Raw genomic sequence first — 57,671 nt, 5'->3', positions numbered from 1 at the left:
GCCGACCCGGATGAAGTACAGCAACATCAAGCTCACCCGACCCATCGGTCCGGACAGCCAGAAGTTGACGGCCTGGATCACCAAGGCGCTGCACAGTGTTCAGCCGATCACTGCCGTCATCTCGGCGCTGACCGCCGACGGCAAACCGGTGGCGAAATGGTCGCTCAACGGCGTGGTGCCGGTGCGTTGGACGGGTCCGTCGCTGAACTTGGATTCGCCCAAGGTGTTCACCGAGACATTGGAAATCGCCCACCACGGATTCCTTGAGGGCGGGGCTTAGCCGTGGGTACGGCCATCGCGCTGACCAGCTCGGGTAGCCCCGCCGAGCAGACGTCCACGAGCATTCTCAACGCCGGAGCGGCGCACGACCACGCCTGCCTGGAAATGTATGAGCCACAATCGGCCCAGGGTGGCAGCAAGACCGGATCGTCGTTGGGCAAGATCAGTTTTCAGTTCAACCCCAAAGAAGTCACGATCAGCAAGTCCGCGAAGTGGGAGCGCAAGAACGCCAGCAGTGCCAAGAAGGCAGGACCACCGCAGTACAAGGGCGCCGATCCCTGCAAGATGACGGTGGAGATGTTCTTCGACGCGGCCCTCAAATCAGACCTGAGCGTCGTGGACGCCGTCGAGAAGTTGTTCAGTTGCCTTGTGCCGCTCGCGAAGACGCTGCCGAAGAGCCCGATGCCGCCGATGGTGGTGTTCAAATGGGGTGGCGTCAGCAGCTTTCCGGCGGTGATCACTCAAGTGAATGCGAAGTACACCCGATTCGCCTCCAACGGCATCCCGATTCGCGCGGTGTGCACCGTGAACCTCGAAGAAATGCCGTCGGAGGCCGCCAAGCAGAATCCGACGTCCGGCGTCCTGGCGGTGGATCGGGCGCACACCATGATTGCCGGGGACACGCTGGCGCTGGTCGCCTACCGCGAGTACGGCGATCCCGCATTGTGGCGACCGCTGGCCAGCTACAACAACATCGACGATCCGATGCGCATCGACAACGGCTCCCAGATTCTGTTGCCCAACGCCGAAGTACTGGCTGGGTAGGGCGGGTAACTCGAATGCCAAGCAGCGCAAACTTTCTGGTCAAGTTGAACGGCAGTGACCTGTCCGGTGAGGCGGCAGCACTGCTGGTATCGGCCTACGTCGACTGCAGTCTGCGGTTACCGGACGCCTTCATGCTCCGGTTCCGCGACCCTGGCCGCATCGTGGTGGAGAAGTCCGGGGTGACCATCGGCGCGAAACTCGAGATATCGGTGACAACCGATGCGTCCCCGACGCCGGAGAAACTCATTCAGGCGGAAGTGACGTCGCTGGAGGCGGAAGTCGACAGCACCGGATCATTCACCATCATCAGGGGATATGACCCCGCGCACAGGCTGTTCCGCGGTCGGCATACCGCGTCCTACACCCAGGCCACGGCGTCGGACGCCGCCAAGAAGGTTGCGCAGCGGGTGGGCTTGTCGCCGGGTGACGTGAAGTCCAGCTCGACGGTGTACGACCACATCGGACAGTGCGGGCAGACCGACTGGGAATTTCTCGACGGCATGGCCAAGCGGATCGGATACGAGGTTGCTGTCCGCGAAAACAAGCTCGACTTCGGACCCCGCAAGACCGCAGACACGGCACCGTCGCCCTCCGGCGGTCCCAGCGCCAATCCGCTTGTGCTGCAGCTTGGTTCGGACATTCTCCGGTTTCGCTCGGTGATCACCGCGGCCGAGCAGGTCGGCAATGTGGAGGTCCGGGGCTGGGACATCGCCCAGAAGCGGAAGATCGTCAGTAACGCGCCGGCGGGCACCAAGACCGTCCAACTGGCCACGGCGAACCCGGCCGCGATGGCCAAGCCGTTCGGCAACCCGAAGTACGTGGCCTCCGCGGTGGCGTACCGCACGCAATCGGAGGCCGACTCCGCGGCCAAGGCGCTGGTCGAAGAGATCGGCAGCTCGTTCGCCGAGATCGATGCGGTGGCGCGGGGCAATCCGAAGCTCCGCCCCGACGTCGCGATCAGCATCGAGCATGCGGGGAAGCCCTTCGACGGCAAGTACACGCTCACGACGGTGCGGCATCGTTACGAGCCGACGACGGGCTACACCACGGCTTTCGCCGTCACCGGTCGCCAGGAGCGCAGCCTTTATGGCTTGACTGGGGCGGGGGGCAAGGAGCGCACGGGTGGCGGGGTGGTCATCGCGCAGGTCAGCGATGTCAACGATCCCGAACATCAAGGGCGGGTGAAGCTGACCTTTCCGTGGATGTCCGACGACTATGTCAGTGATTGGGCCCGCACCGTTCAGTCCGGGGCCGGCAAGGACCGTGGCGCGATGGTGGTGCCCGAGGTCGGGGACGAGGTACTGGTGGCGTTCGAGCAACAGGATCCTTCGCGGCCCTACGTTATCGGCGGCCTGTTCAACGGCATCGACAAACCCAAGAGCGGCGGCATCCCGGTCGTCGATACCGGGTCGGGTGCCATCAACCGTCGGTCGTTCATTTCCCGCAACGGACACCGGGTCGACATTCTCGACGACACCGGAAAGACGGAGGGCATCGACGTCCAGACGGGAGACGGCAAGCTGCGGATCGCGTTGGACTCGGTGGCCACGAAGATCACGGTGCACAGTGACGGCACCGTGCAGATCGACGGGAAGAACGGTGTGGTCATCGAGTCGTCGTCGGGCAACCTGGAACTCAAGGGCAGGCAGATCAAGATGACTGCGCAGCAAGGCGTCTCGGTGACCGGAGGCACCGGACTGCTCGAGCTCAAGACCACCGGGCCCGTGACGGTGGACGGCACCACAGTCAAGGTTGCCGCTACGGCGTCGGCCCAATTCCAGGCCACCGGCCCCAACGTCATCACCGGTGCACCGGTGAAGATCAACTGAAGGGCGCCGGACGATGCCACCAGCAGCCAGGGTCGGGGATATGACCAACCATCCCGGGGTCATCGGGCCGCCCGGGATACCGACCGTGCTGATCTGCGGCATGCCCGCGGCCACGGTGAGCACCCCGCACATCTGCTCTTTCCCGCCGCCGGCCGTGCATCCTCCGACGGTGATCGTGCCGCCGGGATGCCCGACTGTGTTGATCGGAGGGTTGCCCGCGGCCAGGGTCGGTGACCTCGCCGGTTGTGGCGCCATCATCCTGCCCCCAGGGGCGCCAACGGTTCTGATCGGGGGTTGACGATATGCCCGCAGATTTCATCGGGGCTGGGTGGAATTTTCCGCTGAGTGTGGACGCGACCAGTCGAATGGCGCTCGCGACCCAGGCGCGAGACATCGAACAGGCCATCGAGATCATCCTGCGCACCTCGCCGGGCGAACGCCCCATGCGCCCCGAATTTGGTTGCCGCATACAGGATCACCTGTTCTCACCTACCAATGGAGCGACCGCGGCGGCGATCGCGACCGACGTCCGTGCCGCTCTTGACCTGTGGGAACCCCGTATCGACGTCGAGGACGTCCGCGTCGGCTTCGATCAGGCCGAACTTGGCACGTTCTACATCGACGTGGTCTATGTGATCCGCGGAGACAACGACGAACGCAATCTGGTCTTCCCGTTCTATGTGATCCCAGACGAGCCCAAGCAGCTTGCTGTCGAACAGGTTTCGATGCTGAGTGGGGGAGGGAGCTGACATGTTCTTGGAGGCGCCGAATCTGGATGACCGCACGTTCCAGGGGCTGGTCGACGATGCTCGCCGGTTGGTGCGGCAGCGCTGCCCCGAATGGTCTGATCACAACATCTCTGATCCCGGGATCACGTTGATCGAGACGTTCGCCATGATGGTCGACCAGTTGATCTATCGGCTGAACCGGGTGCCGGACCGGCACTACATCAAATTTCTCGATCTGTTGGGCCTGCAATTGCGGCCGCCGGGGGCCGCGCAAGCCGAGGTCACCTTCTGGCTGTCGGCGCCGCAGCCGCAGACGGTGGTCGTTCGTGCCGAAACCGAGGTGAGCACCGACCGCACGGATATCGAAGAGCCCATAGTGTTTTCGACGACGGAACAGTTGGACATCGTGCCGTGTTCACTCGAGGCGGGGCGGGTGGTGACCGTCGCGCAAGGCGGCGCTCCCGAAGAACGCCGCAGCGATGGCACCGGCAAGCCGTTCTCCAGTTTCTCGGCGCTGCCGACGCCAGGTGACGCGATGTTGGTCGGGTTGAGCGCCGCGGTGCCGTCATGTGCTGTGCTGTTGCGCGTCGACTGTCGGGTGTCGGGTGTCGGTGTCGACCCGAATAACCCGCCGTACGAGTGGGAAGCGTGGACCGGAGGGGCGACCTGGGAACGCTGTGAGGTCGAGCGCGACGAAACCCGCGCGTTCAATCACCCGGGCGATGTGGTCCTGCACGTGCCCCGTGGCCACAGTCACGGCACACCCGCCGGATTAAGCGGTCAGCCCAAGGGGTGGCTGCGGTGCCGCCTTTTGGAGTCGTCACCTGACCGCCCGTCGTATCGGGAATCTCCGGTCATCACGTCCATCACAGCCTGCACGATCGGCGGCACCGCCAAGATCATCCACGCGCGTGTCGTTCGTGACGAGGTGCTGGGTAGCTCGGACAACACTCCGGGGCAACGGTTTTCCCTACAGCAGCGGCCCGCGCTGCCCTGGCCGGGCAACATGCTGACCGTGGTCGACGGGGACACCGCCACCGAATGGCACCATGTCGACAGCTTCGCATCAGCCGACGAATCCACGCCATGCTTCAACATCAACTCAGTCTCTGGCGAGGTGCAGTTCGGCCCGGCCGTGCGCGAAAGTGATGGCACGGTAAAGCAATACGGCGACGTCCCGCCGAAAGGGGCGATCCTGCGCATGTCCGCGTACCGGACCGGCGGTGGCCGCAAGGGCAACGTCACCGTCGGCCAGATCCGCGTACTCAAGACCAGTGTGCCCTACGTATCGCGGGTGCAGAATCGTCGGGCCGCGGTTGGCGGCGCGGACGCAGAGACGCTCGACGAGGTCAAGGCACGTGGTCCGTTGTTGCTGCGGACCCGGGGAAAAGCCGTGACAGCAGAGGACTTTCAGCAGCTCGCTCTGCAGGTTGCCCCCGAGATCGGCCGCGCCGAGTGCTTGACCGCGAGCCACGAAAGTAACGCTGGGTTGGTGCGCGTGCTGATCGTTCCCAATGTCGCCAGCGACGAATACGAGCAGGTACGTCGCGAGGACCTCATCCCGTCGTCCGATACCGTCCGACGGATCGCCGAATACCTCGATGAGCGCCGGGTCGTCGCGACCCGGGTGGCCGTCGAGCCACCGGCCTACCGCGGCCTCAAGATCGCCGTCAGACTGAGCGCCCTGCCGGGAGCCGACCGGGACAAGCTGCGTGACAACGTTATCCGTGCGCTGAGTCTGCTGTTCCATCCCCTCAAGGGTGGCCTCGAAGGCCGGGGGTGGCCGCTTGGTCGGGCGGTGCAACCGCACGAGGTGTCCGCGGCTTTGGCTTGGGTCGCCGGAGTCGATCTCAGCGAGGAAGTCGACCTCAAACTCTTCGAAGCCGATGTATCCGGCGCGACGGCAGCCCAACCCGTGCCTCGGTTGATGCTGCCCCGAAATGGCCTGGTGTATTGCCTCAAACCGTCATTGCGCCTCGCATGAGTAACTCGCCCGCCGGTCTGGCCACTCCGCATCCGCTCGGCGACACTCTGCCGGCGCTGTACCTCGGCGACGATTTCGCCCAACAGTTGTGTGCTGCGTTCGATGATGTGCTGGCACCGATCTTCGCCATTCTGGATTGTTTTCCGGCCTATTTGGACGCAGGCACGGCACCCGAGGACATGCTCGACTGGCTGGCCGGTTGGATCGGGTTGACGTTGGACAATCAAGGCGGCGCAACGCGCAAGCGCGCCTCCATCGCCATCGGTGCCGCGGTACTACCGCTGCGAGGTACGGCGCGCAGCATCCGTGAGGCGGTCAGAACAGCGTTCAACGTCGAGACCGAGATCATCGAGTCGGGTGCGACGTCCTGGTCGACCAACCCCGACTCCGCACCAGCAGGCGAGGAGGTTCCGGATCTGCTGGTCGTGATCGTCACCGATGAGCCCGACAGCATTGATCGCCGTCGCCTCGATGAGGTGATTCGCGCTGCCAAGCCCGCCCATGTCCCGCACCGGATCGAGATCGTCCCGCCTCAAAGCGACGCTCCTGAGAGCTCGGGGTGATCTGCTGCTCAAGCCCCCAACTCGGCCTGTATCTGCGCACGCTCGCGCCGAACATGTTCGGCGCCAACGTGATCACCGGCGGCGTCATGGAGATCGGCGATGATGAGCCAGGACATCTCATCCTCGGGGTTGAGGTCCACGGACCGGCGCGCGACTTTCATCGCGAGGTCACTCTCACCCAATCCGTGGTAGTCCGATGCCAAAGCCGAGGCGGCGGCCGCCGCACTGCGCCGATACCTGCGTCGCTCGGCGTCGACGTGGTCGGTGGACGGGAAATCGGCCAACAGATCATCCGTGTAGAGGCTGAGCACCTGCTCGCGCGCGGCGATCCGACCCTCGATGTCGCCTTGCGCAGCACTGACGGACGCTTTCGACAGCAAGTTGTCGAACTCGGTGACGTCCACTTCTGCGCTGGCGGGCAGGGACATTCGGTATCTGTCGCCGGTGCGCTCGATGCTGATCCCGTGGCCATCGATGGCGGTCCGCACACTCGATATCGCCACTTGGAGACGATGGGTGGCAACTGAATGCGCGACGCCGGGCCACAGCACGTCTTCCAGGAATTCGCACCGGTGGTCGTGATTCGGCGCCAGCGACAGCAGTTGCAAGACGTTACGGGCTTGCGGGCGTAGCGCGGCCAGGTCGAGCGGCTGACCGTCGACATGCAGCCGGAAACTGCCGAAACACGTGATGCTGATTGCTGCATCAACCGGTTCATCGGCTGCGGTCCGCGCCGATGCCGCGGTGCCCGTCGTCGTCCGGCGCGGTACCAATGCTGACGCCAGCTTTCGAGCAGCCGGCGTGTCCAGCGCACTGCTGTTCTGGATGAGCTGTTGCAGGTCGTTCTCGTCGTGGGTGTCGCGCCGGCGCAGCAGTTCACACCAGAGCTGAAGAAGTGGTGCGCCCAGTTCACGGAACCGCGTTGCCGCCGCGTCGAACTCGCCGCGTGCCTCGGGATGTCCGCAGTGCTGTCCGCTGATCGCGACGGCCACCCTGAGCAGTGCCGCACCCCACACGTCACCGATGTCTTCGCAATGGGCGACGGTGCCGCGACAGCTTCTGGACCACCAGGCTGCATTCTCCGGTGAGATGGACGCAGCCCGGTGAAACCCGTTGGCCAACCGGGCGATCCAGGGGAGACCCTGCTGCTCGGCCTTGGTGGCGATCTCGCTGAATCCGGACGCCGAAAGTTCGGGTTCGTCGTCGAGAAGTCCGAGTACGGTGAGCGCCAGCTCAGCGCTGATGGCTGCCAGTGAGTCTCCGGGAGTTTTCTCGCGAAGCATCAGTAGAACCGATCGGGCACAGTCGAATTCGCCGGAGAGGATGGCGACCAAGGCGTAGCACAAGCGGGCTCCCGGCTCGCGGCCCGGCGCAGGTTCGACGATCGTCGCGAAAGCCGGCAGGTGTCTGATCGCGTCTCGCAGCGACGCGCTCCAGTGGGCCTGCGCGGGTATTCGGTCAATCCTGCCGGGACCGCCGTCGCCGGGCAGCCACATGGTCACGACCTTGTGCTCGCTGCGGCAGAGTTGATGAAAATTCGGTTCCTCGTACAGGCTTTGCGCGTGCTGGTAGGCATCGGCGGCAGCTTCGAGGGCGCCTTCCCTGACGAGTCGCCGTGCGTTCGCCAAAGCCAGCCACGGATCGTGATGCCAGGTGCTTGCGGGCAGCAGATGATCGTCGTCCATGTGCGAGGCATCGATACCGCTGCCGACCAACTCGCTCAGCGCTGCCCAGTCGCCGGCTTTCGCGTAGGCGCGGGCCGCCGCTCGCAAGTCCCCGGCGGCCTCGAGCACCTGACCGCTGCGGTGATACAGCGCACGGGCCTCATCGATGCCGAAATCCTCCACCAGGGCGAGTTCGAGATGGGTTTGGAGGATCTCGTGGTAGCGGTAGAACGAACCGCCGTCATCGGTGGAGGTGAACAGCTGGGAATCCTCGAGCTGCTCGAGAATCCGGTGACTGCCGGTGGTATTCAACAGCTCGTCGCATGTCGCGCCCGAAAGTCGGCCCAGAGTGCAAGTTTTCACCAGAAATTCGCGACGATCTTCGGCGAGCTCGGCCAGCACGTTGCGGGTCAGATAGGAGCGCACGAGTTTCGAGCGGCCGGCGAGGTCGTGTACCGCCTGGTGCCGCTCGGCGACCGTGCGGCCTACGGTCGATAAGTGGAACAGCTGTAAACCGGCGGCCCATCCACCTGTGCGCCGAGTCAGCGCCGCCGCAGCTTCGGGGCGTAGCGGTTGGTTGTAGATGGAAGCGAACAGTTCTTCGACTTCCCACGAGCGGAATCGGAGATCGTCACTGCCGATTTCTTGGATCGAGCCCGAAACCCTGATGCGCGGGATGTTCACGCCAGGCATTCGGCGTGAACCCAGAATGAGCTGCAATCTCGGTGGACGCAATGACACCAGACGTTCGAGCGCGCGTTCCGCGGGGGTGTCGGCAATCTCGTGCAGATCGTCGAGAATCAGGGCACCCGCCGGCCCGTCCCACCGGTCCAGCCCGGTCAGGATTTCCGTCATGGACGTGGCGTCGGCCAATTCTGTGATCGGTGCAACGGCCTGCCGCAGGTGGGCGACGAGGCGTTCTTCGGAGGCGTCGTCTGCGGTTACCCGGTACCAACCGACTGGCACCGCAACCTGTGCGGCGACCCGGGCCAGCAGTGTGGTCTTGCCTGAACCCGCTGGAGCGACAACCACATTCAGGCCTCCAGGAGTTTCGGATAAGAGTGGCTGCTCAAGTCGCTCTCGCGCCAAACCACGCGCATCCGGAGCGCGCAGTTTCTCCTGAAGGACTGTGTCTACGGCCATTTCGCGTGGCGGCCCCGCAGTGTTCGGACGGTCACGGCAGGCCCGCTTCGTCGTCACTGATTGTCGGTTCAGCGCTCCGAGCGCGGTGATCCAGGTGATGCTCGCGCGAATTCCTCAACGCCATGCGTAGCCCCCGACGGCTGGTTGTTCGTATGCATTAACCTCGTCATGGCAGATAAAGCATTGACTGCTAACAGAATATTTGCGGCATCGCAGTAACCGGGGCAGCGGCGGTCGATGCGGTGCTGACACGTACCAGGCATCCTTCCGTGAGCAGGTGCCAGCAGTTGCGGGACCGTCGCAGTGTCCCAGCGCGTAATTATCAACCGCGGGCAGAGTCGAAAGCATGGGGAGAAATTGCCCATCTTTGGTTCGGCGTGGGACGTACGGGACTGCAGTTGCCGGCAGGGAACAGTGCGCGAACCGACCTTGAGGGCTCGGACAACGCCCTCGGGGTATCTCGACTGTTCTGATGCCAAATTCCTGGTATCAGTCGTCTGCGGAATCGCTCTGGTAAGTCCTATTCTTTTAGCTATTGAATTGGCAGTAATTGATTGCGCGTTCGGGCGAGTATCGAACGTTTCGGCGTCCTGCGCAGATGCCGTCACCGATAATCGCGCTGACGCTGGTGTGTTCCCGGGAGCAACAGGAGGCGGACGGATGCCAGACCCAAGGCGTGCGAGCAACCTGTCGATGTTGGTCGTCGCCGTCGTCTCCGCTGCCGGCATGACGACCTCGTGTACGCAGTCGATGCCACCGCCACAGATGCCTTCGCTCACGCCGGTGTCGTCAGCGACCGCCGCCTCCACTTCAAGCAGCACTCCGACGACGACAGCTTCGACGGAGTCGAGCACGACCACTACGACGACGACCACCACGACCGAGACGACCACCACGACGACGACCACCACGACCGAGACGACCACACCGCCGACGTCCAGCAGCACGTCCACCACGACGACCAGCACCACCGCCGTGGCATCGGCGCCCAAAGTGATCGTCGGGGACAGCGTGCTGACTGCGAAAGGTCCGGTGCAGTGCACTGACGACACCACTGGCATTCGCACCATCAAAGTCGGCCCGGACAGCGAATACACCGCCGAAGTGACGTCAGACGAGAACTTCAGCGTGGTGAAAATGGATTTCGGCGTCGTCGACGGAGTGCGGATGCAGGTCCGCACCAGCGGTGGATCGGCGCAAGGGCGCAAATCCGGTAATTCGTACAGCATCGAGGGGACCGCGCAGGGCACGGACCCGTCCACCAGACAAGTGGTGAAGAAGGATTTCAAGTTCGAGGCAACGTGCCCATGAACCCGATCATGTGCGGTGAATGTCGTGGCCGGCGTTAGCGGTGCTGCAACGCAGGGGATGGGCGTCGTCGGGGGAGACGACGTGCAGGCAGATCTGCTGGCGCAGCTCGGTGGCCTGCTGGCCGACGTTGCGGTACAACTTGGCGGCGCCGCGAAAGACCGCATCCACGCCCTCGGGCGACGCTCTCTGCAGCCGCTGAGGATCGCGGTCGTCGGCCGCACCAACGCCGGCAAATCGACTTTGGTGAACGCCTTGATCGGTGCGCAGGTCGCGCCCACGCGGTCGACGGAATGCACGCGGGTGATCACGTGGTACCGGTACGGCGCCAAACAGGCCAGGGTGATCCGCCGAGACGGCACGTCAGTGCCCGTCTACACCGGGCCGCAAGGCGAGTTACCCGACGAACTCGATGTGCCGCCCGAGGAGATCGACCGTTTGGAGGTATCGCTGTCGCACGCGCCCCTGCGACAGGTGATCATGATCGATACCCCTGGCCTGTCGGGGGACGACGGGCTCGCCGACCAAACCGAACGCCTGCTCGCGTCGGGCGAGGTCGACGTGATGCTGTTCGTTTTCGGCGAGGTCGTGCACGCCGACGAAGCCAAGATCGTCAGCGACTTTCGCGCCAAATACCGCTTCGCTTTTGACTTCCCGAACGCCATGGGCATCTTGAGCCGTGCCGATCAGTACGGCGACGGTGATGATCCCTGGCCCATCGCCGTTTCAACAGCCACCCGGCACGCCGGTGATTTGGCCGCCGACCTGGCCGGCGTCCTGCCAGTCATGGGAAAGATCGCCGAGACGACGGAAACGGGCGCGTTCGATGAAACGCAATCCGACTCGATTCGTGCGCTGGTCGCACTTGACGAGGAAGAGCTGGCCACGGCCCTGCTGTGGGTGGGCGCGTTCGAAGCCATCGACTCGCTGCCGCCCGGGGCCGCGCGGGTTCTGCTCGACCGTCTCGATCTCTTCGGTGTCCGGGTCCTGACGGAATCCACCGGCCCGGCAACGTCGGCGGCCACCATGTACGACAAGTTGCGGTCCGTCTCCGGTATCGCCGCGCTGTGGCGCCGGATCGAGGTGCTGTACGTGCGGCCTGCCGCGGTCCTCAAGGCGACGTTGGTGTTGGCCGAGTTGGAACGCCTGGTCGCCACTGCCGATTTGGCCAAGCCGCAGAAACAGCAAGTGCGGCAACGGATTCGAACTCTGCGAGACCACCCGGCCATGCACGCCCTGACCGAGCTTCGGTGCCTGGCCGCGCTGTACTCGGGGCGGTGCGTTCTGCCCGACATCCATACCACCCAGACAGCGCTGAACCTCTGGGAGGAAACCGAGCCGGCTGCCCGACTCGGCGCGCCGGCGGTGACTCCACGTGAGGAGCTGGCACGGATGGCGTTGGAAGCCAGCAGATGGTGGCGGGCGTACGCCAACACCGCCTCGAGTGCTCTTGCGCGCCAGGTAGCCGACACCGCGCACTGGTCGACCTACTTGTTGGGCACTGAACTTCGGGGCGATCATGACCGCGCCGGCTGACTTGGATCTGGCGGCGCTGCGCCAATCGCTGCAGTCGCTGCTTCCCGACGTCGGTGCCGGCGCGGCACTCCAGCGGTTGACCACCGGTGCCGGGGCAGCTGCGGAAAGCCGGGCCAACATCGTGGTGGTCGGTGAACCGAGCACCGGCAAGACGTCGATGATCAACGCGCTGCTCGGGCGTTCCGACCTGCTGCCGGTACGTCCGACGGCGTCCTACATCGCGGTAGGCGGCGACCGAACCTCCTCGGTGCGAGCGCATTACGGCGACGGTCGGACGACCAGCGGGGACGAGACACATCTGGCGGCGCTGCTCGCAGAAGACGCCGACGAGCGGCCCGAGCGCGTCGAACTGACAGTGACCGAACCGCGACTGGCCGGGCTGACACTGTTCGATACGCCGGGCGTCGGCGGAACCGACTCGGCACTGGCTCAACTGACGCTGACGGCGGTACAGCAGGCGACGGCGTTGGTGTTCGTCTGCTCTGCGGCCGCGAAAATCTCTATCGCAGAACGCAAATTCCTCGCCGAAGCAGCGAGCCGCATCGATCAGATCGTGTTCGTGCTGTCCAAAACTGACAAGTACGCCGACTGGGAGCAGGTGCTTGCCGAAAACGTCGACACGATCCGTGGCGACTTCCACCGGTTCCCGCCGGGACGCTTCGACGACGTGACGTTCGTCCCCATCAGCGCGCGGCTGGCGCACATGGCAGCGGCACGCGGCAACCTCACACTTGCTCGGATCAGCGGCATCGACGAGCTCTGGACACAGCTGCTGCGAATCTCGGCGATGCACCGTGAACTAGATGAACTCAACACCCTGCGGGCGATTGCCAGCGCCATCGACGACGCGGAAGTCATCCTGGCCGACCGCCAGCAGACCCTCCAATCAGTGCCGGAGGATGACGAACAACTGGCCGCCGTCACTCGTCAGATCACCTTGCTCACCGAGGCCAATTCAGCGTGGCGGATGGAGTTGGCGCGGGCGATCGATACCGCGCGCGACGAGTCGCGTACCCGGTTGCGTCGGCGTCTGAACCAACTGCGCGACCGCTACGACGCCAGGATGCAGGAGAAGATCAAGCCGGCCATGATCCCGGAGATCGAAACGACCATCGTCGCCGATCTGTGTGCCTTGCAGGACGAGATCGACGGCGCCGTGCGGGAACACATCGAGGAGATCACGCGCCATCTCCTTGCCGGTATCACCGGCGGTGACGATGCCGCCGCCACCGTCGTCGATCAGTTGCCCGCTCGTGGCGAGACCGCCGCGGAGTTTCTGCGGGAACGCACCGGGCCCCCTCAGGACCCGTCGGCGACGATGATGGGGCTGACGACGGCGATGATGGGCACGAACACGGCGCGCATGTTGATCACCCCAAGTCTGGCGGCCGCGCTTTCGGTATCAGCCGGTGGCATTCTCGCCGTGGGCGTCGGTGCTGTCGCGGCATTGCCGGTCGGCGTCGTGTGGTGGCGACTGCAAAAGAAGTTCCGTGAAAGGGCAAGTGACGTCATCAGCTTGCGCGGGTGGATAAACGAATGTCTCAACAGCGCAAACGGCGAAATATCCCTTGATTTGGACCGCATTTTCCGACAGGCTTCTTATACCCTTCAGGAAACGATCGCGACTGCCATGGCGGATGCTCTTCAGACGGCAACTGACGCCCGGAAGGATTTGGGCCGGGCGCGTGATCGTGCGGCCGCAGATCTGCTCCGCCTCAACAAGGTGAGAACTCAACTCGATCCCCTGCGGGAGGCGTCACGAGTCCGGCGTAAGGCGCTGCTGGCAGGCCCCATTTCAGGAGCCGGCTGACACCCTGATCGCTTGTTCCGCAACGGTATTGCTTTCTTCACCTTCGCGAACTCCGAAAATGCCGAAGAGGTGCGTCAATGACCGAATTCATGGATTCGCACGACATTCACTCCGCGGACCTGCACGATGCGCCGTCGACCCCCGACGTTCACTACGCTGACTTGCACCACACTGATGACTGGAATGCCGGTGGGCAGGGACCGCTGTCTGATCTGCCATTGCCGCAGGTCGGCACCGACCCCCAATCGGGACTCGCACACGGCGATCCCTCGACTCTCAGCGACGACTGGTTCTTACAGCGCAGCAGCGGATACTGCGTTCCCGCCGCACTCACCGAAGTGCTCTCCCAAATCACCGGGCACCGGTTCGGTGACGAATCCGTCGTCGCTCAACGATTCTCCGACATGGGTAAACCCGTTACGGCACAAGGAGAAACGCTCACGGATGCGGTGAAGGTGCTGGAGTCGTTCGGCGTGCAGTCGCACGTCGCATCCAACGCGAACATGGACGATCTCGAGCGTTTTCTCGACGACGGTCGGGCGATCGTCGTCGGTGTCAACGCGGATGAAATCTGGCATGGCCACAACACGGCAGCCAACCCGACCGGCCGCGCCAACCACGCCCTGCTGATCACCGGCATCGACGAGGCCCGCGGTCGGGTCATTCTGTCTGACCCCGGAAATCCCAACGGCAACAAGGAAGTCGTTCCCCTTGAAGACTTCAAACAGGCGTGGGCCGCGGGCGAGAACCAATTGTTGGTGACCGATCAGCCGATCACTCGGCACGGCGTGACGACTCCTGGCCCGGTGGTGGTACCTGTTTCGCTGAACGCTCACGCGCCCATCGCACAGACGTATCTCGCCGCTGAGTTCGACGACGGCAACGCGGGAAGCACCCATGTGGTCCAACGCGGCGAAACCATGTGGAGCATTGCCGAACGCGTCTACGGAGACCCAACTGCGTACACCAGAATCGCTGCGGCCAATGGGATTACCAATCCGAACTTGATCGTCGACGGTCAGCGGCTCATCATTCCGGGCGCACCGGGTCCGGCCGACCATGCGTCGGGATCACCGTCCGCTGGTGATGCCGTCCGCGGGCACCCTCAATTCGCCGGCGCCGCCGGCAGCGCCGCATGGGGCTCGGCTCCTGCCGCGGGGCCGGGGGTGAATGCGCAAGTGGAGGTGGAACCCGTCGGGCACGAGACCGGACCTGCTGCGTCTCCCGCCACACCGACGCCGACTGCCGCTGCGGGGTCGCATGGTCCCGTGGTCGTCGAGCCCGTCGGGGGAGCGACGGCGACCACACCCGCGGACCACGGCGTGGTGCCTCGTTCAGGGTCGTCCGTGTCCGATGCCGTCAGCAGGCACAGCCAACCGGCCGCCGCCACGCGTAGTCCGGCGCCCGCCGTCGCGCCCGCTGCCGCGGTGACTACCAACCCGCCGTCGGCGGCGCCACATCAGTGGAATGCGGACTGGGCGGCCATGGCGCAGAAGGAATCCAGTGGCAACTGGTCCATCAACACCGGCAACGGATTCTACGGCGGTCTGCAGTTCACCCAGTCGACGTGGGAGGCCAGTGGTGGTCTGAAGTTCGCGCCGCGGGCGGATCTGGCGACGCCACAGCAGCAGATGATGGTGGCCGAGGAGACGCTCAAGCAGCAAGGGCCAGGAGCCTGGCCGAACACTTTCGTGCCGCCGAGTGCCGGCGCCAACGCTGTGATCGATCAGCTCGCGAACGCCGCGAAAGACGTGACCAACGCGGTCGTGGACGGCGTGGCGAATGTGGTCAAGGCGGCGGCGGTAACTCCCGATCCTTTTGGTGGGCAGCCTAATTCGCCTGCGGTGGCGGCGGCGAACGACATGGCTCATTCGATGGCGGGCAAACCCTACATCTGGGGAGGCCACGGTGACGGTGGTGCCGATTGTTCAGGACTTGTCTCGATGGTTGTCAACGCATTCACCGGGGCGCCTCCGACCCAGGACCGGATGGCAACTCCCAACGAAGGAAGCTGGCTGCAGGCGCGGGGCGCGATCCTGGTGAACAGCCCGTCCGAGGTGCCGCCGGGCACCCTGGCCGTGGGGTGGAACGACCACCACACCTCGGGCACCCTGCCGGACGGCACGAGCTTCGAAGCGCAGACCGAAGGTGTCCCGATCAAGGTCGGACCGGGCGCAACACCGTGGAATCACAAGCAATTCACGCAGTGGGCCTACTTCCCGTCGAGTGCGATCGGTGGTGCCGGCGAACCCCCACCCCCGCCGCCTCCGCCACCTTGGATGGAGCCGCCGCCTCCACCACCCGGTCCGGACGTGCCTCCTGGTCCCGGTGGCGAGCCCCCGCCGGGAGGGTGAACGTGCCGGCTCAGTCACCGCCCTCCCACGGACCCGGACAGGACACCGAACATGACGTATCGCGATGAGCCAACGCACGACGAAACCGATCCACTGATCGCACGCGCGGGTGACGGCGCGGCGTGGTCGGAGGCCACCTATGCGGCGTCCGCCACGCAGCTTCCGCCACACCATGAGCGCGAACCCCACCACGAGTCGTCCTCCGAGGCGATCCCGTGGGAGGCGCCGGCGAAACGGTCCCGACGACCTCCCAACGCCACGTTGCTGATCGGACTCGCGGTGGCCGGCGTCATCGTGCTGATCGGTGCCATCGTGTGGGCGACATTCATGCGGCAGGACTCCTCAACCGGTCTGAGCGGCGGTGGTGATCCGTTTGCCTCGTCATCGAAGTCAGCTCAACCGACGTCGACGTCGTCAGCCTCGGCCTCGACGTCGGCCTCGACGGGGAAGTCAGGTACTCCGGCCGCGGCGCCTGATCCCGACGGTACCGGTCAGCGGTGTGCTGAGGGATTTCATGTGAAGGGCCGCAAGGGATTCGGCACCCACTCTGTCCGGGGATCAAGGGAGACCTCATGCGCTTTCGCGAGCAAGGTGCTCGAGGCCTACTGGGAGCAGGTCGGGATGCCGACGAAGGACCCCAAGCGCATCACCGCCGCGGGAACGGTGGCGTGCCGATCGACGGGCGCTGAATGCTCTGGCAACAACTTCGTGTTGAACTGTGCCGCCCAGAACGACCAGGAGTGGATAACCTGCGCCGGCGGCAAGAACGCGCGCGTCTACATCTACTGATTCGTCCCGGAACGGGTGATCAGAGGTCCCGGTATACCGTCCACGCCGCGGGCGTGCCCAGACACATCATCGGTTCACCGTCGGTTGACTGGGCGAGTTGGCCGGTGTCGGGGCATGGGGTGCCCAGCGTCCGCACGCCGACCACCGGAGCGCTCAATCCGTACGATGGTGCGGCGCTTGCCAGACATGCCAGTGTTTGGCCGTCGGGCGCGAGCGCGAACACGAATGTGATTGTGTTGGTGCAGGACTGGCCCCGGGTGGCGTGGCCGAGGCCGGGTAGGTCGGCAGGTGTCGACACCCCGGCGTGGCGTGCCGCCAGCTGTGCCCTCGCGTAGTCGTCCGCCGCTTGCGTGACGCCATTGGACTTCAGTAACGGCTCGAAATTGGGACAACTGTTGTTGACGGCGCTCGCCATGACGTACTGGGCTTCGTTGTAACTGAACGGCCGCGCGGCATTGGTATGGCTGTCGTCGACGATCGCTGTCAACCCGGTGGTCAGGCCGTCTTTGTCCGCGGCGGCCGCCAGCCGATTGCATACCGCTTGCGCTGACCGGCCGACGTAGTCGTCGACGTCGCCGAGTGGGTCGGCGTGCGCTGATGCTGTGGTCGCAACCACCGATGCCGCCGCGGTTGCCAAGCAGAGTGAGTTCAATGTTCGTTTCAGGTGCATTCCGAACCCTCCCTCGTCGCATCAGACGGATTCCCAATCATCCTCCCACAACTGGGTTGTCGCGATTGCCGTTGTGACAGACGAGAATCAGGGGACCTGTTGCGTCAACATCATCAGTGCCACCTTGACGGCTTCGTCACTGATTTCCCGCAGTGGAATTCTCCGATGGACGGCAAAGGTCAGTAGCTCGTTCAACGCGCCGAGCAGCATGACGACCCGAAGCAACGACACCGGGGCGCCGCCTGTTTCGCGCAATTGCTCGGTCTCGGTGAGGTTCTGGATGAGTACGCGGTAGGCCTCGGCGTACTGAAAATGCAAGGTCCAGCTCTTGGGGCCGAGCGCGGCGAAATCTCGGGTCAGCGCACTGGTCAGCGCTGGCCGCTGGTCGCATACGCCGATCCAGGCCTCGACGGCGGCACGGACCTGGTCTTCGCTCGAGGCCGCCGGGTCGATGGCCTGCTGAATTGCGTCGATGATGATCCGCACGCTCTCCGAGTAGAGCGCCTTCAGGCAGTCTTCGATGTCGGTGAAGTGCTGATAGAAGGTCCGCCGTGAGGTGGCGGCCACCCGCACCACGTCGGCGACGGTGACGCGGGCGAAGCCGGTCTCGACGATGCAGTCGGCCATCGCATCGAGTAGGCGTCGCCGGTGCCCCTTGGCATCGGTTTCGGCAGTCGGCGCCGGACGTTCTTGCACTCTTGACATCTTTCCCCACGGCCGTGGTACGTTCGTGTACCGCACCACCTGGTACGAATATGTACCACATTTGCCGTCGCCTCAAGGGGAGAAGGACCGTCATGGTGGATCACGAGATCGTCGTTGTCGGCGCCGGATTCTCCGGTATCGGACTGGGGATTCAGCTCAAGAAGGCCGGCTTCGAGGATTTCCGGATCCTGGATGCCGCCGACGGTATCGGGGGAGTCTGGCACCACAATCGGTACCCCGGTGTCGCCGTTGACATTCCGTCGACCACGTACTCGTACTCGTTCGAGAGCAATCCCTCCTGGTCGCGGCTCTTCGCACCCGGCGCCGAACTGCGGCAGTACGCCGAGAGTTGCGTGGACAAGTACGGGCTGCGACCGCATATTCAGTTGCGCACCAAGGTCGACCGAGCGGTGTTCGACGAGCGCGAGAACGTGTGGCACGTCCACACCGACCGCGGCCTGATCATCGCCCGGTTTCTGATCGGTGCGGTCGGCCCACTCGACCAGCCGAAGAATCCGGACATCAAGGGCATCGACGATTTCCGCGGAGAGTTGGTGCACACCGCGCGGTGGGATGACGCGGTCGAAATCGACGGCAAGCGGGTTGCGGTCATCGGAACCGGCGCCACCGCACTACAACTCGTGCCGCAGCTGGCCGAGCGGGCCGCGCACCTGGACGTCTACCAGCGCACCCCCATCTGGGTGGTGCCGAAGTTCGATGGCGCCATCCCGGAATGGGTGCAGGGGATGTTCGAGGCCGTGCCGTTCACGCAGGACGCGGTCAGCATGGTCACGACGGTGCTCTCCGACTTCATCTTCACTGCCGGCGTGGTCTACCACACGCGGCTGCCGTTCCTGGTCCGCGGCATCGAGCAGGTCTGCCGCCGGCACCTCGCAAATCAGGTCAAGGATCGCGAGCTCCGCGAAAAGCTCACTCCAGCATATGCATTCGGTTGCAAGCGGCCGTCGTTCTCCAACACCTACCTCAGTACGTTCAACCGGGACGACGTCGATCTGGTCACCGATCCCATCGCCAGGATCACCGAACGCGGGATCATCACCGAGACGCAGGATCCGCAGACCGGCGCACGGCGCGAAATCGAGCATGCTGTCGATACCCTGGTGCTGGCAACAGGTTTCAATATTCTGCAGCTCGGTGCCATGCCGGCGTTCCCGGTCGTCGGGCTCGGCGGCGTGGAGCTGGGTGCGTTCTGGGACGAGAATCGCTATCAGAACTACGAGGGCGTCTCGACGCCGATCGCACCGAACTTCTGGTTGATGAACGGGCCGTGGTCGGTGACGGGTGCCTCGTGGTTCTCGATCATCGAAGCGGGGTGCCGCCACATCGTGCGCTGTCTTCGGGAGGCCCGTCGCCGCGGAGCCACTCGTGTGGCGGTCAAGCAGGAACCCCACGACGAGTACATGCGCAGCATGCGAAAGAAGGCCGCCCACACGGTTTTCGTGCAACCCAGCTGCGCCCAGGCGAACAGCTACTACTTCGACCGCCATGGCGACGCACCGTTTGTGCGGCCGGTATCCGGGGTGTCTCTTTGGTTGGCCAGCAAGACATTTGATCTCGACAGCTATGACTACACGACCGACGCGCGCAAGCGCGGGCGCACCAGAGTTGCTGTGGAACAAGGGGTCTAGCGCGCCGTGGCATTTACGCGGTCGTGATAAAACCGCCGGAAACCCGCTCCGCGTGAGCATGGCTAATTCCTGAAGAATTGCTGTACGCGGCGCTTCGTGCGGCGTACGCTTTTTTGAGCTGCGCCGGGTGCGGCCTGCCTCGGCGCAGTGCGAACTTCGGGAGCAACCATGTTGGCCCAGGGATTTGATGTCGTCATCGTCGGTGCTCGATGCGCCGGCTCGCCGCTGGCCGCGATGCTGGCCCGGCAGGGAGCAAATGTAGCTGTAGTGGAACGAGCGACGTTTCCACGAGACACCCTGTCGACACACATCTTCGAGGCAGATGGGTTGGCGTTCCTCGACCGGCTCGGCGTGACGGACCAGCTGCGCGCCACCGGTGCGCCGTTCATGACGCGGTCCAATTCCCGCGCCGAGGATTTTCAGTTCAACGCCGCATGGCCGCAACGCGCCGGTGATGTGGGCGGTAGTGCCTCCGTCCGACGCACGTTGCTCGACCCGATTCTGGTCGGTGCTGCCGAAGAGGCGGGGGCAGAGGTGCGGATGGCCACCGACGTCACCGGACTGGTGCACGACGGCAATCGGGTCACCGGTGTGCGCGTCAGGACTCACGGCCATGAGGCTGAACTTCGTGCGCGCCTGGTCGTCGGCGCGGATGGGCGGAACTCGACCGTCGCGAATCTTGTTGCCGCGCGCAAGTACAACATCGTGCCGAATCAGCGGTTCGCGTACTGGGCGTTCTTCGAAGGGGCGAACATGCCTGCCGAGCCGACGAATGTCTTCCACCGGTGGGCTGACAAGTTCGTGATCGGTGCCGCAGCCGACAACGGGCTGTACCAGGTGATCGTGATCCCCGAGTTGAGCGAGCTACCGCGATTCCGTACCAATCTCGAGAGCAGTTTCATGGAGCACGCGCTCAGCTGCGAGCCGGTGGCGGAGGCGTTGGAGGGCGCTCGGCGGGTCGGCAAGTTGTTGGGGATGGTGCATTACACCGGCTTCTTCCGTGAACCGTGCGGTCCGGGCTGGGTGCTCGTCGGCGACGCCGGCCACTTCAAGGACCCGTCGCCGGGGCGGGGGATCGGCGACGCGTTCTCACAGGTCGACGCGGCGGTACCGGAGATCGTCGAAGGCCTCGGCGGTTCCCCGGAAGCGCAGGACGCGGCGTTGGCGCGGTGGGGCAGGTGGCGCGACCACGAATTCTCCGACCACTATTGGTTCGCCAACGATCTGGGCAAGGCGGGCCGAGTCCCGGCGGTGTTCCCGCAGATGGTTGCGGACCTGCACGACAAGGGGCAGATCGGGCGATTCCTCGACCTCTTCACGCACCGGGAGAAGCCCTCGAAGGTGCTGAGCCCGGCTCGACTCTTCGGCTCGGCTGGACGGCTCTTACGTCATCAGCACCAGGGCAGGCGCGCGGTGCTGAGCGAGGTGCGGACCCTGGTCGGCGAAAATGCGCACCGCCAGCTGCTCAACCACCGCCATGCCTACGTGACGCGCGCTGAGGCGCTGAAACCTGCTGGGGCGACGGAGGTTGACGCCAGTAGCGCGTGCTGAGCGGATTTCAGGTCAGGGTGTAGGAGGTCATCGACAGCGACCCGTACGTATAGCCGTCGACGAGCACATTCGCGGGAGTGTCGGCCGCCGAACACAATCCGGCGAGGTAGAGCATCGGAATGAAATGGTCCGGTGTCGGCGCGGCGGCGGCGAAGTCGGGATGGTCCCGCAGCCGCACGATTTGGTCGGGGGCACGGGTCAGCAGATCGGCTGCGGCATCGTCGAACCTTGTGGCCCAATCGAATCCGCTGTCGGCGAGCCGCGTGTTCATGGCCCGTAGGTTGTGCACGATGTTGCCGCTGCCGACGATCAGGACACCCCGGCTGCGCAGCTCGGCCAATTGCGCGCCGAGTGCGACGTGTGCCTCCAGGGGTTTCTCAGCGTCGATCGACAACTGCACCACCGGGATCGAGGCGTCGGGAAAGGCATGTACCAACACCGACCACGTGCCGTGGTCGATACCCCAGCTGTCCCGGTCGGCCCCGACCCAGGTCGGTTTGACGGTCTCGGCGATCTCGTCGGCCAGCTCGGGCAGTCCCGGCGCCGGGTACTGCACATCGAACAACTCCTGTGGGAAGCCGTAGAAGTCGTGGATGGTGCGAGGCCGCGCCATGGCCGTGACCGCGGTGGCGTTGATGTACCAGTGCGCGCTGATCACCAGGATTGCCCGGGGGCGGGGCACGGACTGGCCGAACTCCGTCCAGGCGGCCGTATACCGGTTGCGTTCCACGGCGTTCATCGGACTGCCGTGTCCGATGAACGCAGCCGGCATGAGGGCGGGCAGGTCAGCTGATCGGGTCATCGTGCGGTCAACGCTACCGGGATTCCGCTCCGGACGCCGCTGCGGCAGCGGCGCGTCCCGCCCGCCGCCCGAAGAACGAACCGGCACCCAGCTGTGTGCCACTGGAGTATCCCTTGGCGTCCTGCGCAATGGTGGAGGCGCAGGCGCCGGCGGCGTAGAGCCCGGAGATGGCACTGCCGTCGTCACGAAGCACTTCACCGTCGGCCGAGATCGCCAGGCCCCCAAGGGTGAAGCCGCTGTAGAACGCCTTGCCCAGACTCAGATCGAATGCCGCCCATGGACCGACGTCCTGAGGCTCCAGATACGTTGCGGCCTTGTGGAAGTCGGGGTCTTCGCCAACGGCCGCGTTCGCGTTGTACCTATCGAGGGAGGACTGCAGCCGGCCGGCCGGGATGCCGAGTGCCGTTTCCATCTCGGCGACATCTTCCCAACCGTCGATCAGCTGGACCAGCGGCATTGCCGGCATCTCGACGTGCCCGGAGTCGACGACGAGGTACGCGACACTATCGGGTTGTTCGAGAGTGAATGCGGAAGTCCTTGCGTGATAGGAGTCTTCGGCGACGAACCGGTCCCCGTTGCGGTTCACGATGAGGCCGGTGAGCAGCTTGGCGGGCGGATACACCGGCGCGGTCATGAACGCCTGATCCAGGTATTTTGTTGCGGCGCCGACGGATTGCCCCATCCGGATACCGATGCCGTCGTCGTAGCTGCTGCCCAAGGCGAAAACACGCTCGTCGGCCAGTTGTGGGAGATGCTGCGCCAGCATCTCCCGGTTCATCACGAATCCACCAGTGGTCAGGACGACGGATTTCGCCCGCACGACGCCGGTCTCGCCGAAGTGCTTCCAGGTTGCCCCGACGACCCGGTCGTCCTCCACGACCAGCGCGGAGACGCCTGTCTCGTAACGGATTTCCACGCCCAGTTCTGCCAGCCGCTCGACCAGAAGTTTGACCACCATCCCCGCGCCACCGGTATCGCCCGGCACCGGCACCTTGTGGCCCCGGGGGGCCGGCACCGCACGGTCGCGGAACGGCCACACCTGCTCGTTTCCGGTGTACATCAGCCCCTGCGTCTCCGGCTGGATGACGGCCTTGTGCGGGTAATAGCTGCGCTCGAATTCGAACCCCAGCGCTTCCAGCCATCCGAGATGCTCCGCGCTGCCCTCGCAGTAGGTGCTGATCAGCTCCGGCACAGGCTCTTTCGAGACCGCGGTCAGATATGCGGCCATCTCGGCGGCCGAGTCGGTCTGGCCGGTGGCTTCCTGGACCGCGGTGCCGCCGCCCAGGTAGAAGTGGCCGCCGGCCATGGCGGTGGTGCCGCCGGCAACCGCGGCACGTTCGAGCACCAATACGCGCGCACCCGACGCGGCTGCTTCGACAGCCGCGCATCCGCCTGCCATGCCGAGTCCGACAACCAGCACGTCGACCTCGTCGGAGAACGGCGAAACACTCTGTGCCGATACTGTTTCCGGAATCATCAGGCGCCCGCCGCTGCCTTCTTGATGTGCTCGAACATCGCACGAATCTCGGGGCTGAACGCGCCGAGTTCGATGTACGGCACCCCGGCAGACGCGCCGTCGACATAGGCGAAACGCATCAGACCGCCCGACATCTCGCCCTGCTGGACGATGGCCAGGCCCTGTTCCTGCGCCGACGCCACGGCCGCGTCGAAATCACCTGGCTCGAAACACACATGGTGCAGTCCCGGACCGCTGCGCTCGAGGAACTCGGTGTAGATGCTGGTGCCCCGCACCGGCTGGATCAGCTCCAACTGCATGGCGCCGGAGTACGACATCGAAATGTGGGCGGTGAAATCCGCGGGCTCGCCGTGCAGGCGACAGGTCTCCGGCCCGAACTCGATATTGGGCATCCGGACCCATGTACCCACCCCGAACTGCTTGCTCAGCAACTGCTCGGTTGCCTCGATATCGTCCGTGACCCAGGCGATTTGGCAGATCGGTCCGTACGCGACGGTCATGGTGTTCCTTCCGAGGGGCGAGCGGCGCCGAGGGGCGCACGACCCAAAATAAGCGAGAATGCTTAAATCGTCAAGCGTCGGTGATTGCATTTTCAAGTGTTCGGGATAAACTGGCGCCCATGAGTCGGCCTGATGCGCGCACGCAGCTGCTGCTCGCCGGTGAACGATTGATCGCCGAATCGGGTCCGGAAGTGCCGTTGCGCGATGTCGCGGTGGCTGCCGGTCAGCGGAACAATTCGGCCGTTCACTATCACTTCGGATCGCGAGATGGCTTGATCAGAGCCATCATCGGCTACCGGCAAGCACCGTTGGAACAGGCGCGACTGGCGCTGCTCGCGGAGCACGAAAGTAACGGGAAGCCCGATGACAACATCGCCGTCCTGGTGACCATCTTGGTCGAGCCCCTGTTCGATACCCCGTACTCCGACGGGTCGAGCCATTACGCGCGGTTCCTCGAACGCGTCCGCAGTCACCCCGTCATGGCCGAGCTCACGCTGACCGCCGAGCAGTGGCCGGCGACCCGAATCCTGACCTCCCGCATGCTGCGCGCACTGGAGCACCTCCCCGACGCGCTTCGCCACCAACGCATGGCCGCGATGGCATCGGTGATGTTCACGCTGCTCGCCGACCACGAACGTCAGGTTGATGAGCAGCGCGACGCACCCCGTGGCGCACTGAGTGAAGCCGAGGCGCGGGACAACATCGTCGCGATGGTCGTCGGCCTGCTCACTGCGCCGATGCCCTCGGTGGTTGCAAACAAATGAAAGTAACGATGGAGGAGCGTATGTCGGTCGCCGAGCAGGAGTCGACTGAAATCCGTCAGATCGAGGCGGGGGAGGACCCGACCAGGTTTGCCCGCGGTTGGCACTGCCTCGGCCTGATCCGCGATTTCAATGACGGTGCACCTCACCAGATCGACGCCTTCGGAACGTCATTGGTGGTCTTCGCCGACAGTCAGGGCCGGCTCAACGTGCTCGACGCCTACTGCCGCCACATGGGTGGCAACCTGGCGCACGGCAGCGTCAAAGGTGACTCGATCGCGTGCCCGTTCCACGACTGGCGCTGGGGCGGCGACGGCAAGTGCACGTTGGTGCCCTACGCCAAGCGGACCCCGCGGTTGGCGCGGACCCGCTCGTGGCTCACGCTGGAACGCAACGGGCAACTGTTCGTCTGGAATGACCCGCAGGGCAACACTCCGCCGCCGGAGGTCGACATCCCCGAGATCGAGGGGTACGGCACGGACGCCTGGACCGACTGGACCTGGAACATCCAGTTGATCGAAGGTTCGAACTGCCGCGAGATCATCGACAACAACGTCGACATGGCGCATTTCTTCTACGTGCACTACGCATTTCCCCGGAACTTCAAGAACATCTTCGAAGGCCACGTCGCCACCCAGGTGATGGATTCGACGCCCCGCGACGACATGGTCGTCAGCACCTTCCACGACCCGACCTCCATTCTCTATTCGGAGGCTTCGTATTTCGGGCCGTCGTACATGATCGACCGGCTGCGCAGTGTGTCCAACGGCATGACTGTCGAGACCATCCTGATCAACTCGCACTATCCGGTCAGTCCGAACTCGTTCGTGCTGCAGTACGGGGCCATCGTGAAGAAGCTCCCGTACATGACCGACGAGCAGAACGCGGAACTGGCAAGGACTTTCATCGAGGGAGTCCAGACGGGCTTCGAGCAGGACGTCGAAATCTGGAAGCACAAGGCCCGCATCGACAACCCGCTGCTCACCGAAGAAGACGGCCCGGTGTATCAGCAGCGCCGTTGGTACGAGCAGTTCTATGTCGATGTCGAAGACGTGACGCCGGATATGACGGACCGCTTCGAGTTCGAGATCGACACCACGCATTCCATCGAGAACTGGGAAGCCGAAGTGGCAGAGAATCTGGCGGCGACGTCGTCGGCGTAACCGCCGCAACGGAACTGACGGCTGTTCAGCCGTCAGCTCGGCTGCGGCCGAGGAACGCGGCCACCAGATCGAGCGCGGTGTCGATCTCGGGCGGTCCGCCTCCGAGGAGTGGGGCGTAGAGGTGGGCATCGCACATCCGGATGAGTGCCAGCCCGAAAGTGCTTGGCGGCAGCGGTAATTCCAGCCGACCTGCGGCCACCTCGGCCTCCAGTACCTCGCCGATCAGGCGACCGGCGGTCTGCTCCACGAGTCCGGGCAGCAGCATGAGCCGGACGATCAGCAACGGCTCGCGCTGGGATACCGCCTGCAGCGGCTTGGCGTCGGCCACCGCGTTCAGGAAATGCTCCATGATTGCCAGGAGCCTGTCGACGCCGACGATATCGCCGTTGCCGGCACTGATCTTGGCGACCGAACGGCGGAAGGTGCGTTCGGTGGCCTCGGCAAGCACGGTGCTGAGCAGGTCTTCGCGATTGCCGACCAGTCGATAGAGGGTAGAACGGCCGATCCCGAGTTCGGTGGCCAGCGCCGACATGTCGACCGGGTCGCCCGCCAGATACAGCCGGGTTGCGGCATCGACTGCGGCCTGGCGGCTCAGTGCCGTCCCGAGTCGCGGGGGATGCGTCGTCGATTCTGCTCCGGACATCCACCCATTATGGGACATTGCACCGCTGTGTGCCAGTGTGGCACACTTCGACTATGTGTCCCACGGGTGGGGCCATGTACCGCAACTCGACGAGGAAGTTGACATGAGCACGCGATTCGAAGGAAAAACCGCGATCGTCACGGGTGCCAGTCGTGGCATCGGATTCGCCATCGCCCAGCGACTGGTCACCGAAGGCGCCAAGGTCGTTATCACTGCCCGCAAGCAGGACGCGCTCGACGCCGCCGTCGAGGCTCTCGGCGGGCCGGACGTCGCGCTCGCCGTGGCCGGCCGTGGTGATGACGCCGAGCACCAGGATGCTGTGGTGGCCAAGGCGATTGCGACGTTCGGCAGCGCCGATCTGTTCGTGAACAACACCGGCATCAACCCGGTGTACGGGCCGCTCATGGATATCGACATGGACGCCGCGCGCAAGATTCTGGAAGTCAACGTGCTGTCGGCGCTGTCGTGGGTGCAGAAGGTGAACCGGGCCTGGCAGGCCGAACACGGCGGAGCGATCGTCAACGTCGCGTCCATCGCCGGCCTGCGGCCTGCTCCGGGCATCGCGTTCTATGGCGTCTCAAAGGCCGCGGTCATCCACCTCACCGAGGAACTGGCGGTCGAGCTGGGGCCGAACATCCGGGTCAACGCCGTCGCGCCCGCCGTCGTCAAGACGCGCTTCGCGACCGCGCTGTACGAGGGCCGCGAGGACGAGGTCAGTGCGAACTACCCGCTCAAACGTCTTGGCGTGCCCGAAGATATCGGTTCGGTGGTGGCATTCCTGTTGTCGGATGATGCCGGCTGGATGACCGGGCAGACATTGACCATCGATGGTGGCGTGCTCCTGGGCGGCGGGGTCTGATGGCTGCCGACACGCATCTCGAATTGCCCGGGCTGGATTTGGAGAAGCTCGGAGGGTGGCTGCCTTCCGTGGTGCCCGGTGCCGGCGCGACGCTGTCGGCGACGCTGATCGCCGGTGGCAAGTCGAATCTGACTTACCGCGTCACAGACGGTGATTCGTCGTGGATCGTTCGCCGTCCGCCAGTGGGTGAGCTTCTTGCCACGGCGCACGACATGGGCCGTGAATACCGGATGATGTCGGCGCTGGCGCCCACCGCGGTACCGGTGCCTGCCATGTACGGCTTCTGCGACGACGTGTCGGTGCTCGGTGCCCCGTTCTATGTGATGGCCGAGGTCGACGGATCCCCGTACCGGCAGGCGGCCGAACTGCGGGCGCTGGGTGCCGAGCGCACCAGGGGCATCTCCGAGCGGCTGGTCGATACCCTGATCGCAGTGCATTCGGTCGATCCGGCTTCTGTGGGTCTGGCGGATTTCGGTCGGCCGCAAGCGTTTCTGGGCCGTCAGGTCGGGCGCTGGCACAAGCAGTTCGCCGCTGCCCGCACCCGGGATCTGCCCGCCATGGAAGAGCTCTATCAGGCGCTGTCGGGCCGGGTTCCGGCCGACTCGACGCCGGGCATCGTGCATGGCGACTATCGCCTCGACAACGTGCTGATGGACGCGGCCGACCAGCCGGCGGCGGTGCTGGACTGGGAGCTGTCCACCATCGGTGACTCGCTCACCGATCTGGCGTTGATGGTGGCTTACGGACGGTTGGCGGCGTCGGGCACCGGAGAGGTCTCCGACGTCAGCGAAGCGCCCGGCTTCCTCTCAGAGCGGGAGATCATCGACCGCTACAGCACCGGAATCGGCCGCGGCCTGGGCGATTTCGGGTTCTATCTGGCGCTGGCCTTCTTCAAGATGGCGGGCATTTTCGAAGGTATCCACTACCGATACGTCAACGGGCAGACCGTGGGCGACGGGTTCGCGTTCGCCGGGGACGCGGTGCACTCCCTGCTGGACGCAGGACTGAACGCATTGAAGGAGAACTGACATGGAATTCGCGTACGACGCCAAGACCAACGAAATAGTCGCCGAACTGACGGCGTTCATGGACAGCCACGTCTATCCCGCCGAGAAGACGTTCCATGAGCAGCTGGCGGCTCTGGACAACCGGTGGGCCTGGGACAGCGTCCCGGTGCTCACCGAGCTGCGCGCCGAGGCCCGTAGTCGCGGTTTGTGGAATCTGTTCCTGCCCGGCTCCAAGGGTGCCGGTTTGACCAACCTGCAGTACGCGCCGCTCGCCGAAATCACCGGCCGGAGTATCCAATTGGCGCCCGCCGTCTTCAACTGTGCCGCACCGGACACCGGAAACATGGAGGTGCTCAATGAATTCGGCACCGAAGCGCAGCAGCGCCAATGGCTGGAGCCATTGCTGGCCGGAGACATTCGGTCCGCTTTCGCGATGACCGAGCCAGACGTGGCCAGCTCCGATGCCACCAATGTCGAGCTGTCCATCGTGCGTGACGGCGACGACTACGTGATCAACGGCCGCAAGTGGTGGATCACCGGAGCGATGAATCCCAACTGCGCTGTCTTCATCGTCATGGGCAAGACGGACCCCAGTTCGGAGCGCCATCGTCAGCAGTCGCAGATCCTCGTTCCCAGGGATACCCCGGGGCTCGAGGTGTTGCGCGGTATGGAGGTGTTCGGCTACGACGACAACGACCACGGCGGCCATGCCGAGCTGCGGTTCACCGATGTCCGGGTGCCGGTTTCGAACCTGATCGGTGAAGAGGGCGGCGGATTCGCCATCGCCCAGGCTCGCCTCGGGCCGGGCCGCATCCACCACTGCATGCGGGCCATCGGCGTCGCGGAGCGCGCCATCGAAATGATGTGCCGGCGGGCCGCCGGTCGCGTCGCGTTCGGTAAGCCGCTGGCCGAGCAGGGCGTGATCCGCGACTGGATCGCCGAATCCCGCGTGCGGGTCGAGCAATTGCGACTGCTGGTGCTCAAGACCGCCTGGCTGATGGACACCGTGGGAAACCGCGGTGCGCACACCGAGATTCAGTCCATCAAGATCGCCACGCCGCTGACGGTGCAGTGGATTCTGGACAAGGCCATTCAGGTGCACGGCGCCGGCGGCGTATCGCAGGACTTCCCGCTCGCCGCGATGTACGCGGGCATCCGCACCCTGCGGTTCGCCGACGGGCCCGACGAGGTGCACAAGAACGCCCTCGCGCGCACGGAGTTGAAGAAGCACCTGGTGAGTTGACGCAATGTCGGCCTGAGAGCGCCGCCCGAGGCTATCTATCCTCAGCCGCGCTCTCGGGCCGACATTGTGAACGGGCGACTTTTATTTGCATCAGAAATGATGATTCAAATAGCGTGGTCGGGTGCGGCTAACCGGTTTCAGTGACGTCGGGTTGCGGATTCTGATCCGGCTCGCCGCCGAAGACGGCCAGCAGCGGATCTCGACGCGCCAGATCGCCGAGGAGATGCAGATCTCGTACACGCATGCGACCAAGGCATGCGCGCACCTGGCCGCTTCCGGGTGGCTCGATGCCGACCGCGGCCGGGGCGGCGGACTGGCCCTCACGGCAGCCGGCCGCGTGGCGCGGCTCGGCGACGTCGTGCAGTCGCTGGAAGACGACGGCGACACCGAGCTGGTCGATTGCAGCGGTCTCGATTGCCCGCTGCAATCGGCGTGCCGGCTCCGCTCGGCGTTGGCGCAGGCGAAAGCGGCGTTCTATGCGTCGCTGAACACCACGACGGTCGCCGACCTCGCGCAGCCGCCGACCAGGAGCCTGCTCATCAGCCTCGGTGCGCCGGCCGCGCAGATCGATTCCCGTTCCGATTGAACCGAATGGCTCGCTAATTCGTGGTGCCCATAACCGCTGCGCAAGGGGACCACGATGCAACTTTCCGCACGCCTGCCCGCTGACCTCGCGGCAACCGCCGTGGCCCTGGTGGTCGTCGCACCACTGATACCGGTCGCCCCGACCGTCGAGCATTCCTCGCCACCGACCGTGACTCGGGAAATCCGTTTGGCCGCAACGGTTCCGCCGGGCGGGTTGATCACCAGTTTCGTGCAGAACCAGGGGATCTACTGCTCGATCATCTGTCCGCTACTGGCGCAGACCGTCACGACGGGCATCACGACGACGCTGCTGGAGCCGGGCGTGTTCCTCGCGGCACTGCCGGCGGACGGTCCGCTCAAGGCGCTCGGCATCGCCGGCGCGTCGATGACGGGGCCCACCGCCGCGGCCATGGATCGCGCGATCGATGCGGATGCGGCCATTCCCGCAAAGCGGGCGCTGAACGCGTTCGAGGTCGCAGTGGTGGGTCTGCTCAACATCGGCCCCGCGATCACGGGCGGTCCGGGGGCCGTCTTGAACGCGTTCCAACAGTTCCGGCAGCAGACCTACGACGCGCTCAACGCGCCCGTCGTACGGAACCCCGAGCCGACCGTCCAGCCGCGCGGCGTGTTCCAGGTCGCGGTGATCGGCGTCATCAATGTGGTTGCGGCCGTGATCTTCCCGGCCTTCAACGACTTCCTCGCGGGTGCGTTCCACGTGCCCGACGCCGTTGCACAGGAACTGGCGAGAAGCGGCAACCCGGTGCGCGCCGTGATGGCGGGAGTCCAAACCGCCGTCGGCGTGGTGACCGCGGCCGGCACCGTCATCGGGAGCACCATCGTCACCGAGGCCAACAAGGTGCGCGCCGCGGCCATGCAATCCGCCGCTGCTGCGCCGGCGGCAGCGCCCAAGGTCGTCAGCACCTCTGCTGTGGCTCCGACGCTGCCGACGTCACTGCCCAAGTCCAAGAAGACGGAGCTGTCGACACCTATCGACGACGTGAACAAGTCGACGCCGCCGAAGCCGCGCGGTCAGGTCCTCAACCCGCTGGCCGGTCTGGCGAAAGGGCTGACGAAAGCACTGACGCCCAAACCGAAGCCGAAGTCCAAGACCGAGTCAGACGGCAAGTCCGTAGTTCAGTCCAACGACCGCGGCGCCCAATCCGGACTGCCGTCCCGCCCGGCCTTGCGCGCCAATCGGTGATTACGCCCCCGAAGCAGTCGCAGCTGTAACAGCGACTCGGTCCAGAACGCTGACCGCGGCGTCGACGTCCACGTCGAGTCGAACAGTTTCTTGGTGGCGGCCAACGCGTCGGGGGAGCGCTCGACCAGCTGTGCGGCCAACTCTTCGGCCGCTGCCAACGGGTCTTCGGCGACCGATGTGACCAGTCCATAGCCCAGGGCTTCGGTCCCGGAAAACACCTCGGCGGTCATGGTCAGCCGTTTGGCCACATCCATCGGTAGGAGTTCGCGCAGTGTCACAGACCCGGTCATGTCGGGGATCAGTCCCCACCGGGCCTCCATGACCGACAGCTTGCAATCCGGCGTCGCGATCCGGAAGTCCGCGGCCAGGGCAACCTGCAGACCACCGCCGTAGCAATGGCCGTGCACCGCCGCGATCACCGGGACCGGCAGCTCGCGCCACGCCCAGCAGGCCTGCTGGAACAGGTTGGTCTTCTGCCCGGGGAGCTTGCCGAAGTTGCGCACGGCGCTCAGCCCCTGCAGTTTGGCGCCGGCGAAGTCCAGTCCGGTGCAGAATGCGCGTCCGTCACCGCGCAGGATCACGACCCGCACCGAACGATCGCGGGCCAGCTGGCCGGGGACGGTGGCGAGCGCTTCCAGCATGGGCAGATCCAGGCTGTTCATCTTGTCCGCCCGGTTGAGCGTCGCGTAAGCGATGCCATCGCGGATGTCGACAGTGATCCGGTCCGTTGTCATGGACGCAGGATAGTGCGGCCCGGGCGGTACCACGGCAACCGCCGAAGCTGTGGGTTTTTGGTGAAAATGCAGAAACGGCCACGTGGCTGCGAGGGTCGCCCTACTGTCCTGCGGCAGTGCCACTCTGCGATTTTCAGCAAACCATGCACCGCGCGGCGTTTACTCCCGAGACAATTGATTCCGTTTCGCGAAGAGTGTGTCCGAAACCGGAATCGATACGCTACTGTGATCCGCGTGACAGGCGAGGCGCGGGTGACCATGGCGGAACGCCAGCGCGCGAAACGCGCTGAGCTGGTGCGCGAAGAGGTCATCGAAGCTGCTTTGGCGGAGTTCGCCGAGCGCGGATATCACCAGACCTCGATCAGTCACATCGCCAAGCGGCTCGGGTCCGGTCATTCGATGTTCTACCGGTACTTCGAGAACAAGCGCGACATCGTCGACCACGCCGTACGCCAGGTCAACGCCCGCGTGCTCGCCGCGATCGGTGACTCGACGCCGGGACGGCTGGCATCCATCACCGAGTTCCGCGATCACCTGCTCGGTATCGGGATGGCCTACAGCGAACTGCTGGCCGACGAGCCGCGCTTGATGCAGTTGATCGTGGTGCAGGCGGCCGGCGTCGATCAGCAGATGACCGAGGAATTCCAGCACCTCTTCGACGACGGCGCCCGCGTCCTCGCGACGATGCTGCGCGACGGCATCAAGCAGGGTTACATCCGGGCCGACGTCGACGTGCGGGCCACCGCCCAGACGATCTGCGCCATCCCGTTCGGTATCGCCCTGCGCTACGGGCAGAAGCCGAGCCGTGAGGAACTGCTCGCGCAGACCTTCGCAAGCAACGAACTGGTGTGCCGTGGCATCGCCACCGAGTGGCCGGAATCCGGCCGGGAAGCAGCCGCGCTGTGACCGACCAAGCACAAACCGGAGGGCTGGCGAAGTGGCCGGCGATCAACGAGGCCATCGAGTGGGTGCGCCGTTACCTGCAGAACCATCCGATCGCGTCGCTGAGTACCGCGGGCGGTCAGATCGTGCTCGGGTTGCGGGCCTTGGAGTATCTGTTCCGCGACATCGTCAAGCGGACTTTCCAGTGGCGCGAGTTCCTGGATCAGGCCGCGTTCATGGCCGGAACGGCTTTCACGCCAACGGTTCTGGTGACCATCCCGATCAGCGTGACGTTGTCGATCCAGTTCGCGTTGCTGGCCGGCCAGGTCGGCGCCTCGTCCCTGTCAGGTGCGGCCACCGGTCTGGTGGTCATCCGGCAGGGCGCCCCGCTGGTCGCGTCGCTGTTGCTGGCGACGGCCGTCGGTTCGGCTGTCTGCGCCGACCTCGGGTCGCGGACCATGCGTGAGGAGATCGCCGCGATGGAGGTCATGGGGGTTTCCCCGATCCAGCGGATGGTGGTGCCGCGGCTGGTCGCACTGGTGCTCATCGGTGTGCTGCTCACCGGCGTCACCAGCTTCGTCGGGTATCTGGCGAGCTACATGTTCAACGTGTACCTGCAGAACGGCACCCCGGGTTCGTTCATCGCCACGTTCTCGTCGTTCTCGACGGTCGGGGACCTGGCGCTGGCCATGGTCAAGGCGATCGTCTTCGGCGTGATCGTGGCGGTGATCAGTTGCCATAAGGGGCTCGATACCCGTGGTGGTCCGGCCGGTGTGGCCAACTCGGTCAACGCCGCGGTGGTCGAGTCGGTGCTGCTGATGATGATCGTCAACGTTGTGATGAGTCAGCTGTACGTCATCATCTTCCCGAAGACGTCGATCTGACATGGCGGCTCCCTCAACATTCACCCCGGGTCTGCTGCGGCCGGTCGCCGCGGTCGGCAACGGGCTGCTGAAGGCGGCCGGGCGCACCGGTCACATGGTCGAGTTCTTCGGCAGGGTGGTGCTGGCCATGCCGACGATGTGGGTTCGTTACCGCAAGGAATTCCTGCGGCTGCTGTCCGATATCACGTGGGGTAACGGCTCGATCGTGGTCGGCGGCGGCACGCTGAATGTGGCTGGGGTGCTGGGCATCACGGCCGGGGCGCTGGTGGCGATCGAGGGCTACAACGCGCTGAACCTGTTGGGGTTGGGGCCGGCCACCGGTCTGGTCTCGTCGTTCGCCACCACGCGAGAACTTGCGCCGGCGATGATCGCCATGGCGTTCATCGCGCAGGCCGGCTGCCGGTTCACCGCGCAGCTGGGCGCCATGCGGATCAATGATGAGATCGACGCGCTCGACACTCTCGGGATCAATTCGGTGGCGTATCTGGTGGCCACACGGGTGATGGCCTCGATCATCGCGGTGGTGCCGCTGTTTCTGGCGTCGTTGGCCCTGGCTTACCTGTCGTGCCAGCTGGTCAGTGTGATCGCCGGCCAGTCCACGGGCACCTATCTGCATTACTTCGGTCTGTTCCTGGAGGGCCGGGATGTGCTGTTCGCGACGATCAAAGCGGTGGTGTTCGTGTTCATTTCGTCGACCATGCAGTGCTACTACGGCTACTTCGCCTCAGGTGGTCCGGCAGGTGTCGGGGTGGCGGCCGGTCGGGCGATGCGCGGCAGTGTCACCGTGGTGATGATCGTCAACATGCTGCTCACGATGGCGCTGTGGGGCGTCATCAGCGGCGCAAGGTTCGGTGGCTGATGGGTAACTCTTTCGATCACGACCCGCGCGGCTCGACCGACCGCAAGCTGGGCGTCATCGGCACGATCTTCGCGGTCATCGCCGCGATCGCCGCGGTACTGATGGTGGTCAAATCCCAAGGCAAGCTCGATGATTTCATCCGGGTCGACCTCAAGCTCATCAACATCGGTGACGGGCTGCCGGAGCGTTCGGATGTGAAGTTCCGCGGCGTCATCGTCGGCATGGTGTCGAGCGTGACGCCCTCGCAGCACGGCCAGCCGAACGTGGTGCACGTCAACATCCAGCCGCAGTTCGCGCCGCAGATTCCCGACAATGTGACCGCGCGCGTGGTGCCGGCGAACCTGTTCGCGGTGTCGGCTGTGCAGCTGGTGCAGAACGGCAGCGGCGCGCGGCCCATCCGTTCGGGCGATGTGGTCATGGAAGACCAGACCTTGCCCACGGTGCTGTTCCAGAATGTGCTGGCCAAGCTGCGCCAGCTGCTCAAGGCCGTCGGTCAGTCACCCGATGCGAACAACGTCGGTGTCTTCGCGGCCATCTCCGAGGCCACTCACGGCCGTGGGCAGAAGCTCACCGATGCCGGCGGTGGTCTCAACAGGGTTATGCAGCAACTGAATTCGGTGGTGGCCTCCGACGACACCGGGCCGACGACGCTGTCGGCACTCAAAGCGGCATCCGAGAGCCTGCGTACGGTGTCACCGGATCTGTTCGCCGCATTGGACAGTTCGGTCAAGCCGATGCGGACGCTTGCCGAAAAGCGTTCGCAGTTGACCAGTTTCCTCACCGGTGGGCTGAAGACCACGGGAACACTCCGTGATGCGTTCGACCACCAGATCGACCGGATGATCCAGGTCAGCACCGGCCTGACACCGGGGCTGGGTGTGATCGCGGATCATGCCGGCGAGTTCCACGGGATTTCGACACGGCTGCAGGCCCTCGCGAACAAGGCATACGACGAAGCCTGGAACCCGGTGACCAACCTGTTGACCGTCAAGGCGGTCATCTCGATGAATCCGTCACGGCAGTACACCCGGGCCGACTGCCCGCGGTATGGGGCAATGGAGGGGCCGAGCTGCCACACAGCGCCGGAAACCCCGACGGCGCCTGACCTCATCCCGGGGTTGGCCTCTATGGGCATGGCCCCGCCCGCGTGGGTTCCCGAGAATTACCCCAACACCGCTCCGCCGCGGTTCTCGGTGCCGATCGTGCCCGATTTCCCCGGGCCGCCGGACCCCGATGCGCCCCCGGCACCTCAGGCGGCGCCCGCTCCGGGGCCCCAGGCCGTGCCGGCCCCCGCAGGGCCACCGCTGCCCGCGGAAGCCGGCGCACCCGCCCAGATTCAGCAACAGTCCGCGCCGCTCTACGGCGGAACAGTCGGGCCGGTCGGTAGCGACGTTGAGAAGGATCAGTTGAGCAAGATCGTCGGTGGCCCAGCCACATCCGCGACCCAACTGTTGCTGGGTCCCGTTACCCGCGGGCAAGACGTACAGGTCACTCCGATTCCGGAGGGGCAGCGATGAAACTGAAACGCACCACCGTCCTGTTCCTGACTCTGTTTCTGGTCTTTTCGGTCGCGGTCACCTGGATGGTGTTCGCCACCTTGCAGCGCAACATTGCCGGGCCGACCACGAGCTACTCGGCCATGTTCAAAGATGTATCGGGCCTGGCCGAGGGCGATGACGTCCGGGTGGCCGGCGTTCGGGTGGGCCGCGTCGACAAGATCGACCTGACCTCCGACTATCGGGCCAAGGTCACCTTCCAGGTGCACAGCAACCAGACCCTCTACACCAACACGCTGGCCTCGGTGACGTACCAGAACATCATCGGGCAGCGCTACGTCGGACTCAGCCAGGGCGAGGGTGAAAAGCGGAAACTGCCTGCCGGCGCGCAGATTCCGGAGAATCGGACCAATCCGTCATTCGATATCTCGTACATGCTCAACGGTTTTGAGCCGCTGTTCACCGAGCTCGACCCGAAGCAGGTGGACAACCTGACGGGCGCCATCATCCAGGCGTTCCAGGGCAACCAGGGTTCGCTGTTGACGTTGACCACTCAGGCCTCCGTGTTGACGCAGACGCTGGCGGGTCCGGACGCGGCGCTGGGTGATCTGATCGCCAACCTGGACAAGCTGATGACGACGCTGGCCAAGCAGAGCCAGAACCTGGAGATGATGCTGAGCCAGACGTCGGCGTCGCTGGCGGCGTTCAATGGTCGGCGTGAGGAACTGCTCGCTTCGGTGGGGTCGATCACTGCGAATGTGAATCGGCTGTCGCAGATCGTCAACGCGATCACCCCGAACATGCAGCAGTTCATCGCCCGCGATCCCGGCTTCTTGAAGTACAGCACCACCGATGGAAAGGCCCGGTTCGGCTACATGATGGCCAACGTGCCCCTGCTCTTGAAGGGTCTGAGCCGGATGACGCAGGACGGCTCGTACCTGAACGCGTATCCGTGCGACGTCGACTTCGCCCTGTGGCGCGGCCTGAAGCAGTGGTTCCAGAACTTCGTCATCGCCGCCACCCCGGGTAACGGCAACGAAGTGTGGCACACGGCGGTGTGCCGATGAGCGGCCTGTTCGGTGGCCCGCTCCGCCCGGCGAACATCCCGGGTGGGCGGCAGCGAGTTCTCGAGGACTACAACAAGTTCTGGCTCGGCGTCATCGGTCTGACGGTGATCGTCGTGATGGTTGCCACGGTGGTACTGATCAGCGTGCTGGACTTCGGCAGGAAGCAGTACACCGCCGAGTTCGCCCAGGCCGCTGCCATCAAGTCGGGCAATGGGGTGACGATCGCAGGCATCCACGTTGGTGAGGTGCAGGACGTCGCCTTGGCCGGCGACCACGTGGTGGTCACGTTCAAAGCCGACAAGAACGTGCGACTGGGGTCGGAGACCCGCGCGGCGATCAAGCTCACCACCATTCTCGGTTCGCGCTATCTGGAGCTCGCCCCCGCGGGCTCCGGTGAATTGCGAAGCAACACAATCAAATTGAGTCACACTGAAGTGCCGTATGACCTGCAGAAGACGCTGGAGGGCGCGACCAGCACCCTGGCTCCGCTGGATGCTGACCGGATCGCCGAGTCGGTGCGAGTGATGAGTGCCAGCCTGCAGGGCCTGCCCGACGCTCTGCCGCAGGCGCTGACCAACCTCAATTCCCTTGCCGGCGTGATCCAGTCTCGTCGTGATCAGCTGGGCACGCTGATCTCCAACGCCGATACGATCGCGGCACTTTTGCATCGGCAGAAGGCCGATCTGGGTGCACTGGTGTTGCAGGGCAACCAGATTCTCGGCGAAATCACCACGCGGCGGGCAGCGGTGCAGCGCCTGTTCGACGGGGTGACATTGCTGGCCGACCGGGCGAATACGATTCTGGGCGATGAGCCGCAACTCGACGCGCTGATCAACAGCCTGCATGACTTCGCCAAGATGCTGGCCGACCATGATGCGCTGGTTCGCAGCATCCTGCAGAACGCACCGATCGCGGCGCGCGACTTCGCCAATATCTTGGGGAGTGGGAATGCCGCGGATGTGACGCTGTCCGGTGGTCTCATGGTGGATTCCTGGATGTGCGCCATCAGCGGCCGGGCCCGGCAGTTCAACATCGTCGAATACTTCAAGGACTGCAAATGAGTAAGCGAGCCTTGATGATTGCCGCGGCTGCCGTTGTCACGGTCGTGGCGTTGGTGACGACGGCGGCCATCTTGGTGCCGCGATTCTGGCACCGTGACATCAGAGTGACTGCGCACTTCGAGGACGCCGTCGGACTGTATCCCGGCAACGCGGTGTCGGTGCTGGGGATGCAGGTCGGCAGGGTCGACACGGTGGAGAACAAGGGTGGCTATGTCGAGGTCGTCATGGACATCGATCGGAAGGTCCCCGTCCCGAGCGACGTCGTGGCCGCAACCGTTTCCGCCTCGATCCTCACCGACCGGCATATCGAGCTGACCCCGCCGTACCGTGGTGGCCCCAAGCTCCGCGACGGCGACCTGATCGGAATTGGGAACACCAGGACCCCGGTCGAATTCGACCGGACCCTGGCCATGATGGACAAGCTCGGTACCGCCCTGCGCGGTGACGCCAAAGGCGGTGGGCCGCTGGGTGATCTGGTGAATCTGGGCTCCCAGATCTCGGCGGGCAACAGCGACCAGATCAAGTCGACGCTGACCAAATTGTCCGAGGCGCTCAAGGTCGGACCTGACGGTGGTGCCAAGACCCAGCAGAACCTGCAGCAGATCATCCGCAGCGTCTCGGATTTGACCCAGTCGGCGGCCGACAACGATGCCGCCATCCGCACCTTCGGCAGCAACGTGCACCAACTCAGCGACATCCTCGCGGACCAGAACCTGGGATCAGGGCGCACCGGCGCCAAGGCCAACGAGATCCTCCAGCAGGTGAGCGGTCTGCTGGATCGGCACCGGGATCAGCTGAAGGGCGCATTCGGTGACCTGGACACGATGACCAAATCGCTGGCCGACAACAAGCGTGAGCTGACGGAGACCATTGACGTGCTGCCACTGACGCTCGACAACTTGTACAACGTCCTGGACCCGGTCGGCGGTAGCATCCGCGTCCACCTGTTGACCGACAAGGTGATTCTCAACAACAACCTGAACAAGGAACTCTGCAACCTCATGGGCCTGAAGCAACTCGGTTGTGCGACAGGCACATTGCAGGACTACGGGCCAGATTTCGGCCTGGGTTCGATGCTGGACTTGATGGGCAACGGCATCGGTCCGTCTGGTCAGGGCGAACCGCCCAAACCCGGCGCGAAGCCGGCACCGGCCGCACCCGCTACACCGACAGGGCCGACACGATGATCAGTCCCACTTCTGTACTTCGCGGCGCGCGCTGGACCGTTGTGCTCGGCGGCGTCCTGCTGATGACCGGCTGTGCCGCAGGCCTCGACAGTGTGCCCTTGCCCTCCCCGGGTTCGAGTGGGCCGACGTACTCGTTGAATGCGGTATTCACCGATGCGCTGAATCTGCCGGCCAAGGCGAAAGTCCGCTTGTACGGTGCCGACATCGGTGAAGTCACCTCTATCGAGGCGCAGGATTTCACCGCCAAGGTGGCCATGAAAATCCGTAAGGATGTGCCGCTGCCGGTGGGCAGCACCGCCGAATTGCGTGCTGCCACGCCATTGGGCGACGTGTTCCTGCAGATTCGTCCGCCGTCGCGCACAGACGGTGGCCCACTGCTGCACAGTGGCGACACCATCCCGCTGGCGGACACGGCGTCCGCGCCGACGGTCGAGGAACTGCTCAATTCGCTGGCGATGTTGGTCAACGGCGGTGCCGTCCGTGCTTTGACGATCGACGTCAACGGGGCCGGCCGGGTCGTTGGGGGCCGCGGGGAGAAACTGGCCGGATTGATCTCGGAAACAAATCAGTTCTTGTCGAAGATGTCGGCGCGCTCGGCGCAATTGGATTCGACATTGCGCAGTACGTCCAACATGGCTGCCGAAGTGGCCAATCACCAACAGACCATCGACACGGCGTTGTCGGCCGGCGGCCCGGCGCTGGCCGTCATCTCCGACAACACCACTGCGATCATGGATGTGGTCGACAACGTCGGCAGGATCACCCGGCAGCTGGCGAAGTTCCCGTCGATGCAAGGCACGGACACCCGCAGCTTCATCGCCGATATCAACAAGCTGTCACAGGTCTCCAACGACATCGTGTTGGACCCGAACCTCACGCTGACCGCGTTCAACCGACTGATCGGCGTCGTCGTCAAGTCCACGAATTCGGCTGCGCTGCATGGACTTGCGTCAGTCGAGAAGATCGCGATCGGAGCCCTGCCGGACAAGAACTACGCGGGTGACCCCGGCATCCACGGACCTGACGGCACCGACTGGCACCTGATGATCGGGAGCCTGCGGTACGAGTGGAACATGATTGTCGGGCGAGTCAACGGGGCCGATCGCCCATGATCACCCTTCTCAATTCCGTTCTGGCAGTGGCTATTCGCTTTGTCAAGGCTGTGGCCAGTCGCAAGATCTTGCTGGCGCTGGTTGGCCTGGCACTGACCGCGGTGGTGGCCTTCGCCTACATCGCGATCGATGGCCTGCGGTTCAACCCGTTGCACCGGACCATCGCGGTGCGGATCTTGCTGCCCGAATCCGGTGGGCTGCTGACCAATCAAGACGTCACGCTGCGTGGCATCCCGATCGGCCGGGTATCAGCGGTCAATCTCACCAACAACGGTGTCGAGGCGGTCGCGTCCATCGACGCGTCTGCCCGCATACCGAAAGACTCGCCGGTGCGGGTGTCGGGTCTGTCCGCCGCGGGTGAGCAGTACCTGGACTTCCGTCCCGACAGTGGCAATGGACCGTATTTGGCTGACGGCGCGGTTATTTCGGGCAAGCAAGCCAGCATTCCGGTGACGCTGCCGCACATCATCGACCACAGCCGCGGCGCGCTGGCGCAGTTGGATGCAGACAAGCTCGGCAAGATGTTCAACGAGCTGCATGTGACCAAGGACGGCCCGCGCAAGCTCGCCGCGATCCTCGACGGCGCCAGCTTGCTCGCGAACACCGTCGACTCAGTGCTGCCGGAGACCACGAGCATGATCCGCAGCACCCGGGTGGTGTTCGGCACTGTCGCCGCCGTCCGTCCGGGCCTGCAGGCGACAACCAAGAGCCTGGAAGCGGTGCTGGGCGGCGTGAACAAGATGGACGGCGGCTTCCGCACGTTGGTGGAGCGGGGTGAGCCGCAGTTGGCCACGCTGGACAACCTCATCGCTGACAACCGCCAGAATGTGGTGCAGATCCTCGGGAACCTGACCACGGTGTCGCAGATCATCTATCAGCGCATTCCTGCGCTGGAGTACATCTGGCGGCCGGACCGCGATCCGTTCATCGACCGGTTCTCCGCCATGGTCCACGACGGCGGGATTTGGGCGCTGGGTGACATCTATCCGAAGTACCGGTGCGACTACGACCTGCCGCGTCACTCCCCATCGGATGCGAGTTTCCCAGAGCCGTACAAGTACACCTACTGTGAGGACAAGGATCCATCGCTGTTGGTTCGCGGCGCCCGTAATGCGCCGCGGCCACCGGGTGACGACACTGCCGGCCCGCCGCCGGGATACGACCCCCACGCGGTGACCGACAAGACCCCGCACTACCCGGGTTACACCATTGACACCCCATACGGAGGTCCAGTCATGCCGGTGCCTCTGCCGAACTGACGGGCCACGAGATACGCGAGAAGTGATGAGTAAACGAACTGCCAGTGCGGACGTCTTCGAGCAGGTGCAGGACACGGAGACCGAAGCCGCCGAGGCGACCGATTCGTCGGTCGAGCCTGATGCCGAGGCTGCCGAGGTGACGGAGGCAGACGCGGCCGCCGAGGCCACGGAATCAGCCGCAGCGACATCGAAGCGGCGGGTCGGTCTGGCCGCGCTGGTGTGCGCGTTGCTGTTCACGGTGTTGGTTGCGGCGCTGGGATTTCTGGGTTGGCGGCAGTACGAGCAGTACCGGCTCACCGAAGCGAGTGAGGCCGGGTTGCAGGCGGCCAAGGATTACGCCGTGGTGCTGACGACGTTGGACGCCAAGAACATTGACGAGAACTACCGCAAGTCGCTCGACGGTGCCACCGGCGAGTTCAAGGATGCGTACAGCCAGGGCGCCAACCAGTTGCGGCAGGTGCTGATCGACAACAAGGCATCGGGGACGGGCATCGTCGTCGCTGCGGCGGTGAAGTCGGCGACACCCGACAAGGTCGAGGTGCTGCTGTTCGTCGACCAATCGATCACCAACGCGAACAACCCGAGCCCGCGTATCGACCGCAACCGCATCGACATGACCATGGAGCGCAACGGCGACCGGTGGCTGGCCAGCAAGGTTGAAATCCTGTGACTACCAAGGAAGCTGACGTGCCCGAAGACGTCGAACGCGTGGATTCCGAAGAGGCGCAACCCGAGCCCGCCGGACCCAAGACCTACACCATTCGTCGCTCGATCTGTTGGGCTGTCGTGGCCGTGGTGATCGCACTGACCGCGGCGGCCGGCACCACAGGGTGGCTGGTTTTCGCCCAGCACCAGCGCGACGCCGAAGCCGCGGGGGCGCTGGATGCGGCACGCAGCTATGCCGTTCTCCTGACCACTACCGATCAGAACGCCATCGACAAGAACTTCGCCGATGTTCTCGGCGGTGCCACGGGCAAGTTCAAAGACACCTACAGCAAGGCCGCCGCGACCATGCGAAAGATGTTGATCGACAACAAGGTCAGCACAACGGGTGTCGTTGACGACGCGGCAGTCAAGGCCGTCCGCGGTGACGATGTCGACGTGCTCCTGACCGTGAAGCAGGACGTCACCAGCGCCGCGGTGAAAGACAAGAAGACCGACTACGTCAGCGTGTCCATGACGATGCGAAAGGTGGGGGATCGATGGCTCGCAGCCGACGTGATGCTCGCTGGAGCGGGCGGTAAGCGTGGCAACTAGGGTCCGGGCGGCCCTCGCCGCCTTAGGTGCAACAGTCGTCGCTACGACGTGTTTTACAGGTCTGCCGACCGCCCACGCAGCGGTCGACAGCTTCTGCGCCCAACTGGGCGCCGTGTGGGACGGCGGCGCCTGCACCGCGGTGGTGAAATCCCAGCGCGAAGCGGAAATGCTGCTGTCACTGCGGGTTCCGGTCGAGTTGATCGACAACCCGACCGCCGGGCCGGTGCTGCGTGATTACTACACGCGGCTGTTCAACGGCTGGCGCAACACCGGCAACACCACGCCGCGCGACAGCAGCGCCCGCGCCGACTACGAGATCATTCCCGGACCCGGTGGCCTGCAGTCGGTGGTGGTCCACGAGATTTTCGAGCCGTTCGGTGTCCAGGCCAACAACGCCTACCGGTCGTTCGCGTTCGACATGAATGCCGGGCGCAGGCTCTACCTGCCCGACCTGTTCCGGGCGGGAGTCAATGCCAATCAAGCGGTTTCAGCGGCCGCGGCCCCGATCCTGCCGCCGATCCTCGACGCGGTACCGCCGCCGCATACGCCGGGCACCTACCCGTTCACGGTGCCCGAATTCCAGCCGGACAGTGCCGGCCCCGGCTACTCGGGCAACTATCGCGCGTTCGCGCTCACCGGCGACTCGCTGCGGCTCTACATGCCCGATCAACCGATGATGCGCGAAGAGCCCACGCCTCCGGGACAACGCGTCTGGTCCATGGATGGCGGCACCGTCGTCGCCAACATTCCGCTGGCCGCATTGGCCGGTCAGCTGAAGCCACAGTACGGCGGCTGAGGTCAGGTCTCAGACCCGGTCGCCGGCCTCCGTCGTGGCGGGCGGGTAGGTCTCAAAGACGAACAGCTGACCACCGATTCGAATTGTGTCGCCGTCGTGCAGTTCAGCCGTGGCGCGGATCCGTTCTCCGTTGACATGGACTCCGTTGGCCGATCCGAGGTCGGTGATGATGTGAGTGGTGTCTGCATTGTTGATGACGGCATGGTGCCGGCTCACCTTGTCATCGGGCACGACGAGGTCATTGTCGGGATGCCGTCCGATGCGGGTGGCCGACCCCTTGAGTCGATGAACCTGATCACGCACGTCGCGTAGGACAGCGGTGACACGGCTTGTCAGGGTGGTCGCGTCGGGCTCGAAGGCGATGATCGTCTGGGCGGCGGCCTGTGCATTTCGTTGTACGTCGAGCGGCTCCTGGCGCAGGATTTGTTCATACAAGGTGCGCAGTGCCGGCGCGGGGTCGATACCGAGGTCCTCCGACAACGCGGTCTTGAGCCGATGGTAGGTGTCCAGCGCATCGGATTGGCGGTCGGTCAGGTAGTAGGCCGTGATCAGCTGAGCCCACAGCGGTTCGCGGTAGGGGTGCTCGCCGACCAGGGTTTCGAGCTCCCGAACGATGGTATGAGCGCGGCCGCAGGCGATTTCGGCTTGGGCGCGTGCGGTATGCGCGAGGATTTTGTCCTCGGCCAACTCACTGCGCAACACATCGGTGAACGCGAAGTCGCGGAGGTCGTCGAGGACGGGGCCACGCCATTGACGCAGTGCGGCGGTGAGGTGAGTGCTGGCCGATTCGAAGTGTCCGGCGGCCACAGCGTTGATCCCGGCTTGTTGCTCAGCGGCGAACCGCGCCAGATCACTTTGTTCGGTGGTGATTTCGAGTCGGTAGCCATTGGGCGCGGTCGACACGACGGCGTGCGCGTCGACGCCGGCCTGCGTGATGATGCGGCGCAGATTCGACACGTATGCACTCACCGAGATCCGTGCGGCGGCCGGCGGTTCGTCTGCCCAAATGGCTGTGATCAGATCAGCGGCGCTGACCGCGCGGTTGGCGTTCGCGATCAACATGGCGAGCACCGCGCGCTGTTTCGGCGTGCCAACCTGAATCGGCGTGGACCCGACGCTCACCTGCAGTGGACCCAGCACACCGAACTGGATTTCGTGTCGCACGGGTAAAGCGTTCCATACCCAGGTGACACAGGCCGGGCGAATCAGGTACACAACCGCGGCACCGTACGTTGCCCGCTGACTCCATCGGATCAGAACGATTTGAAACACCGCATGGAAGAGCTTGGGGCGCCGACTTTCTGCAGGTCGGAACGGGTCCCGTCGGTGGCACTGCCGCAGCGTGGACGATGTCGCGACGCCTGGGACACACCCGATTCGGCCGATCGTGGGTGTTACGTTGCGGGCCGTCACGCAGGCCTGCAAGGGAAGATGGATGGTATCGGCACCCGCACGCGGTTCTGGCGCGCTCCGCTCGAGCAGCGCGCCCACAGTAGTTCGTCCGCACGACGCGGTCACTGCTGAACGCCCTCGACGCGATCGTCGTGAGGTTGCCCGCGCCGCGCTGCTGGCGGCCTTGCCCGTCCTGAGCCTGATCGCCGTGGTCCTCGGGTGGGACGCCGCGGTCCGGCTCGAGTTCTTTTCCGATCGTCTACTGCCCGCGCCGGCCACGGTCGTGCACGCTGCTGCTGAGATGTACAGCGATGGAACGCTGTTCGCCGATGCGACCGCGAGCTTTCGGCGGGCTCTGCAGGGTTTCGTCGTCGGATCGGTGATCGCCGTCGTGGTGGGCACCCTGACGGGCAGGTCGCGTGTGGCCCGGGGTCTGCTGGAACCGGTGATCCAGATCGTGCGGCCGATTCCCGCGATTGCCTTGGTGCCGTTGGCGATTCTGTGGTTCGGCATCGGCGAGGAGTCCAAGCTCTTTCTCACCAGCCTCGGCGTGTTCTTCCCGGTGTGGGTGAACACGCACGCCGGCATCGCCGCGACGCGCGACGACTACCTACGGGTCGCGGCGTCTCTGGGAGCGTCAAAGTTCTTGACGTTCACCAACGTTGTGCTGCCGGGAGCGTTGCCGTCCGTGCTCACCGGCCTGCGCCAGGGCATCGCGACGTCCCTCATCCTGATCGTCGCGGCCGAGCAGTCGGGGGTCACCGAGGGGCTCGGTTTCCGGCTCGACCAGGCGCGGCTGTTCAGCCAGCCGGACCGTTTGTTCGTGTGCCTGGCCGCCCTCGGCATCGTCGGTGCCCTCGCCGATCAGCTGTTCCACCAGGCCACCCGTCGCACCGTGCGCTGGGCGAAGGAACAGTCGTGACCGCCGACGACATCGCGGTCAGCTCGCTGACCGTGCGGTATCCGGGTGCGGGCCGCGCCGTCGTCGACGGCCTCGACCTCACCATCGACTCCGGGGCGTTCCTGGCGATCCTCGGGCCGTCCGGTTGCGGCAAGTCGACCCTGCTCAACGTCATCGCCGGATTCGTCCGGCCCACAGCAGGTTCGGTGACCTTCCGGGGCGAGCCGGTGACAGGACCGGGGCGCGAGCGCGGCGTGGTGTTCCAGCGCGACGTCCTGTTTCCGTGGGCCTCGGTCGGCAGCAACATCGGCTTCGCGTTACGGGCGGCCAAGGTGCCGCGAGCGGAGCGGCGTGACCGCATCGCCGAGTTGATCAATGCTGTCGGTCTGGCACCGGAGGTCGTGGGCAAGCGTCCCCACGAGCTGTCGGGCGGTATGCGGCAGCGCGTCGGCATCGCTCGCGCCCTGGCGAACAGTCCGCGAGTGTTGTTGATGGACGAGCCATTTGGCGCGCTGGACGCCTTGACCCGCCAGCAGATGCAGGACCTGGTGGTCGAACTGTGGGAGCGCACCCGGCCCACGGTCGTCTTCGTCACGCACGATGTCGACGAGGCGATCCGCATTGCGTCCTCGATCGTCGTGATGGATCACACCGGCGCCATCGCCGACCACGTCGACAACCCACTGCCGCGGCCCCGGCCCGCGAGCCGCCTCGGCGAATTCGACGACTACGCGGCATTGCGCCGTCGGCTACACGACCTGCTGCACGGGCAGCAGCCGGCCCTCACCTTGGGAGAACACGGATGAACACACGTCGGAGGCTCGCCGCGATAGCCGTTGCCGCGCTTGCGGTTCTGGGGGTCGTCAGCTGCAGCAATTCTGGCAGCAAGGACAGCGGGGCCGACGCGTTGACGCTGGCCTGGGTGGTCGATCCGTCCTGGGCTCAGGTACCCGTGGCGAACGACCTCGGGTACTTCAAACAGCACGGGGTCAACGTCAAGATCGTCCCGTTTCCGACCGGCGCCGCGGCGCTGGAGGCGTTGGCCGGCGGTGCCGTGGATGTGGCGAATGGCGGTGATGTCCCCACATCCGCGGCGGCACTGAAGAATCCGCACCTGCGGGTGTTCGCGGACGGGGCGATCTGGCCGGAAGGCAGGTTCGTCGCCCGCCGCTCAGCGGGCATCAACTCGATCGCCGATCTGGCCGGCCGCAAGATCGCGGTACCGCTGGGCAGCAGCGCGCACTACTTCGCGAGCCGGTTCCTGACCGAGGCGAACGTGAAAGCTGATCTGGTGCAGACCGGACCGGCCGAGATCGTCACCGCGATCGCCAATCACAACGTCGACGCGATCGCCGTCTTCCAGCCCGCGTTGGCGAAAGCGGTTGCGGCGCTGGGCAGCGACGCCATCGAGTTGCAAGGGAAGCAGAAGTACAACCAGCACAGCCTGTATCTGGCCAACGAGAATGTGCTCGCGTCGAAGAAACAGGCAGTCGGCAAGTTCGTCGCGGCGATCCGCAATGCCGATGCTCCGCTGTCCGGCAAGGACCCGGCCGCCCTCGCCGCGGTCGCGAAAGCAACCGGGCTGGACAACAACCTGATCAATCAGGTCTCGTCGGAATTCATCTACCAGACGCACCTCGGCCCCGAACTCGCAGGCGATCTCGCCGATCGCGCCCGCTGGGCGCAGAGCATCGGACGGATTCCCGCGGATCAGCGCATCCCGGACTACCAGAGCGTCATCGCCGGCTCCTTTGTGACGGAGAGCAATTCATGAGTGGGGCATACCTTCTCGGTTTGGGCGGCACGATCTCGATGCACCAGACTGCCCAAGGGGCGGTGCCGATCACGGGGGCGACAGAACTTTCGGAGACGGTCGTGGGTTTCTCCGGCGCCGAGAGCCTCGCGCTGGTCGGTGGGTCCGAGGTCGACTTCGAGTTGCTCGAACGCCTGGTCTCCAGGGCTCGGGAGCTCGTCGCCGACGGAATTGGCGGCATCGTCGTGACCACGGGCACGGACTCCATCGAGGAGGTCGCGGCGTGGCTGTCCTACCGAGAGAACTGGTCGGTGCCGGTGGTGGTCACGGGCTCGATGATCCTGGGCACCCGGCCGGATAGCGACGGCCGCGCCAACCTTGCCGACGCGTTGGCGGTGGCATCATCCGGCGTCGACATCGACCCGGTGGTGGTGTTCGCCGGCAAGATCTTCGATGGCCGTGAGGCCGTGAAGGTTTCGGGCGTCGTGCGTGATGCGTTCGATGCGCCGGGCCGCGGCCCGATCGGGTACGTCGTCGCCGGCCAGGTCCAATGGCACCGGTCGCGGGAACGGCGCAAGGGCCACGGTGATCCGACCGGTCCGATCCGGCCCGTGCCCCTGTTGTTGGCCGCGCTGGGTGATGACGGCTCGGTGCTCCGGGCTGCGGGGGATACCCAGCAGGCGATCGTGGTGGCGGCGAACGGTGCCGGCAATCTGCCGCCGAAACAGGCTGCGGCGGTGGAAGAACTCATCGACGGTGGCCGGCTCGTGGTGCTCACCACCCGGGCATCGGATGGCCGGGTCGCTCCGGTCTATGGCTATCCGGGCGGGGTGGCCGGTCTCGTCGAATACGGCGCGCAGCTGGCCGCGGGGATCTCGCCACACCGCGCACGGCTGTTGGTGACCCTCGGGCTGGCGCAGGGCCGCGACAACGACGGGCTGCGGGCGTTGATCGACAGCGAGATTCGCGCATGACCCGTGCCGTCGTCGACTCCGCGGTGGACCGCCGTGAACTTGTCGAACTCACCACGCGTCTGGTGGCCGCCGGACAGCCGTGGTGCGAGAACAGCCTCGATGGCCCGAGTCGCCCGCCGGAAGAGGAGCGCATCGCGCGTCCGGTGGCCGAGCTGCTACGCGAGTGGGGCTTCACCGTCGAACTGGTGGGGCGCACCCCGCAGCGGCCGAATGTGGTGGCGACGAAGCGATTCGGTGCCGGCCCGACCCTCATGCTCAACGACCATCTCGACACCTACCCGTCCGGCCCGCCGAGCCGCTGGCGCGTGTGTGGCGGAAACCCATACTCGGCCGTCGAATTGGACGGGCGGATCTACGCGCGCGGCACGTCGGACACCCGGGCCAACCTGGCCGCTCTGCTCACCGCCGCCAAGCGCGTCGTCGACGACCCGCCGCAGAGTGGGACGCTGCTGGTGGTCCTGACGGTCGACGAGGAGCGCAACGGCATCGAAGGGTCCAAGTACCTCGTCGACGAGTATGGCTTGCGCCCCGACGCGTCCATCACGGTCGAGCCCACCGCGTGGACTCATGATGGTCGCGGCGGTATCGCGTTGGCTGTCGCGCAGACCGGCCACGCGCTGCTGGACTTCACCGCACGCGGGCGGTCCAGCCACATCTGGCGCCCCGACACGGGCGTCAACCCGGCGCTGTTTCTCGCTGAGTTTCTGACCGGCATCACGGCGAATCCGGTTGGGGACTGGCCGGTTTCGGTGGTGGGGCTGAATGCGGGGGAGGCCGGCATGGCCCAGTTCACGCCGCTGCAGGCGACCGCGCGGGTCGCGGCAGTCAACATCGGCCCCGATGTCGTCGCCGGCCGGTTGCTCGAAGAATTCCACCATCGGCTGACGGCGGCGCGGCCTGACGGCATCGAGGTCGACGTCGAGTTCGCGCCCGGCCCGACGTTCGTCGCGGGCACCGTGCCGCTGGCGGCCGGCGATCCGCTCGTCGCGGCGATCACGAGGGCATACCGTGGCGTCACCGGGGACGACGTCCGCACCTACACCAAACCGGCGTTCAACGACACGATTCGCTTTCGCCACGTCGGCATACCCGCGGTCACCTTCGGCCCCGGCGACGACGGTTGGGCGGTCTATGACGAGAGTATCGGCATCGACACCATGGTCACTGCGGTGCAGGTGCTCGAAGCTGCTGTGCGGGAGTACTTTTCGGTCGACGACCTCGCTTAGTGCGACGCCAGGTGTTCGTGGACGCAGGCAATGAACGCCTGGCACGCCGCCGAACGCAGGTGCGGTTGCGGTGCGACGAGATGCACCCGGCGATGCATCTCGACACCGGTGACGGGACGCAGCGCCAGGCTGGCATCGGTGTCGGCGCGCGTGCGTGCCACCGACTCGGGCAGCAGCGCCACGCCGAGGTTCTGGCGAACGAAGTGGACAACTTCATCGACGCGGGTGACTTCGAAGGCCACGCGTCGCGGTACCTCGGCGAAACCTCGGTCGGTTTCGTGGCGCAGGCCGTATCCGGGCGGAAAGTCGATGAACGGCAATGCCGCGAGCTCGGTGACCGATACCGATCGTTGTTTGGCCAACGGGTGATCGCAGGGGATGACCGCGATCAACGACTCGGTGAACAGGTGCGTGAAACTCAACTGATCGGCTGCCCTGGAGACGTTGGAGCCGACGATGGCCGCGTCCAGCTTGCGGTCGCGGGTGGCGGTCAGCAGCACGTCGCTGCCACCACTGCGCAGCGTCACGCTGACATCGGGGTAGCGGGAGTGGAATGTCGCCATCAGCGTTGCGACGTCAAGGCTTTCGGAGGGGACCTCCATCATGCCGACCGTGAGGCGTCCGGTGACGATGCCGCTGAGTGCTTGGGCATCGACTTTGATCTGATCGAGTCCGGCGACCACCTGGTGCATCAGCGGCAGGAGCGCCTCGCCTGCCGGGGTCAGCGAGACCGACCGCGTCGTGCGTTCGAAGAGTGTCACGCCGAGCTCTTCCTCGAACTTCCGGACCTGCTGGCTGAGCGCCGATTGCACGACGAAGGAGCTTTCGGCGGCCTTCGTGAAGCTCTTGGCCTCGGCCAGGGCAACCACATAGCGCAACTGCTGCAGATTCATTATTCTTCACTTTCGGTGATCAATCGCATCATATCTATTCGTTGGACTCCTAGGTGAGTAGCCGAGAGGATGGGTCGATGTCGCGTGCGATTCCGCTTCGTCCCCAAGGTCCGTTGGCTAGCAATGACTGCTCGGTGGCAGCAGTGCGGGACGCCATCACCGCCGAATTCGACGAGCTGCCTTTCCTCGGCGACCTGCAGTGCTCACACGCCACGGTGGTCGCCGGCTCACTGGAGGAGATCGTCTTCACCTACACCGTCGGGCGGTCGGGTATCGCCGACAGCGGCTGGCTCAAACTGTGCTTCCGCTATTACTCCGACTGGGACCTGCAGACCACCGACCCTGCCGCGCGCGACTACGCGAGCGCAGAGCTGGTGAGCCGGTCACTGGTAGGACGTGCGTCCGAGGCAGGCGCCGCCACGGTGCAACAGTTGGCCGTTCGCTACGACGTCAAGGGCGGTGAGCGGCCGTTCCAGAAGTCGCTACTGATCCACGCCGTCGACGGCTACCTGCGTCCCGGTGATGTGATCGAGATCCGGCTGGGGGACCGGCGATTCGGAGGTCCCGGTACCCGCACGCAAACCTTCGTCGAGGACGAGTTCGAGGTGCATCTGTTCGTCGATCCGTTGGGGACCTCCCGAATGGCCCGCGCCGGCGTCAATCGGCTCGCCGTGGTGCCCGGCGTACCCGAACGCGTGGTCGTCCACGGCCCGCGGGTCGTGCGCAGCGACAGCGAGGCGGTGACCCTGCGCGCACACTTGCAGGACCGCTGGGGAAATACCTGCACAGGTATCGCCACCGAACTGCGGGCCCAGGTTGACGGCACCACCGTGGCCCGGGCGAGCACGCCGCAAACCGGTTGGGCGAGCGCGTCTCTCGCGGTGCCCGCGCGCGCCGCGCACATCCGGGTCCTCGCCGATACCGAGGCGGGCGTGCTGCCAGGGGAGACCAGGCTCGACGTGGTCGACGACCTGCCCGCACCCCGTGGCTTCTTCTGTGACCTGCACGTGCATTCCAACGACACCGTCGGCACCCAGGACACTGACTGGAACCTGCGCTATGCCCGCGACATCGGGGCACTCGACGTTGTGGGCTACACCGCCAACGATTTTCAGATCACCGACGATGCCTGGATCGACGTGGTCGCCGCCTGCCGGGCCATCTCGAACGAGGGCAGTCTCGTGTGCTTCCCGGGCGTCGAGTGGTGCGGCACCGCAGGTGTCGGCGGCGATCACAACGTCGTCTTTCTCAGCGAGGACACCACGCTCGCGCGTTCGCTGGAGTGGCACCAGGGGATGGCAAGCACCGTGCCGACGCCCCAAACCTGGCCCATCACAGAGCTTTACGCTGCCTACGAAAAGGATCCGGATTCATATCTGCTGATCCCACACGTGGGTGGCCGGCGCGCGATCCTGGACTGGCACCACCCCGAGCTGGAACGGCTGATCGAGGTGCACTCGACCTGGGGCAGCAGCCCGTGGTTCCTGGAGGATGCACTGGCCCGCGGACTTCGCCTGGGTGCCAGTGCGGCCAGTGACGAACACCGTGGCCGACCCGGCGGCGGCGCACCAGGAGCGAACATCTTCGGCGGATTCGGCGGTCTCACCGGGGTTCTCGCGCCGGCGCTGACCAACGCGGAGGTGGGCCGCGGTTTGCGTGCGCGCCGGACCTGGGCCACCACCGGAGCGCGCGCGGTGGCGCTGTTGCGCAGCGGGGATGCCTGGATGGGCGACGAAATCGACACGGAAGCAGACGAATTGCGCGTCAACTATGCGCTCTACGGAACTGCGGGCTGGGACGAGATCGCAATCTATGACAGCGCCGGGCGAGTCTGGCAGCGCGATCTGCATGCCGAGACCGGGTTGTCGAACGAGCTCGTTCGCATCCGGTGGGGTGGAGCGCGTCACCGCGATCGCTACCGGTGGGCGACCTGGTCGGGTCAGCTGCGGGTCGCAGGAACCGAAGTATCGAACGTAACACCGTGGGCAGCAACCCATCCTGAGCAATCATTCGAGTTTTCCGGTGACGCGGTGAACTGGCGGACCACGACGTACGGCTCGGATATCGGCATCGTCGTCCGGTTGGCCGATCTCGCTGCGGCCCGCTTCCACCTCCAGGCCTCGGCACATGAGGACGACCTCGACGTCGACCGCGAGTTCTCGGGCGCTGAACTGATCCGCGATGGTCATGTTGAAACCGCCGTGGGAGGCCTCAACTTACGGGTACGTGCTGAACGCGTGGCTGAGTTCTCAGCGCTCCCCACCACGGTGACCGGCGACCTCGTCTTCGATCTGCCGCAGGGCACCAGCGCGACGTACGTGCGCGCCACGCAGTCGGACGGCCATCAGGTGTGGACCAGTCCGCTGTTCGTCACTCGTTCGAGCGGCCAGCCGCGATGTCCGGCGACGGCCTGACATTGCACCCCACCCTGCTCGTCCGAAACCAAGGAAAACTGTGTTCTCTCATCGATATCTCGCCAAGCTGATTGCGCTGGGCGCCGCGGTAGGCGCCATCGCGGCGGTGACCGGATGCTCGCCGTCAACCCAATCGGCGTCGTCTTCGCCCGTGCCCCTACGACTGGGCTACCTGACTCGCATCACGCACGCGCCGGCGCTCGTCGGCGTCAATGACGGATTGTTCGCCCGGGAACTCGGGCCCGGAATCACCTTCACCGCGCAACCGTTCAGCGCTGGAACAGAGGAGATCACGGCGTTGTTGTCCGGCCATCTCGACGCGGCCTATGTGGGGCCCAACCCCGCCTTCAACGCCTGGCAGAAATCGAATGGCCAAGCCATCAAGATCATTTCGGGAGCCGCCAGCGGAGGTACCTCGATGGTCGTACAACCGGGCATCACCTCAGCCCAGGATCTCAGGGGCAAGACGGTCGCCGACCCGGCGCTCGGCGGCACCCAGGACGTCAGTCTCCGGGACTGGCTTGCGAAGAACGGGTTGCAGACCAACACGCAAGGCGGGGGTGACGTATCGGTCAAGCCGACCAACCCCGAATCGGCCATCGTCCAGCAGTTCGTCAGCAAGCAGATCGCCGGCGCGCTGGATTCCGCGCCGTTCGACATCCAGATGATCAAGGCCGGCGGCGTGCGGCTGTGGTCGGACCCGAACACCATCACCGTGCTAGTCGTACGCCAGGACTTTCTCGCGGCACATCCAGATGCCGTGGCGGGACTGTTGCGCGGCCAGGTCCAGGCCAACGACAAGATTGCTGCCGATTCCGCGTCAGCGGCCCAGTCCGCCAACGCTGCCCTGGCGAAAGTCCTTGGCAAGGGCCTGGATCCGGGCGTCTTGACGGAGTCGTTCAAGGAGACGACGTTCTCCAACGATCCCGGGATCGCGTCGTTGCGTGACCAGGTGAGCAAGGCCGTCGCAATCGGCTTGTTGCAGCCGCTCGACATCAACGGCTTGTTCGATCCGGCTCCGCTCAACGCGGTGCTCTCCGCGGCGGGCAAGCCGGCGGTAGCGGCGTGACCCGCTGCGCGCAGCCAGGTGAGTTCCTCGTGACAGTTCCTCCGCCGCCTCCGGCACCGCGGGTGGCGTTGGAACTTGTCGAGGTGACCAAGCGCTACGGAAAGGGCCGCACGACGGTAGCGGCTTTGGACACCATCAACCTGACCGTCGCCGAGGGCGAATTCGTCTGTCTGGTAGGTAGTTCCGGTTGCGGCAAGAGCACGCTGCTGTCGATCATCGCCGGTCTGGACGCACCCTCGAGCGGAGCGGTCGAGAACTATGGCCGTCGGGTCGCGTTGATGTTCCAGGAGCCGGCGTTGTTCCCGTGGCTGACCGCGGCAGCCAACATCGACCTGGCCCTGAAGGCACGCGCGGTACCGCGGGGTGTGCGTCGCGAACGCGTGGCACGACTGCTGGACACAGTCGGATTGAGTGATTTCGCGGACAAGCGGCCACATCAGTTGTCCGGCGGGATGCAGCAGCGGGTTGCCCTGGCCCGCGCGCTCGCTCAGGACGCCGACGTGCTGCTGATGGACGAGCCCTTCGGTGCGCTGGATGCGCTGACCCGTGACCTGCTGCACGAGGAACTTGAGCGGATCGTCGAATCACGCGGATTGACAGTAGTTTTCGTGACTCACAACGTGCGGGAGGCCGTGCGCCTGGCTGACCGGGTGATTCTGCTGGGTTCCCGTCCAGGTCGCATCGTCGAAGAATTCCCCGTCCCGGTACCCCGTCCTCGCCAGATCAATACCGCGGACGTCGCGGAGTTGGCCGCGCACATCACCGCCCGGCTGCATGAGGAAGGAAACGGTCGTCGTGGTCAGTAGCACAGTGACCGCTCGGCCTCGGTCGACGCGTCGCAACTCGATTCGGTTTCGGCCATTGGTGGCATCGGTGGGGGCGAAAGCGCTGGCGTTGCTGGTCGTGTTGGGTGCATGGCAGCTCGTCTATCTGAGCGGTTGGAAGTCTGCCGTGGTCTTGCCCAGCCCCGCGACAGTCGGTGTCACGCTGTGGCGGCAGCTGCACGACCCTGTCCTGTGGGAGGCGGTTTCGACGACGATGGGGCGCGCGCTCATCGGCTTTGGGCTGTCCCTGCTCCTCGGCGCTGTCATCGGCGGCATCCTGTCCCGAAACAAACTGCTGCGCAATACCTTCGGCCCGCTCATCACCGGTCTGCAGACCATGCCGGCCATCGCGTGGTTTCCCTTCGCGATCATCTTCTTCGGTCTGAACACGTCGGCAATCCTGTTCGTGATCGTCATCGGCGCCGCTCCGTCGGTGGCGCTCGGCGTGATCTCGGGCGCCGATCTCATTCCGCCGCTGCAGTTGCGTGCGGCAAAAACCATGGGACTGAGGAACTTTGCGCTGTACCGCCACGTCATCCTGCCGGCGTCGCTGCCGACGTTCATCAGTGGATTGCGACAGGGTTGGGCGTTCGCGTGGCGCAGTCTCATGGCGGGTGAGCTCGTGGTGATGGTCGCTGGAACCGCATCGATCGGGGTTCTGCTGGAGAACGCACAGAACATGAGTGACATGCCGCTGGCGATCTCGGTCATGATTGTCGTTCTGTTGATCGGCATCGTCGTCGACTCGATCTTCGGCGTGGCGGACAGCCAGATCCGGCGCTATTGGGGCCTGGTTGACGGTGACCGCGAATGACCGGCGGGGTACACCCGTTCCGCCTCTGGGCCTTTGGCGACGCTCATGTGGGTACTGATCGTAGATTCGGCAGAGACAGTCTGGCCGAGGCGATTTCGCAGTCCGAGTTCGGTGGGCCTGACGGTGGCGCGGCGTTTGACTGGGACATCGCCGTCGATGCCGGCGATATGTCCGGTGCCCACCACCATTTACCGGACGACGAGGAAGGGCGTGAACTCCGACGGCAGTTCGGGAGTTTGCGTCGCCACCGCCGCGAGGACGTCTACAGCGTGTGCGGGAACCACGACCGCAGTGGCCTGGATGAACCAGAGGCATGGTGGTGGCAGAAGTGGATCGACCCGCTGGGGCAGCACACGGAGTTTTCCGGTGTCGATGCCGCACTTCGACGCTATCCGGTAGCCGGGACCTGGCAGCACTACTCGTTTCGGGTGGGGAATCTGTTGTTCCTCATGCTGAGCGACCGTAATGAGCCGACTCAGACCGTCGGTCGCGGCACATTGGGTGGTAATCCGGGGGGTGTGGTCAGCGGCGAGACGTTCCGCTGGTGGAAGCACATGGTGCTGACCAATCCTGACGCGATCATCGTGACGGTGCACCATTACGTGCTCAAGGACACCACGGTGGCGTCGGGAGAGTGGGAGGGCGTCCGTCGCGATGCTGACGGCCAACTGGCGGAGCATTACCACCGGCCATTCCCGCAGGGCACTCCGCAAGCGGCGTCATACCTGTACTGGGTGGACAGCCGGCCTGATTCCGGTGCGTTCGAACAGTTCTTGGCCGAGCATCCCGGCCGGGTGCAACTGTGGATCGCCGGTCACACCCATACCCACCCCGACGACAATTTCGGCGGCAAGAGTCATATCGAACAGCGTTGGGGGACATGGTTTCTCAACGTCGCATCACTGAGTCGGCATCACATGCCGATCACGACGCTGCCGCTGAGCAGACTGCTGACATTCACTCCCGGCAGTTCGGCAGTGCGCGTGCAGTGCTATCTGCACTCCGATCAGTACGCGCCGCAGGGCTGGTATGACAAGGCGGAGAAGACCATTGGGCTCAGCATGCCGTTTCGCTGGACGCCCGCTTTGACGTAGCGACCGCTACAGCGATTTGCCGACCAGTGCGGTCAGGTCGGCGATGCGGTTGGAGTAGCCCCATTCGTTGTCGTACCACGAGACGACCTTGGCTTGGTTGTCGATGACCTTGGTCAGTCCGGCGTCGAACAGTGAACTGTGCGGGTCGGTGACGA

The 57,671-nt window shown here is 65.0% G+C and carries 53 protein-coding genes and 1 pseudogene (1 of these 54 running past the window's edge); 43 read left to right on the top strand and 11 right to left on the bottom strand.

Translation table 11 applies throughout. From position 1 onward, the window contains the following. The 7 genes from AC1U2B_RS17855 to AC1U2B_RS17825 all read left to right on the top strand — a co-directional run. A protein-coding gene (locus AC1U2B_RS17855) for a phage tail protein (protein ID WP_480217813.1) crosses the window boundary here: on the top strand, positions 1-280 show its 3' portion. It extends 152 nt beyond the left edge of the window; the window shows 280 of its 432 coding nt (coding positions 153-432); its start codon lies off the left edge, out of view; the stop codon is at positions 278-280. Positions 281-282: 2 nt separating this feature from the next. Then, entirely contained in the window at positions 283-1,044 is a 762-nt protein-coding gene (locus AC1U2B_RS17850) for a CIS tube protein (protein WP_480217812.1), read from the top strand. A gap of 14 nt (positions 1,045-1,058) precedes the next feature. Continuing rightward, complete coding sequence (locus AC1U2B_RS17845) at positions 1,059-2,873, top strand: VgrG-related protein (protein WP_480217811.1); 1,815 nt, start codon at positions 1,059-1,061, stop codon at positions 2,871-2,873. 40 nt (positions 2,874-2,913) lie between these two features. Next, on the top strand, positions 2,914-3,171 hold the full coding sequence (locus tag AC1U2B_RS17840; protein ID WP_480217810.1) for a PAAR domain-containing contractile injection system baseplate protein: 258 nt from the start codon (positions 2,914-2,916) through the stop codon (positions 3,169-3,171). A 67-nt stretch (positions 3,172-3,238) separates the two neighbouring features. Next, positions 3,239-3,622: a GPW/gp25 family protein gene (locus tag AC1U2B_RS17835; RefSeq protein WP_480217809.1), complete on the top strand. Its 384-nt coding sequence runs from the start codon at positions 3,239-3,241 to the stop codon at positions 3,620-3,622. Position 3,623: 1 nt separating this feature from the next. Continuing rightward, on the top strand, positions 3,624-5,585 hold the full coding sequence (locus AC1U2B_RS17830) for a putative baseplate assembly protein (RefSeq protein ID WP_480217808.1): 1,962 nt from the start codon (positions 3,624-3,626) through the stop codon (positions 5,583-5,585). Then, positions 5,582-6,148, top strand: a complete 567-nt coding sequence (locus tag AC1U2B_RS17825) for a phage tail protein (protein ID WP_480217807.1) — start codon at positions 5,582-5,584, stop codon at positions 6,146-6,148. The genes AC1U2B_RS17830 and AC1U2B_RS17825 overlap by 4 nt, the downstream gene beginning before the upstream one ends. Before the next feature lie 8 nt (positions 6,149-6,156). Here AC1U2B_RS17825 and AC1U2B_RS17820 read toward each other — a convergent pair whose 3' ends face one another. Further along, positions 6,157-8,844: an AfsR/SARP family transcriptional regulator gene (locus AC1U2B_RS17820; RefSeq protein WP_480217806.1), complete on the bottom strand. Its 2,688-nt coding sequence runs from the start codon at positions 8,842-8,844 to the stop codon at positions 6,157-6,159. A gap of 771 nt (positions 8,845-9,615) precedes the next feature. On the opposite strand from AC1U2B_RS17820, the gene AC1U2B_RS17815 reads away from it, so the two are divergent. The 5 genes from AC1U2B_RS17815 (at position 9,616) to AC1U2B_RS17795 (ending at position 16,752) form a co-directional block, all read left to right on the top strand. After that, on the top strand, positions 9,616-10,266 hold the full coding sequence (locus tag AC1U2B_RS17815; RefSeq protein WP_480217805.1) for a lipoprotein LpqH: 651 nt from the start codon (positions 9,616-9,618) through the stop codon (positions 10,264-10,266). Between the two features lie 24 nt (positions 10,267-10,290). Then, positions 10,291-11,799, top strand: a complete 1,509-nt coding sequence (locus AC1U2B_RS17810) for a GTPase (protein WP_480217804.1) — start codon at positions 10,291-10,293, stop codon at positions 11,797-11,799. Between the two features lies 1 nt (position 11,800). Then, a complete protein-coding gene (locus tag AC1U2B_RS17805; RefSeq protein ID WP_480217803.1) occupies positions 11,801-13,609 on the top strand; it encodes a dynamin family protein in 1,809 nt (602 codons plus the stop codon). A 77-nt stretch (positions 13,610-13,686) separates the two neighbouring features. Then, positions 13,687-15,963, top strand: coding sequence for a transglycosylase family protein (locus tag AC1U2B_RS17800; RefSeq protein ID WP_480217802.1), 2,277 nt, complete (start codon positions 13,687-13,689; stop codon positions 15,961-15,963). Positions 15,964-16,014: 51 nt separating this feature from the next. Continuing rightward, positions 16,015-16,752 carry a hypothetical protein gene (locus AC1U2B_RS17795; RefSeq protein WP_480217801.1) on the top strand — a complete coding sequence of 246 codons (738 nt, stop codon included), beginning with the start codon at positions 16,015-16,017 and terminating at the stop codon, positions 16,750-16,752. Positions 16,753-16,771: 19 nt separating this feature from the next. Here AC1U2B_RS17795 and AC1U2B_RS17790 read toward each other — a convergent pair whose 3' ends face one another. Both AC1U2B_RS17790 and AC1U2B_RS17785 read right to left on the bottom strand, forming a co-directional pair. After that, a complete protein-coding gene (locus AC1U2B_RS17790) occupies positions 16,772-17,368 on the bottom strand; it encodes a hypothetical protein (RefSeq protein ID WP_480217800.1) in 597 nt (198 codons plus the stop codon). Positions 17,369-17,509: 141 nt separating this feature from the next. Then, positions 17,510-18,118 (bottom strand): TetR/AcrR family transcriptional regulator, encoded by a 609-nt coding sequence (locus AC1U2B_RS17785; protein ID WP_480217799.1) that lies wholly within the window; start codon positions 18,116-18,118, stop codon positions 17,510-17,512. Between the two features lie 101 nt (positions 18,119-18,219). On the opposite strand from AC1U2B_RS17785, the gene AC1U2B_RS17780 reads away from it, so the two are divergent. Both AC1U2B_RS17780 and AC1U2B_RS17775 read left to right on the top strand, forming a co-directional pair. Further along, positions 18,220-19,776 (top strand): flavin-containing monooxygenase, encoded by a 1,557-nt coding sequence (locus AC1U2B_RS17780; protein WP_480217798.1) that lies wholly within the window; start codon positions 18,220-18,222, stop codon positions 19,774-19,776. A gap of 168 nt (positions 19,777-19,944) precedes the next feature. Continuing rightward, positions 19,945-21,327: an NAD(P)/FAD-dependent oxidoreductase gene (locus tag AC1U2B_RS17775; RefSeq protein WP_480217797.1), complete on the top strand. Its 1,383-nt coding sequence runs from the start codon at positions 19,945-19,947 to the stop codon at positions 21,325-21,327. Positions 21,328-21,334: 7 nt separating this feature from the next. Here the strand turns inward: AC1U2B_RS17775 and ygiD are convergent, their stop codons facing one another. From ygiD to AC1U2B_RS17760, 3 genes are read right to left on the bottom strand one after another with little or no spacing between them, the layout of a single operon-like run. Further along, positions 21,335-22,099, bottom strand: coding sequence for a 4,5-DOPA-extradiol-dioxygenase (ygiD, locus tag AC1U2B_RS17770; protein WP_480217906.1), 765 nt, complete (start codon positions 22,097-22,099; stop codon positions 21,335-21,337). 43 nt (positions 22,100-22,142) lie between these two features. After that, on the bottom strand, positions 22,143-23,606 hold the full coding sequence (locus AC1U2B_RS17765; RefSeq protein ID WP_480217796.1) for an FAD-binding protein: 1,464 nt from the start codon (positions 23,604-23,606) through the stop codon (positions 22,143-22,145). Beyond that, the gene (locus AC1U2B_RS17760; RefSeq protein WP_043985284.1) at positions 23,606-24,106 is read right to left on the bottom strand and encodes a VOC family protein; all 501 of its coding nucleotides are present in this window, start codon (positions 24,104-24,106) and stop codon (positions 23,606-23,608) included. The genes AC1U2B_RS17765 and AC1U2B_RS17760 overlap by 1 nt, the downstream gene beginning before the upstream one ends. Positions 24,107-24,225: 119 nt before the next feature. Here AC1U2B_RS17760 and AC1U2B_RS17755 point away from each other — a divergent pair, with 119 nt between their 5' ends. Both AC1U2B_RS17755 and AC1U2B_RS17750 read left to right on the top strand, forming a co-directional pair. Beyond that, positions 24,226-24,870, top strand: a complete 645-nt coding sequence (locus AC1U2B_RS17755; RefSeq protein WP_480217795.1) for a TetR/AcrR family transcriptional regulator — start codon at positions 24,226-24,228, stop codon at positions 24,868-24,870. A 20-nt stretch (positions 24,871-24,890) separates the two neighbouring features. Further along, positions 24,891-26,030, top strand: coding sequence for a 3-ketosteroid-9-alpha-monooxygenase, oxygenase component (locus AC1U2B_RS17750; RefSeq protein WP_480217794.1), 1,140 nt, complete (start codon positions 24,891-24,893; stop codon positions 26,028-26,030). A 25-nt stretch (positions 26,031-26,055) separates the two neighbouring features. Here the strand turns inward: AC1U2B_RS17750 and AC1U2B_RS17745 are convergent, their stop codons facing one another. Next, the gene (locus tag AC1U2B_RS17745; protein WP_480217793.1) at positions 26,056-26,673 is read right to left on the bottom strand and encodes a QsdR family transcriptional regulator; all 618 of its coding nucleotides are present in this window, start codon (positions 26,671-26,673) and stop codon (positions 26,056-26,058) included. 103 nt (positions 26,674-26,776) lie between these two features. Here AC1U2B_RS17745 and AC1U2B_RS17740 point away from each other — a divergent pair, with 103 nt between their 5' ends. From AC1U2B_RS17740 to AC1U2B_RS17720, 5 genes are all read left to right on the top strand, one after another. Next, positions 26,777-27,532 (top strand): SDR family oxidoreductase, encoded by a 756-nt coding sequence (locus AC1U2B_RS17740; RefSeq protein WP_480217792.1) that lies wholly within the window; start codon positions 26,777-26,779, stop codon positions 27,530-27,532. Then, the gene (locus tag AC1U2B_RS17735; protein WP_480217791.1) at positions 27,532-28,560 is read left to right on the top strand and encodes a phosphotransferase family protein; all 1,029 of its coding nucleotides are present in this window, start codon (positions 27,532-27,534) and stop codon (positions 28,558-28,560) included. The genes AC1U2B_RS17740 and AC1U2B_RS17735 overlap by 1 nt, the downstream gene beginning before the upstream one ends. A 1-nt stretch (position 28,561) precedes the next feature. Next, positions 28,562-29,782 (top strand): acyl-CoA dehydrogenase family protein, encoded by a 1,221-nt coding sequence (locus tag AC1U2B_RS17730; RefSeq protein ID WP_480217790.1) that lies wholly within the window; start codon positions 28,562-28,564, stop codon positions 29,780-29,782. Between the two features lie 121 nt (positions 29,783-29,903). Next, positions 29,904-30,368 carry an RrF2 family transcriptional regulator gene (locus AC1U2B_RS17725; RefSeq protein WP_480217789.1) on the top strand — a complete coding sequence of 155 codons (465 nt, stop codon included), beginning with the start codon at positions 29,904-29,906 and terminating at the stop codon, positions 30,366-30,368. A gap of 54 nt (positions 30,369-30,422) precedes the next feature. Beyond that, on the top strand, positions 30,423-31,568 hold the full coding sequence (locus AC1U2B_RS17720; protein WP_480217788.1) for a hypothetical protein: 1,146 nt from the start codon (positions 30,423-30,425) through the stop codon (positions 31,566-31,568). Here AC1U2B_RS17720 and AC1U2B_RS17715 read toward each other — a convergent pair. After that, positions 31,502-32,302: a crotonase/enoyl-CoA hydratase family protein gene (locus AC1U2B_RS17715; RefSeq protein WP_480217787.1), complete on the bottom strand. Its 801-nt coding sequence runs from the start codon at positions 32,300-32,302 to the stop codon at positions 31,502-31,504. The genes AC1U2B_RS17720 and AC1U2B_RS17715 overlap by 67 nt on opposite strands. Positions 32,303-32,560: 258 nt before the next feature. On the opposite strand from AC1U2B_RS17715, the gene AC1U2B_RS17710 reads away from it, so the two are divergent. The 12 genes from AC1U2B_RS17710 to AC1U2B_RS17655 are packed head-to-tail and all read left to right on the top strand — an operon-like array spanning position 32,561 to position 44,162. Further along, on the top strand, positions 32,561-33,208 hold the full coding sequence (locus tag AC1U2B_RS17710; protein ID WP_313957377.1) for a TetR/AcrR family transcriptional regulator: 648 nt from the start codon (positions 32,561-32,563) through the stop codon (positions 33,206-33,208). 23 nt (positions 33,209-33,231) lie between these two features. Further along, positions 33,232-34,068, top strand: coding sequence for an MlaE family ABC transporter permease (locus AC1U2B_RS17705; RefSeq protein WP_043985344.1), 837 nt, complete (start codon positions 33,232-33,234; stop codon positions 34,066-34,068). A gap of 1 nt (position 34,069) precedes the next feature. Further along, entirely contained in the window at positions 34,070-34,927 is an 858-nt protein-coding gene (locus tag AC1U2B_RS17700) for an MlaE family ABC transporter permease (RefSeq protein WP_043392563.1), read from the top strand. Continuing rightward, positions 34,927-36,444 (top strand): MlaD family protein, encoded by a 1,518-nt coding sequence (locus AC1U2B_RS17695; protein WP_480217786.1) that lies wholly within the window; start codon positions 34,927-34,929, stop codon positions 36,442-36,444. Before AC1U2B_RS17700 ends, AC1U2B_RS17695 begins: the two co-directional genes overlap by 1 nt. Further along, on the top strand, positions 36,441-37,490 hold the full coding sequence (locus AC1U2B_RS17690; protein ID WP_480217785.1) for an MlaD family protein: 1,050 nt from the start codon (positions 36,441-36,443) through the stop codon (positions 37,488-37,490). The genes AC1U2B_RS17695 and AC1U2B_RS17690 overlap by 4 nt, the downstream gene beginning before the upstream one ends. Beyond that, positions 37,487-38,551 carry an MCE family protein gene (locus AC1U2B_RS17685; protein ID WP_051954716.1) on the top strand — a complete coding sequence of 355 codons (1,065 nt, stop codon included), beginning with the start codon at positions 37,487-37,489 and terminating at the stop codon, positions 38,549-38,551. The genes AC1U2B_RS17690 and AC1U2B_RS17685 overlap by 4 nt, the downstream gene beginning before the upstream one ends. Next, positions 38,548-39,738 (top strand): MCE family protein, encoded by a 1,191-nt coding sequence (locus tag AC1U2B_RS17680; protein WP_480217784.1) that lies wholly within the window; start codon positions 38,548-38,550, stop codon positions 39,736-39,738. The genes AC1U2B_RS17685 and AC1U2B_RS17680 overlap by 4 nt, the downstream gene beginning before the upstream one ends. Beyond that, positions 39,735-40,850, top strand: a complete 1,116-nt coding sequence (locus AC1U2B_RS17675; protein WP_480217783.1) for an MlaD family protein — start codon at positions 39,735-39,737, stop codon at positions 40,848-40,850. The genes AC1U2B_RS17680 and AC1U2B_RS17675 overlap by 4 nt, the downstream gene beginning before the upstream one ends. A gap of 26 nt (positions 40,851-40,876) precedes the next feature. Continuing rightward, positions 40,877-42,109, top strand: coding sequence for an MlaD family protein (locus tag AC1U2B_RS17670; RefSeq protein ID WP_480217782.1), 1,233 nt, complete (start codon positions 40,877-40,879; stop codon positions 42,107-42,109). A gap of 25 nt (positions 42,110-42,134) precedes the next feature. Next, the gene (locus AC1U2B_RS17665; protein ID WP_480217781.1) at positions 42,135-42,779 is read left to right on the top strand and encodes an Rv1363c family protein; all 645 of its coding nucleotides are present in this window, start codon (positions 42,135-42,137) and stop codon (positions 42,777-42,779) included. Beyond that, a complete protein-coding gene (locus AC1U2B_RS17660; RefSeq protein ID WP_480217780.1) occupies positions 42,776-43,366 on the top strand; it encodes an Rv1363c family protein in 591 nt (196 codons plus the stop codon). The genes AC1U2B_RS17665 and AC1U2B_RS17660 overlap by 4 nt, the downstream gene beginning before the upstream one ends. Then, a complete protein-coding gene (locus AC1U2B_RS17655) occupies positions 43,356-44,162 on the top strand; it encodes a hypothetical protein (protein ID WP_480217779.1) in 807 nt (268 codons plus the stop codon). The genes AC1U2B_RS17660 and AC1U2B_RS17655 overlap by 11 nt, the downstream gene beginning before the upstream one ends. A 9-nt stretch (positions 44,163-44,171) precedes the next feature. Here the strand turns inward: AC1U2B_RS17655 and AC1U2B_RS17650 are convergent, their stop codons facing one another. Continuing rightward, entirely contained in the window at positions 44,172-45,326 is a 1,155-nt protein-coding gene (locus tag AC1U2B_RS17650) for a BTAD domain-containing putative transcriptional regulator (RefSeq protein ID WP_480217778.1), read from the bottom strand. A 271-nt stretch (positions 45,327-45,597) separates the two neighbouring features. On the opposite strand from AC1U2B_RS17650, the gene AC1U2B_RS17645 reads away from it, so the two are divergent. Genes AC1U2B_RS17645 through AC1U2B_RS17625 form a run of 5 tightly spaced genes read left to right on the top strand, consistent with a single transcriptional unit; the run spans position 45,598 to position 50,408 of the window. After that, on the top strand, positions 45,598-46,476 hold the full coding sequence (locus tag AC1U2B_RS17645; RefSeq protein WP_480217777.1) for an ABC transporter permease: 879 nt from the start codon (positions 45,598-45,600) through the stop codon (positions 46,474-46,476). After that, positions 46,473-47,261 (top strand): ABC transporter ATP-binding protein, encoded by a 789-nt coding sequence (locus AC1U2B_RS17640; protein ID WP_480217776.1) that lies wholly within the window; start codon positions 46,473-46,475, stop codon positions 47,259-47,261. Before AC1U2B_RS17645 ends, AC1U2B_RS17640 begins: the two co-directional genes overlap by 4 nt. Beyond that, positions 47,258-48,229 carry an ABC transporter substrate-binding protein gene (locus AC1U2B_RS17635; protein ID WP_480217775.1) on the top strand — a complete coding sequence of 324 codons (972 nt, stop codon included), beginning with the start codon at positions 47,258-47,260 and terminating at the stop codon, positions 48,227-48,229. The genes AC1U2B_RS17640 and AC1U2B_RS17635 overlap by 4 nt, the downstream gene beginning before the upstream one ends. Next, the gene (locus tag AC1U2B_RS17630) at positions 48,226-49,182 is read left to right on the top strand and encodes an asparaginase (RefSeq protein WP_480217774.1); all 957 of its coding nucleotides are present in this window, start codon (positions 48,226-48,228) and stop codon (positions 49,180-49,182) included. Before AC1U2B_RS17635 ends, AC1U2B_RS17630 begins: the two co-directional genes overlap by 4 nt. Next, positions 49,179-50,408: a M20 family metallopeptidase gene (locus tag AC1U2B_RS17625; protein ID WP_480217773.1), complete on the top strand. Its 1,230-nt coding sequence runs from the start codon at positions 49,179-49,181 to the stop codon at positions 50,406-50,408. The genes AC1U2B_RS17630 and AC1U2B_RS17625 overlap by 4 nt, the downstream gene beginning before the upstream one ends. Here the strand turns inward: AC1U2B_RS17625 and AC1U2B_RS17620 are convergent. Next, entirely contained in the window at positions 50,405-51,301 is an 897-nt protein-coding gene (locus AC1U2B_RS17620; RefSeq protein WP_133761690.1) for a LysR family transcriptional regulator, read from the bottom strand. The genes AC1U2B_RS17625 and AC1U2B_RS17620 overlap by 4 nt on opposite strands. Positions 51,302-51,378: 77 nt before the next feature. Between AC1U2B_RS17620 and AC1U2B_RS17615 the strand changes: the two genes are divergently transcribed. From AC1U2B_RS17615 to AC1U2B_RS17595, 5 genes are all read left to right on the top strand, one after another. Then, on the top strand, positions 51,379-53,715 hold the full coding sequence (locus AC1U2B_RS17615; RefSeq protein ID WP_480217772.1) for a CehA/McbA family metallohydrolase domain-containing protein: 2,337 nt from the start codon (positions 51,379-51,381) through the stop codon (positions 53,713-53,715). Between the two features lie 40 nt (positions 53,716-53,755). Continuing rightward, on the top strand, positions 53,756-54,784 hold the full coding sequence (locus AC1U2B_RS17610; RefSeq protein WP_480217771.1) for an ABC transporter substrate-binding protein: 1,029 nt from the start codon (positions 53,756-53,758) through the stop codon (positions 54,782-54,784). Between the two features lie 68 nt (positions 54,785-54,852). Further along, positions 54,853-55,590: an ABC transporter ATP-binding protein gene (locus AC1U2B_RS17605; protein ID WP_480217905.1), complete on the top strand. Its 738-nt coding sequence runs from the start codon at positions 54,853-54,855 to the stop codon at positions 55,588-55,590. 67 nt (positions 55,591-55,657) lie between these two features. Further along, a complete protein-coding gene (locus tag AC1U2B_RS17600; RefSeq protein ID WP_480217770.1) occupies positions 55,658-56,422 on the top strand; it encodes an ABC transporter permease in 765 nt (254 codons plus the stop codon). A gap of 47 nt (positions 56,423-56,469) precedes the next feature. Then, complete coding sequence (locus AC1U2B_RS17595) at positions 56,470-57,516, top strand: hypothetical protein (RefSeq protein WP_480217769.1); 1,047 nt, start codon at positions 56,470-56,472, stop codon at positions 57,514-57,516. 6 nt (positions 57,517-57,522) lie between these two features. Here AC1U2B_RS17595 and AC1U2B_RS17590 read toward each other — a convergent pair. After that, positions 57,523-57,671: pseudogene (locus AC1U2B_RS17590) on the bottom strand (type I glyceraldehyde-3-phosphate dehydrogenase); the annotation flags it as partial.

This window comes from Mycolicibacterium sp. P4_G11, assembly GCF_056555145.1.
Note: the sequence above shows the minus strand (reverse complement) of the source record. Positions and strands in the feature narration are given on the sequence as shown.

What these genes read in the sequence shown, in the direction of transcription:
- AC1U2B_RS17845 (WP_480217811.1), top strand. Translation starts at nt 1,059, where the DNA reads ATGCCAAGCAGCGCAAACTTTCTGGTCAAGTTGAACGGCAGTGACCTG.
- AC1U2B_RS17840 (WP_480217810.1), top strand. Translation starts at nt 2,914, where the DNA reads ATGACCAACCATCCCGGGGTCATCGGGCCGCCCGGGATACCGACCGTG.
- AC1U2B_RS17835 (WP_480217809.1), top strand. Translation starts at nt 3,239, where the DNA reads ATGGCGCTCGCGACCCAGGCGCGAGACATCGAACAGGCCATCGAGATC.
- AC1U2B_RS17830 (WP_480217808.1), top strand. Translation starts at nt 3,624, where the DNA reads ATGTTCTTGGAGGCGCCGAATCTGGATGACCGCACGTTCCAGGGGCTG.
- AC1U2B_RS17825 (WP_480217807.1), top strand. Translation starts at nt 5,582, where the DNA reads ATGAGTAACTCGCCCGCCGGTCTGGCCACTCCGCATCCGCTCGGCGAC.
- AC1U2B_RS17815 (WP_480217805.1), top strand. Translation starts at nt 9,616, where the DNA reads ATGCCAGACCCAAGGCGTGCGAGCAACCTGTCGATGTTGGTCGTCGCC.
- AC1U2B_RS17800 (WP_480217802.1), top strand. Translation starts at nt 13,687, where the DNA reads ATGACCGAATTCATGGATTCGCACGACATTCACTCCGCGGACCTGCAC.
- AC1U2B_RS17795 (WP_480217801.1), top strand. Translation starts at nt 16,015, where the DNA reads ATGACGTATCGCGATGAGCCAACGCACGACGAAACCGATCCACTGATC.
- AC1U2B_RS17780 (WP_480217798.1), top strand. Translation starts at nt 18,220, where the DNA reads ATGGTGGATCACGAGATCGTCGTTGTCGGCGCCGGATTCTCCGGTATC.
- AC1U2B_RS17775 (WP_480217797.1), top strand. Translation starts at nt 19,945, where the DNA reads ATGTTGGCCCAGGGATTTGATGTCGTCATCGTCGGTGCTCGATGCGCC.
- ygiD (WP_480217906.1), bottom strand. Translation starts at nt 22,099, where the DNA reads ATGCCGGCTGCGTTCATCGGACACGGCAGTCCGATGAACGCCGTGGAA.
- AC1U2B_RS17765 (WP_480217796.1), bottom strand. Translation starts at nt 23,606, where the DNA reads ATGATTCCGGAAACAGTATCGGCACAGAGTGTTTCGCCGTTCTCCGAC.
- AC1U2B_RS17760 (WP_043985284.1), bottom strand. Translation starts at nt 24,106, where the DNA reads ATGACCGTCGCGTACGGACCGATCTGCCAAATCGCCTGGGTCACGGAC.
- AC1U2B_RS17755 (WP_480217795.1), top strand. Translation starts at nt 24,226, where the DNA reads ATGAGTCGGCCTGATGCGCGCACGCAGCTGCTGCTCGCCGGTGAACGA.
- AC1U2B_RS17750 (WP_480217794.1), top strand. Translation starts at nt 24,891, where the DNA reads ATGTCGGTCGCCGAGCAGGAGTCGACTGAAATCCGTCAGATCGAGGCG.
- AC1U2B_RS17745 (WP_480217793.1), bottom strand. Translation starts at nt 26,673, where the DNA reads ATGTCCGGAGCAGAATCGACGACGCATCCCCCGCGACTCGGGACGGCA.
- AC1U2B_RS17740 (WP_480217792.1), top strand. Translation starts at nt 26,777, where the DNA reads ATGAGCACGCGATTCGAAGGAAAAACCGCGATCGTCACGGGTGCCAGT.
- AC1U2B_RS17735 (WP_480217791.1), top strand. Translation starts at nt 27,532, where the DNA reads ATGGCTGCCGACACGCATCTCGAATTGCCCGGGCTGGATTTGGAGAAG.
- AC1U2B_RS17730 (WP_480217790.1), top strand. Translation starts at nt 28,562, where the DNA reads ATGGAATTCGCGTACGACGCCAAGACCAACGAAATAGTCGCCGAACTG.
- AC1U2B_RS17720 (WP_480217788.1), top strand. Translation starts at nt 30,423, where the DNA reads ATGCAACTTTCCGCACGCCTGCCCGCTGACCTCGCGGCAACCGCCGTG.
- AC1U2B_RS17715 (WP_480217787.1), bottom strand. Translation starts at nt 32,302, where the DNA reads ATGACAACGGACCGGATCACTGTCGACATCCGCGATGGCATCGCTTAC.
- AC1U2B_RS17710 (WP_313957377.1), top strand. Translation starts at nt 32,561, where the DNA reads ATGGCGGAACGCCAGCGCGCGAAACGCGCTGAGCTGGTGCGCGAAGAG.
- AC1U2B_RS17700 (WP_043392563.1), top strand. Translation starts at nt 34,070, where the DNA reads ATGGCGGCTCCCTCAACATTCACCCCGGGTCTGCTGCGGCCGGTCGCC.
- AC1U2B_RS17695 (WP_480217786.1), top strand. Translation starts at nt 34,927, where the DNA reads ATGGGTAACTCTTTCGATCACGACCCGCGCGGCTCGACCGACCGCAAG.
- AC1U2B_RS17690 (WP_480217785.1), top strand. Translation starts at nt 36,441, where the DNA reads ATGAAACTGAAACGCACCACCGTCCTGTTCCTGACTCTGTTTCTGGTC.
- AC1U2B_RS17685 (WP_051954716.1), top strand. Translation starts at nt 37,487, where the DNA reads ATGAGCGGCCTGTTCGGTGGCCCGCTCCGCCCGGCGAACATCCCGGGT.
- AC1U2B_RS17680 (WP_480217784.1), top strand. Translation starts at nt 38,548, where the DNA reads ATGAGTAAGCGAGCCTTGATGATTGCCGCGGCTGCCGTTGTCACGGTC.
- AC1U2B_RS17675 (WP_480217783.1), top strand. Translation starts at nt 39,735, where the DNA reads ATGATCAGTCCCACTTCTGTACTTCGCGGCGCGCGCTGGACCGTTGTG.
- AC1U2B_RS17665 (WP_480217781.1), top strand. Translation starts at nt 42,135, where the DNA reads ATGAGTAAACGAACTGCCAGTGCGGACGTCTTCGAGCAGGTGCAGGAC.
- AC1U2B_RS17645 (WP_480217777.1), top strand. Translation starts at nt 45,598, where the DNA reads ATGGTATCGGCACCCGCACGCGGTTCTGGCGCGCTCCGCTCGAGCAGC.
- AC1U2B_RS17635 (WP_480217775.1), top strand. Translation starts at nt 47,258, where the DNA reads ATGAACACACGTCGGAGGCTCGCCGCGATAGCCGTTGCCGCGCTTGCG.
- AC1U2B_RS17630 (WP_480217774.1), top strand. Translation starts at nt 48,226, where the DNA reads ATGAGTGGGGCATACCTTCTCGGTTTGGGCGGCACGATCTCGATGCAC.
- AC1U2B_RS17625 (WP_480217773.1), top strand. Translation starts at nt 49,179, where the DNA reads ATGACCCGTGCCGTCGTCGACTCCGCGGTGGACCGCCGTGAACTTGTC.
- AC1U2B_RS17620 (WP_133761690.1), bottom strand. Translation starts at nt 51,301, where the DNA reads ATGAATCTGCAGCAGTTGCGCTATGTGGTTGCCCTGGCCGAGGCCAAG.
- AC1U2B_RS17615 (WP_480217772.1), top strand. Translation starts at nt 51,379, where the DNA reads ATGTCGCGTGCGATTCCGCTTCGTCCCCAAGGTCCGTTGGCTAGCAAT.